The sequence below is a fragment of the Halobacillus sp. ABR2_026 genome, from assembly GCF_056158545.1.
The window spans coordinates 3,769,103-3,826,773 of record NZ_JBSWTM010000001.1; the positions used below are offsets into that span (position 1 = coordinate 3,769,103).

Here is a 57,671-nt window from a genome sequence, read left to right on the forward strand (position 1 = left end):
AAGGTACACTATCAATAGGCAGGCCGTTCGTCTGCCCGGAACCTCCGAAATGTTCCGCGTCGCTCGAAAAGATTTCTTTATATGAGCCGTGTTTCGGTACTCCGACTTTGTAATCGTGATAGACTTCGGGAGTGAAATTGCAGACGACCACCAGTTGGTCGTTCGACGTACGGCTGTTACGGACAAATGAAATAATGCTCTGCTCATAGTTATTGGCATCGATCCACATGAAGCCCTCTTCCTTATGATCGAGTTCCCATAACGCAGGCATATCTTGATACAATTGGTGCAACTGTTTCGTATAATCCAATATGGAGGCGTGGGAATCATAATCCAATAGCTCCCAATCCAGGTCTTCTAAATCTTTCCATTCATCGAACTGTCCGAATTCACCTCCCATGAACATGAGTTTCTTCCCTGGGTGGGCATACATATAGGCGAGAAAAGCCCGCAGGTTCGCGAACTTCTGCCAGTAATCACCCGGCATTTTATTGAGTAACGATTTCTTACCATGAACGACCTCATCATGAGAAATCGGTAATACAAAATTCTCGGAAAAAGCATAGAACAAAGAGAAAGTAATCAAGTTATGGTGGTACTTCCGGTGAACCGGATCCATCTCCATATACTTAAGCATGTCATTCATCCAGCCCATGTTCCATTTATAATTGAAGCCTAGACCCCCGATGTAGGTCGGTGCACTGACGAGCGGCCATGAGGTGGACTCTTCCGCCATCATTAACACATCCGGGGTTTCTTCAAAGATCGCTTCGTTCATTTTCTTTATGAAAGAGACAGCTTCGAGGTTTTCACGCCCCCCATATTCATTCAGTTCCCATTCGCCGTCTTCCTTGCCGAAATCTAAATACAGCATGCTGGCAACGGCATCGACCCTCAAACCATCCAAGTGGTATTCTTTCAACCAGTAAATGGCATTCGAAATTAAAAAGCTCTGCACTTCGTTCCTGGCAAAGTCGAAGGTCAGCGTCCCCCATTGGGTCTTCTCTGCTTTCCCAGGATTGGCATATTCATAGAGAGCTTCTCCATCGAACCTTCGCAGCCCGTGAGCGTCTTTACAGAAATGCCCAGGCACCCAGTCCAATATGACACCGATTCCATATTTATGACACTGGTCGACAAAATATTTGAAATCATCCGGCGTTCCGTATCGGGAGGTTACAGCATAATATCCTGTTGCCTGATAACCCCAGGAGCGGTCAAAAGGATGTTCTGTCAAAGGGAGAAGTTCGATGTGGGTATATCCCAGTTCTTTGACGTATGGGATGACCATGTCTGCATAATCCCTGTAGTTATAGAAAACCTCAGGTTCAATGTATTTCCATGAACCGAGATGAAGCTCGTAGATAGACATCGGAGATTCATAGGGGTTCTTCGCCTTCCTCTGCTTCATCCACTCGCCATCTCCCCAGGAGTAGTCATCCAAAGGGGAGACAACAGAAGCCGTATCCGGGCGAAGCTCGCTGGAAAATGCATAGGGGTCCGCTTTTAATTGAAGGTGTCCGTGAGCTGTTAAAATTTCATACTTGTAAATGGTTCCTTTTTCAAGGCCTGGAATGAAGGCGATCCAAATTCCGTTATCATTGATTTTTTCCATAGGATGCTCCCGACCGTCCCACTGGTTGAACATTCCGACAACGCTCACCTGGACCGCATTGGGAGCCCAGACAGCAAAACGGATGCCTTTCTCCCCGTTTCTCTCATCTGGATGTGCACCGAGCAGTCTGTGACTGTAACGGAGATTTCCTTCATGGAATAAATAAATATCATGCTCTAATGTTGTACCTTGGACCACACCATCACTCCTCTTTTTCTTTTTTTTGAGATTCATAGGTTTAGTTGCAAAAAATGACGTGTTTATTTTTGCCTATATTTATCATAAAATCAGCGTACATCTTTTACAATTGCTATTAATAAAAATTTTCTGAAAAGTTTTGTCGAATTTTGACGTTTTTTTATACATTCTCATTATTATTGCTTTTTTTATTATTACTTTTATAAGTAAGCGCTTGCATAAATAGGTATTTCCCCCAACTATAAATGGAAAAACCTTACCAGGTGTAATTATCCAAATATAGGACTTTTTGAGTAGGTGATGAAAAAAACCTGCATCGGTTTTTCTATTTCCAAAAACTTCTCGCCGTCAGGTGTTTCGATGAAAAAGATTAGTGGTATAGCTTTAAAAGAAAATTCAGAGGTCAGATCGGAGATGAGAACCGATTCTCCGACGGCTTTTTCTCTATCAAAAAGGTAGAGAACATTCCTAAATCATAAAAGAGGTGAAGAGTCATGTCATTAGCGGGAATCAGTTTACTCATCATTGCGGTTGCCTTTGCATTTATCGCCATTTTCGTTGTGAAAACCCTGAAAGCCGCCTCCAGTACGATGAAAAGTGTTTCACATACACTGGAAAAAGTCGAAGGACAGATGCAGGGGATCACAACTGAGTCAGAAAGCTTACTTAAGAAAACAAACCATATCGCTTCAGATATTGAAACCAAGACAAAAACCCTTGATGGACTGATGGATGCCCTAAGCAATGTAGGGACGACTGTCGGCCACGTAAACCAATCCATACAGGGAGTTTCTGAGAGTGTTGCCCATGCTTCTCACGAAAAAGACGAAAATGTCACAAAAGCCCTCCGCTGGGGAGATGCAGCGATTGAACTTTACCTAAAGTGGAAACGAAAAAAAGTACAATAAGGAAGTGAGGTTTTTTATATGGATTTCTTAGGAATCGGTGTTCTAATTATCGGTATTGCCTTTGCCATCGTATCCATCTTTCTCATTAAAGCATTGAACAATCTGGCAGGTGTGCTCGGTGGAGTTAAAAAAACCGTCGATCAGCTTCCTGAGCAGTTGGATTCTGTCATGAAAGAAACGACGGGGGTTCTCCACCAAAGTAGTGGCACATTAGAGGACGTCAATGAAAAAATCCGCGCACTCAGCCCACTTTTCTATATTGTCGGTGATATCGGAGAATCATCCAGGAAGATTACCTCCTCCCTTGTGGATATGACCCATTCTTTAAAACAGACCACCCACGAAGGAGAACAGAAAATCAATGAGGAAGGCTGGCGCGGTGTTTATGGAGCTCTTGCGTTAACTTATTATTTTTCACAAAAAAGGAAAGCATTAAAAGCCGCTCAGCTGGAAAGCTCGTCATCATGAAGGGACTGGAGTGGATCATCGGTGTCACCACAGGTTTTGCCGGCGGACTCATGTTCAGAGTCTTGAGAAAAGAACCTTCTCTAACGAAAATGAAGTATGACCGCAGAAAAGAGGAGTTTTACCAGACGGGTAGAATTCAATATGAAGACATCCAAGCGACTAAAGAAAAAATGCGTATCGAAGCACAAAAAAATCTTATCACCGAAAGGGGAACATCATAATGGAAAACCAAAACGTAAATCAGCCGCAAACAGAAACACCTAAAAAGCGAGGAAACAAAAAGCTGCCTGTGGCCATTTTGACAGGGGCTTTGATCGGTGGAGCCATCATCCTTATCAAGGATCCATCTGAAAGAAAACGATTAAAAGAGGGGACACGTTCAACGAAGGATGCCGTATCGGGATATGCTTCGGAAGTGAAAGAAGACCCGTCCGCTAAAAAAGATGACCTTGTCACCCGCGTCCGCAGTGTTGTAAACATTGTCAGCGAAGCAGCAGCAACCATCCAGGATGTTTTTAATAACCAAGGAAAAGAAATCGCTGAAAAAGCGAAAGATATTAAAGAAGAATCAGAAGAAATCATCCATACAGCCAAAGATGCCGGAGAAGACCTTCAGGAAGTCGGAGATAAAGCACAGGAAGCCAAGGATGAGCTCACAGAAAATTCCACAGAAGAATCAAACACTCCTGTACAGCAGGAGAAAGTGGTCGAAGTAAACCCACAGCGTTAATAAATAACCAATAAGGAGAAGCCCTCATTTTTTTAGTGAGGGCTTCTCCTTACTCCTTAAAGTTCAACCAACGGGTCCTATATGGTACACACGCAAGCTTCAATGATTTCCATACAACAGAGAACCAACCGGATCCAATCGTACTGACCCGCTACTTGTTAGTCCGTAAGCTCCGTCAACTGCTGGGAAGAAGCTGCAACTTTATAGACGGCCCCATTAATTTCCTCGATTACATGAGCGAACTGCTCCAGTTCCTCCTCAATTCCTGAATTGTACGATTTATTCTGCCCCATAGCCGTTACAATTTCCGTGAAGAACTGATTGATTTGCCCCATGCTGTCTGCTCCCTCTGAGATCATTGTGTTAATGTCTCCAACATTACTGGAAACATTGTGGATCTGGCCGCTTGTAGTAGAAATCAGTTCTGAAACTTCCGCCACCGAATTTTGAGTCTGCTCGGATAACTTTCGAACTTCATTCGCGACAACGGTGAATCCCGCCCCGTGCTCGCCGGCTCTTGCGGCTTCAATGGAAGCATTCAATGATAGGAGGTTCGTCTGTTCGGCGATGGAAGAAACAATCGTTACAATTTTACTGATTTCTTCCGCCACATGCTTCAAGTTTTCCATATCACCGGAGATCTCATTGATATTTTCCTGAATCTCGTTCATTTGTTTCTGCTGAATTTCCAAACGCTGCTTCCCTTCCATGGACTGCTGCTCAACCTGCTGAGCGACTTGAGACCCTTTTTTGGAATCATTGACAATCTTATCTGTCTGCTCCGTCAATTGTTCAGTCGATGCGCTCGCCTGCTGGGAAACCGCCGCTACTTCTTCGGACATTTGATCGACTCTGCGATAAGCTTCTTCCCTTCTCTCAATTTCCAACTGACGCCGTTCTTCTGCTTGGATTTGGAACATTTCCAGCACTAACTGCTGTTCAATGTTGAGAATCTTTGTTGTCGCCCGTGTCGCCATGCTTCTATGGTCTACGGGAAGTTCCTGTTCATAAATATCCATGAAGGAAAGTAGCAGCTCCTGGAATGCAGCAATGTACCATTTCGGCTCTAAACCAATCTTCAAGTGTACCGCCGCGATCCGCTTACGTTTTTCAATAAATTCAGGATTAATGACCCCTTTGAACATCTCCTGAATGTGAACGGACAAGGTTTGCTTCAAACGATCGACAGAACTGTGTTTTTCTATGATCTGCTGTAAGGAAGGTTCAATTTCTATATTTTTATAAAAACCTGCAACTAAGGTTGTGATTCGTTCACTTACTAATGGTTGCAGCGACTGGAGAACAGCCAGATCCTCTTCGGTCAAGTGCACCATTTGAAATTGTTTATGCAGATCGGAATGAGGTGGTAGATCAATCACTCCTGTGTATCCCTCCCCAAGTGGCCGTAAATCCTCTTTTTTCTTCGTCATGAATAAGCCCATCGTTATCCCCCTTATTAGATTCTCTCTTCTAGTTATATCGACTTAACTTAAGAAACAGTTAAGGTTGCGATCTCCAAAGGTTCTCCTCCACATATTTTTAAGCTCTATTAAAGGGTGATGATGGCAGGGTTTTCAAGGCTTGATTTGGATACTTTTGTGTTGGGGATAGGGGCTGCGGGTAATAGCTCGCTTTCCGCGGGAGCGCGGTGAGCCTCCCGTGGGAGAAAGGAGATCGGCGAGATCCCGCAGGGCGTAGCCCGAGGAAGCTCGGCACTCCCCTACAGGAAAGCGAGTGGCTTCCCAGCCACCCCTGACGCTCAACCAGGCAATGAATTCCTGGAACATTCCGAAATAGAGTCTTCAAGAAAAAGGAGCGTTGATTGAAGAAGAAGTTTCATGTAAAAAGAGGGCGTCAATAAAATGGGCTCCCGTTTTTTATGGTGGATGTAACAAAGATCCCCACAGGGAAGACCCTGTGGGGATTTTTGCTACGCGTCAGCGTTGTATCCTAAACGCTCACGGTCAATGTACTCATTCGGAACTTCTCCAAAATGAGTGCTGTGGTTTTTGAATTGAGCTTTTCGGCCATTCCGGTGCTCGCCATGGCTCTTTCTTTCCTTGAACTGGCGATCCGGCTTATTTTCCTTGTTGCCCATCCTAATCACCTCGTGTAAAACATGATGTCTTACAACGATATTTTGCTTCTGTTCCACCACTTTTATTCATGAACTTGAAAGGAAGGTTCATGTGTTCCCCACTTCTCTAAATGTCTACGGAACAATGCCATTACGATCAAATGTGCTTTCGCCTGCGTGTACTTGTACAAAAACCAAGGCAGCGAAGGCATGTAATCATGAATGGCGACAATCGCTTCCTCCTTGCCCGGAATTTTTCGAAACTCCAGCCTTCCTCTTACATTTTTTTGTTTATTGCTCAACTGTCCCCCGGAGATGTAATACAAGGCGCGGTCTTTCGTGCTTCTTTCTACAGAATAAGTGAATTCAAGCAATGGAGTCTCATTAAAAACAACACCAATTTGACAACAATGGGTATCATCGACCATCGTTTTCACCCATGGATTCAACACTTTCTCCAGCCACTTCACGTAGTACTTTCCCACCCAGTCTGCCGAGTGTCCTTGCGGAAGCGGAATACGCTGGACGGACCGGACATCATCCTGTACAGCAGGGAGCTTTGGTCTTGATGATTTTCCATCCTGTTGTTTCTCTTCTTCAAGCGCCCATTTCACCGCTTCCTGAAACGAAGTTTTCCCTTCACTAATACCTTCAACGGTCTGGTCTGGTTGGGTAACCATCGGATGGACAAGGCTCTCGATCAGCGGATATACCATTTCCTTTGGTGAACCTGTGACAAGACGCACCCATAACTTTGATAATTCTATCGTAAGAAAGGGCACCTGAACCATATAGGGGTCCCTCCCCATCACGTGCGCCACTTTTTTCATCATTTCCTCATAGGTCAATACATCCGGTCCGCCGACATCGATAGAATTTCCTTGTAAATGATCTGCTCCCACCGTATGATCCAGAGCCCCAATGACATCAGGCAATGCAATCGGTTGTGTTCTCGTCTTCGTCCATTGCGGAAGAATCATGAAAGGCAGTCGCTTTACCAATTTTTTAAGATAGGAAAAGAAGAACCTCTTGGACCGACAATCAGCCCTGCACGGATGGTGGAGACGGGAACCCCATAAGACCCGAGGATTTTTTCAACTTCCAAGCGGCTCTCTAAATGACGGGAAAGTTTTTTCTCGTTTTGCGGAATGATTCCGCTCAAATATACGATTTGTTTCACTCCGACTTTTTTTGCTGCCTGGGCAAAGTTATCTGCAAGAATGACGTCCATATCTTCAAAAGACCCCTGCGTCAACTTTGCAGAAGGCATCATCGAGTGAACGAGATACACGGCGATATCAGCACCCTTCAACCCTTTTTCAGCATCAGCCATCGAGTATAAGTCACACGATCGCCAAGTGACTTTTTCGCTGTCATCCTTATCATCTCCATTGCGGGACAAAGCGATAATATCTGATCTTTCTTTCAGCTTTCTCATCAGATTTTGTCCTATATATCCACTCGCTCCAGCCAGAGCGACTACGGGTCTCTGCTTCACACACTCACTTCCTTCTATGTTTTCTACTCTTGTACCCTACCCCCAGGTCCTTGTAACACTAATCCTTTGAACAATGGCCTTATGTATGGCAGGATGAAAAAGATTTAATTTCAAGAATTTCGTTTTACGAATATAAGTAAGTGGCCCGAGGGAAAATCAACGCTTCCATAAAAGTCGCATTTGAAAAATTTGAATGAAGTGCGTGTAAATGTAAAGCTTTACCGTTGACATTGTTAAGCACATGCCTTATCTTACCCTAGTAAACCTAAGTAAACCAATCAGCATTATTACGTTTATATATTTTGAAAAGAGGAGGGGTTCACCATGAAGAAGTTGTGGAGAATCTATACACAAACATCATTGATCAAAAAAATCACCGCAGCCTTGATCCTCGGTGTAACCGTCGGGTTTCTGTTCGGAGAGGACGCCGCTGTTTTAGCACCATTTGGTGATCTGCTGCTTCGCTTATTGAAGTTTATCATCGTACCATTGATCTTATTTACGTTGATCGTGGGTATAAACCAGACCGACATCCGTTCTTTGGGACGTAAAGGAGGGAAGGTCTTCCTTTATTACCTCGGAACTTCTGCACTGGCCATCCTTGTCGGTGTGACAGTCGCTTCATTGTTTAACCCTGGCACAGGAATGAGTCTTGGAAGTGAAACGGTCGAGGTTCCGGATAATCCAGGAGTCACAAGTGTTCTGTTAAACATTGTACCGGATAATATCCTTACCGCTTTTACCAGCATGAACCTGCTCGGAATCATATTTACTGCGATTGTCTTTGGGCTGGCTCTTTCTTATATGCGTTCCACTAACGCCTATCACAGTCTCGGCGGGCATTTGTTCAAAGTCATCAATGCCTTGAATGAAGCTACGTTGATTGTCATGAAGGGAATCCTTCAGTACGTACCGATCGGTATTTTCGCAATTATTGCCAAAGTAGTTGGTACTCAGGGTGCTGATACGCTTTTGGAACTAGGGAATTTTGTGATCGTTCTTTATGTAGGGCTGATTGTCCAACTCGCTCTGTATATTCTCTTCCTATTTCTAAGCAAACAAAAGCCGGGAGCCTTTTTTAAAGAAGCACGAACACCTATGCTGACAGCATTTGTTACACAAAGCAGTTCAGGTACACTTCCAGTCACGCTGAATGCTGCTAAGAACCTCGGCTTGAACAAAAGCCTCTATGGATTCAGCCTGCCCCTCGGGGCCACGATTAATATGGACGGTGCCGCCATCCGTATTGCTGTTTCTGCCGTATTTGCTGCGAATATCATCGGTGACCCTCTAAGCTTTGTGTCTATCCTTCAAATCGTACTGATCGGCACACTTGCTTCAGTAGGAACCGCCGGTGTTCCTGGCGCTGGTATTATCATGATTGCGACAGTCTTCTCACAAGTAGGTCTCCCAATGGAAGCCGTGGCACTCCTTGCATCGGTGGATGTCCTGATTGGTATGGGTGCTACTGCTTTAAACGTTACTGGTGACCTTGTCGGAACAAGTCTCATCAATAAATCTGAAAGAGATGAATCGTAACCCCTCCCCCGCCTTCACCGGCGGGGATTTTTTTATGCATGTTTAATTCCCCTCAAAAAATTTTTATCAAAAAGGAGTTTCAGTCAATTTAATTCAAGGGAAAAACGAGTAAATGTCAGAACAAAACCACCAGGAATCATCATCCTGAGAGAAAGAGGTGTACCCATGACTCCGAATGAAATAGGCTTCGCACTTCTATACATCGGTGTCTTTCTTTTGATCGGAAAAATCATCCGCGTCAAATCGACATTTTTACAAAATTTATTTTTACCATCTTCCATTATTGGGGGATTCATTGCTCTATTCCTTGGACCGCAAGTATTGGGCAGATTCATGCCGGAAGACAGCTTCTTAGCGAACGGAATCATGACGTCATCCATCATCGATGTGTGGGCTGCTCTTCCAGGGCTCATGATCAATGTCGTATTCGCTTCGCTTTTTCTAGGAGCTACGATCCCTAAGTTAAAGGACATTTGGTACTATGCAGGTCCACAGCTGGCCTTGGGATGGTCCGTCGGATGGGGACAATATGTAGTCGGTATCCTGATCGCCGTTCTCTTATTAGTTCCCTTCTTTGATCTGCCAGCCATGTCTGGGGCGCTCATTGAGGTCGCATTTGAAGGCGGGCACGGGACGGCTGCTGGAATGGCTAGCACTTTTGAAGAACTGGGATTCCCGGAAGCCTTCGACTTGGCCATCGGTCTTGCCACCATCGGTGTATTATCCGGGGTCATTTTTGGAATCATCCTCATCAACTGGGGCGTTCGCAATAAAAAGACAAAGGTCATTGAAAACGTGGATGACTTTTCAAACTTAAGAAAACGAGGAGTCATGGAGTATCAAAACCGTGAACCGGCCGGAAAGATGACGTTGCGTCCGGAATCCATCGAACCTTTATCTTTTCACTTGTCCATCGTATTTATCGCTATTCTTATCGGCTGGTTATTGCTGCAAGGCTTAATCGGTCTGGAGAGGATTACAATCGGCTCTGATTTTATGAGTTATATTCCTTTGTTCCCTGTAGCCATGATCGGAGGAATCATGCTGCAAATTTTCTTCAGCAAAAAAGACAAATACAACCTTGTTGACCGCAGGATGATCAACAGGATCCAGGGGCTCGGGCTCGACGTACTCATCCTTACAGCCATCGGAACCGTATCCCTGGACGTTATCGGCGAATATCTCGTTCCATTCCTTATTTTAGCGGCAGCGGGAATCGCTTGGAACTTGTTTGGATTCTTAGTGCTTGCGCCGAAGATGATTCCTCAATACTGGTTTGAACGTGGAATCGGTGATTTCGGACAATCGATGGGCGTTACAGCCACAGGTCTGCTCTTAATGAGAGTGGTCGATCCTGACAATGAATCTCCTGCATTTGAAGCTTTTGGGTATAAGCAGCTTTTCTATGAACCATTCCTGGGGGGCGGCTTAGTGACAGCCTTATCCGTACCGTTCATCGCTCAATTCGGACCGTGGCCGACTCTCATTGTCGCAGTCGCCATGACCGCAGTCGGTATTTTCTTTGGACTCTTCTATTTCGGAAAGAAGAAAACCGCATAAAAAAACACAGCGTCTGCACATGCAGGCGCTGCTTTTATTATTCGGCACCTAAATTTATTTTAAAAAATATAAGCAGTATACTGACCATACACCGTTTTATGTGGTATGATATTTTATTAGTTTCCTAAGTAATAACGAAAGAAGGTAATACTATGTCATCCCAAGAAATTAACCGTGTCCCTTTGATGATTGTGCTGATTTCCGGGGCTTTTGTCGCCATTTTGAATCAGACGCTGCTCGCTACAGCTCTGCCCCACATTATGGCTGATCTGAATTTGGATGCGAATACCGCCCAGTGGCTGCAGTCGATCTTTATGTTAGTGAATGGCATTATGATCCCGATCACTGCTTTTCTTATTGAACGCTTTTCTACACGTGGTTTGTTCATGACTGCAGTCGGGCTGTTCGCTTTCGGTACTCTTGTCTGTGGAATCGCTCCAAACTTTTCTGTCCTGTTGGCTGGAAGAGTGTTACAGGCCTCTGGTGCAGGAATTATCCTCCCTCTTATGCAGACGATCATGTTTCTCGTATTTCCTGTTGAGAAAAGGGGATCTGCAATGGGCATGTTCGGACTTGTCATTGCCTTTGCCCCAGCTATCGGACCGACTCTATCCGGATGGCTGGTGGAGCAGTTTCCATGGAGAAGCCTGTTCTTCGTCGTATTGCCGATCGCGGTTGCTGACTTAATCGTAGCCTACTTCATATTGAAAAATGTGACGAAACAGACGTTTCCGAAAGTGGATCCGATCTCCATCATCCTTTCCACCTTCGGTTTCGGAGGACTTCTATATGGATTCAGTGTGGCTGGAAGTGCCAGTTTCTTAAGTCAGGAAGTACTCCTGTCCCTCGGTGTCGGAGCAGTTACGTTAACACTATTCATCTACCGCCAAATGAAATTGGAAAAGCCGATTTTGGAGTTCCGTATATTTAAATACAAAGTATTTACACTGACCACTGCTCTTGGCATGATCGTCTTCATATCCATGATCGGAGGAGCGGTCATTTTACCGATCCTCATGCAGGATATGCTTGGGTTCACGGCATTTGAATCAGGACTCATGCTGCTGCCGGGGGCTTTGTTGATGGGCGTCATGAATCCGATCACGGGCCGGCTTTTCGATAAGTTCGGAGCACGCTGGCTTGCCATTATTGGGCTCGGACTACTCTCAGTCTCCACCTTTTTGTTTACGGTTCTGGATCCGTCTACGACATTTCTGTACTTGGCGCTCGTCAACTGTGTAAGGATGTTCGGAATTGCGATGGTCATGATGCCTGTGACAACGGCAGGGCTCAATCAGCTGCCCCAGCATCTCATGCCTCACGGAACGGCCATGAACAATACGATGCGCCAGGTTTCCGGAGCCGTCGGTACAGCCCTGCTCGTTTCTGTGATGACGAGCCAGACCATACCTTCTGAAGGAGTGACGGGGCTGATTCATGGAGTAAACGTCTCCTTTATTGTGGCTGGTATTTTCGCCATTACTGGTTTCATTATGGCTTTTTTCATTAAAAGATCACGCCCGGGCGAAGGCGAATTCAGTAACGCTTAAAAAAATTCACACAAGTAAAGCCTCGCTGTCCTACCAGCGAGGCTTTTATTATCGGGTGGGGTTTGGGTCCGGCATTGTTTCCGCTCTCTATTAACGGAAGGCGTTGGAAATAGTAACGCGCATTTTGCAAATCATCAATCATTCAAGGAAGACCACCAACTCCTGCCACCTCTTTGTTCATGAACGAGCGTTCTTTGCGGAAGTTGATGAACATAGCCTTTCCCTTAAAGTTATACAAAAAATAAATACATGGTCACTAAAACAAACAGCAAAAAGGCGACAGATGTCATATAAACAATGATCCGGTGGGAGGAAGCAAAGCGGTTTTCATTGATATTCTTCCGCGTATGATAATAATTCACGGTCGCTCCGATAATCGTCATGACGCCAAGGAATAAGGATGAAATACTGACAAGCACAGCCAGACTTCCCGCCAAAACTCCTGCCGTCGGAAGAGCTGATATATGGACGGTAGTCGCTAGAAAACCGATGCCGACTAAAGCGATACTCGTGCGTATCATGCTAAGTATGTTCGTTCATTCGCTAAGTGCTGCTGAATCAATTTTCTCTCATCGACCATCCAACATTCACCCCTTACCTCTTTATCTTACTGTTCCTAAAACTTATCCTACAGCCATCATGAAAAAGAGAAGGCCTTTTAAAGCGCCTTCCCCTATTTACTCAACGCCGATTTATAGCGTTCATAGTAGCTGTCTACATTATTCAATAACAGCAATTCTGTATACAGGTAAGCTTTCATATTAAAGTCAGCGAAATCTATGTTCGTAAGCTCCTGAATTTGTTTAATTCGATAATTCAACGTATTCGGGTGAATAAACAGCTCATTTGCTGTCTGCTTTCCTTTGCCATTGTTCGCCAGGTACGCTTCCAAAGTAAAGAGAAGGTCTGTCTGCTTCAACGTATCATTCTTAATCAAGGTCAGCAGGTCTTCACTATAGTAATCCTCTGAACTGTTTTTCTCATACAGGGCAGCTAAATATCTGTACAGGCCCAACTTAGAGAACTCCCGCGGCATTGTTTCAGGCCTGGGTCCTATAAAGTTAGCCGTCTCGATGACTTCAAGAGCTTCGAGAAAGCTTTTTCTCATGTAGTAAATTCTCGTGTATTCCTTTCCGACCCCGATGAGAAAATGATAAAATTCATCCTCACCGGTCTCTATTTTGACGACATCAATGAGGTCACGGGCGATGTCTCTTGAGGAAAAGCGGTCAGATTCCCTTCCTTCAATGAACAGGATCAATTGGAATTCGGTTTTCAAGTAGTACAGATGACGGTTCGTACGGAAGCGGTTGACTGTCGATTCCAAATCATCCAGCATCGACTTGTATTGTGGAGCCGTCACTGAAAAAACGACGATGGAAAAACGATCGGGAATTCTCAGTTTAGCGAGGGAAGCGTCGTGTCGGAACTGACTTTCACTGGCATATTCATGATGAAGAAGCTGCCAGAGAAGTTCTTCCTTCCGTCCTTCTTTGGCATTTTCTTTCATGAACTGATCGTAAATCAGCTTGCCGAGATGCCCGGTAATCTCCTGTAAAAACTCCATTTCTTCCATTTCCAGATGTTGATCCGCTTCCTGCACCCAGACGTATCCCATCGTATGACCAAGATGCTTGGCTGCAATGACGACGCGTTGTTGAAAACCAAGATCCTCCATAGGATGAACCCGTATAGGATCGGATTGTTTTTCCAGTCGAGTCACGATGCCTTCTTTTTTTAACCGATCAATAATAAAGATCGGACACTTCTTCGAAAGAATCGTCTTCTGCTGAGTCTGATCGAAATCATCAAAGGTCGAACTATATGCAATCAACTCAAAATTCTTATTCTCTATTATGACAGGCTTCTTTAATTTCGAACTGATCAGCTCTGTCGCTTTATGGATATCTTCTGCCTGAAGGATCAATTCTTTGACTTCCATAGGAATCCTGACCTTTCCGAGTAGGTTAAATGTCATGTATCGTTACCCTCCATTATATCGTTTGTAACTGGAAAGAAAAAGAAATATATCGAAAAGCCCCTGAAACAGACCCCGGCACTATTCGCAGGTGCATCAAACCTTTTTTCGTCTGACCACAACTGCTGGACCTATGGAATTCCGGGCAGAAACACGATGTAAAAAAGCTCCCCCAAGTATGGGAGAGCCTTAGGCTTCATTAAAACATTTCCGATATTGTTTTCGCCTGCATGTGCAGCGCCAGATAATCTGGTCCGCCGGCTTTGGAGTCAGTACCACTCATCTTAAATCCGCCGAATGGCTGATAACCAACGATGGCACCTGTACAGTTACGGTTGAAATACAAGTTACCGACATGGAAATCATATTTTGCTTTTTCCAGGTGGTCACGATTGTCAGAGATGACCGCACCTGTCAGCCCGTATTCGGTGTTGTTGGCAATGTCGATTGCCTCGTCAAAGTTTTTCGCTTTGGTGAAGCAGACGACCGGTCCGAAGATCTCTTCCTGCTGCATGCGGGAATCAGGGGCAAGGTCTGCGAATACAGTCGGTTCTATGAAGTACCCTTTTGAATCGTCCCCTTTACCACCGGTGACGAGACGACCTTCCTCTTTACCGATTTCGATATAGCTCATAATTTTATCGTAGGCTCCTTGATCGACAACAGGCCCCATGTAGACATTTTCTTCAGATGCGTTGCCGACCGTCAGCTGTTCCGCCCGTTGTTTTACTTTTTCCAATACTTCGTCATACACATCTTCGTGAACAACGGCGCGGGATCCAGAAGAACATTTCTGGCCGGAGAAACCGAAGGCAGACACGATGATCGCATCGACAGCCGTTTCGATATTCGCTTCTTTGTCCACGACGACGGTGTCTTTACCACCCATTTCAGCAATGACCTGCTTCAAGTGGGTTTGACCTTCTTGAATTTCCGCCGCTCGTTTGATGATGCGCGTTCCGATATCACGGGAACCTGTAAAGGAGATCAAGGCTGTTTTCGGATGATCAACAAGATAGTCACCCACTTCGCCGCCACTTCCTGGTACGAAGTTCAAGACGCCTTTCGGCAGACCTGCTTCTTCCAGTACTTCTACGAACTTGGCGGCAATGACCGGGCTGTTACTTGCAGGCTTCATCACGACCGTGCTTCCTGTGACAAGGGGAGCAACCGTTGTACCTGCCATAATGGCAAACGCAAGATTCCAAGGCGGGATAACAACGGCAACGCCTGTGGATGTATATACATAACGGTTTTGCTCACCAGGGCGGCTTTCTACCGGCTTTCCTTCTTTCAGCTCAATCATTTGGCGTCCGTAATATTCAAGGAAATCGATTGCTTCTGCTGTATCAGCATCCGCCTCTTTCCACGGCTTTCCTACTTCATACACAAGATAAGCGGAAAATTCATGCTTACGACGACGGATGATGTGAGCTGCACGGAACAATAACTCAGCGCGAGCACGCGGATCCCATTTTCTCCAGTCTTCAAAAGCAGTCGCTGCTGACTGGACGGCTTTTTCGGCAAGCTCTTCATTCGCTTTAGATACAGTCCCTACAACCTGCTTTGTATCAGCAGGGTTTGTGGATGTGATGGTATTGTCTGTACGAATGCGATCGCCATCAATGAGAAGATCATGATGCTGCCCTAATTCTTCTTTCACTTGCTTTAATGCTTCCTCAAAAGCTTTCTTGTTTTCTTCAATTGTAAAGTCTGTGAATGGTTCGTGTTTATAAGGCTGGACCATGATAAAATTCCCCTTTCTAATGTGTAGAAGTTTTATTTACTAAAAACACCTTTTAATGCAAAGGCGATGTTCGCTGGTCTCTCGGCGAGTCTTCGCATGAAGTACCCGTACCAGTCCTCACCATAAGGGAGATAGACTCTGACCTTGTATCCTTCTTTCAGAAGGTCTTTCTGCATTTGATTCCTCATCCCGTAAAGCATTTGGAATTCAAAGCGGTCGGTTGGAATGTTATGTTCTTTTGCTAATTTCTTCGTATACTCGACGATGGCATCATCATGACTGGCGATAGCTGTATAATTGCCATTCAATAAATTTTTCTTAATCAGATGCTTCAAATTATCATCGACGAGATTTTTTTCTGGAAAAGCAACTTTCCCTGATTCTTTGTACGCCCCTTTTACGAGACGCAGGTATGGCATGCATTCATTAAGGTTATCGAGGTCTTCATCTGATCGGTATAGATAAGACTGAACGACTGTGCCCAGATTCGGGTATTCTTGTTTCAACTCCTGATAGATCTCAAGAGTATCCCCGCATCTTGAGGAGTCTTCCATATCAATCGTCACCGTGATGTCGTATTTCCTCGCTTCTTTCAAGATGAGTGCCATGTTCTCCATAACCAGGTCACGGCTGATGTCCAGCCCAAGTGACGTTAATTTCAGAGACACTTCAGACTGCAGTTGGTTGCTTGCAATCTGCTGGATACAACGGATGCATCTCCCGCCCGGTCTCTGGACTCTTCTTCACAGTCTACAAACTCACCTAAGTGGTCGACGGTTACGACCAGACCCTCGTGGTTCAATTGCTGTATTAATGGAATTGCCTGGGAGAACGTCTCTCCCCCTACTATCTTGTCAGCCCCAAATTTACTGCCAAAGCGCTTCGCAAAGCGATCTAACAACTTATTGTTGGAAAGGTATAAGAAAAAATTCTTACTGATGGCTTCCAAGATCACCACACCCTTTCATCATTCTCTATTGTTTCACCAACCGGGTTCGCAAGGTGGAATGGAAGTTCTAATGTTTGAACTGTTAAGAAAATTGTAACGAATAGCGCTTACATTCGACAACGTGTACCAAACACAAAGATAAGCACAGAGTTTTATAGTTTAAACACAAAAGCGTCCCTCCCCCGTTTATACAAGACGTAGAGCGGGAACAAACCTTGCCATTGATTTTGGTATTATCTGTAAGACCTGGTACACCAAATATTGTTAATGTCTAACCTCTCTTTCTTTTGACTAGACTGATAGATGATCAAATAGAAGATAGAGGTGACCGAATGAGCGATTATATCGTTTCTCTACACTGGATTTATACGTTTGTCATGTTAGCGGGGGCTCTAACATTTTTGTACTTGAGCCGTAACCCCCGCGGTGTCCCGAAATATGAGTATGTTATTGCTACCATTATCCCTTTATGGTCAGGAGCTGCTTACTTATCGATCGCTTTAGGCCAGGGGATTCTCGATCAACCGGACAAACCCGTTTACTTTGCACGCTATTTAGACTGGGTTGTGACCACCCCCCTCCTTCTGCTCGCTCTTGCATTAACAGCGATGTACTATGAAAAGAAAAAGGACAAAGCTCTGATTGGTGCCTTGATCGCGTCGGATGTATTCATGATCCTGACCGGATTGATCGCTGACTTCTCTTCAGAAACACTTAAATACGTCTGGTACGTTCTCGGTCTGACCGCACTGGCAATCATTCTTTACATTGTTTGGTATCCGTTGCGAAAGATTGCCATTAAAGGTGGGGAGGAACTGAAAAAACATTATCAACGATCCGCTGCCTATTTGACGGTTTTCTGGGTCTGCTACCCAACCGCATGGTTCATTGGCCCTTCGGGTGTCGGATGGACCCAGCATGCTACAGAAATTACTGCCTTCATAGTCCTTCCGATCTTATCCAAGATCGGCTTCAGTCTCATTGATGTCGGAGGATTACGCCGCCTGAAACTTCCAGGGGTGGAAGGGTAACAGAGGAATGGGAATATATGTATGACCTGGTCTGCAAAAATTTTGAATTTCATTCCATAAAAAAACGAAAGCCTGAGGAACTCCATCAGGCTTTCGTTTTTGCTTATTTCATGACTAACACAGGGCAGGTGGAATGTTGGACGATGTTATTGCTCACACTTCCGAGAAACAACTTCTTCACCTTCCCAAGTCCGCGGTTCCCGACGATAATCAAGTCCACGGTGTGCTCCTCTGCATATTTACAGATCTTAAAACCAGGATTTTCTTCTACATCACTAACAAGAACCTCCGTGACAACACCCACTTCAGATGAAGCCATTTGTCCTTTCAACACTTCCATTTCAGAATTCAACTGACCGGCTATTTCATCCCCAATACTATGGGAGAGTGCGGCATTTGTTGCTGGACCTGTGGGTGTGACGACAGATACGATATGAATTTCCCTATTGGGCGTTTCGCACGGCTGATTTCTAGCTTCCCACACCGCTTCCCTACTCAAATCACTCCCATCATATGCAACGAGGATTCGTTTGGTCATGGGGGGTGCCCTCCTTAATAGAGTATCCTTTCATACTTCTATTATATCATATTGTAAACGCTTACTTAAGAGTCGAATCAACCATCCCTTCTGCCTTCCACACTGATAACCTCCTAAGAATAAACAATCACCCATGACAAGTGTCATATAAATGTCCTGACGTTTATGTCTTATAAAATGCAGGGCTTTTTCCTATCATAAGTAACATGAAGAACTATGAAGGAGTCGTTATGATGAACAAGGATAAACAACGAGAGCTGAAGAAGAGTGTTTCAGCCTTTGCGAAACCCGATACAAAAGCCGGCATCCGGCAGTTGATTAACACGGTTGTTCCGTTTATAGCACTATGGGCACTGGCCTACCTGAGCCTCTCTTTATCTGTTTGGGTCGCTATTCCTGTAGCGATGATTGCAGGTGGATTTGTTATCCGTCTGTTCATTATCTTCCATGACTGCACACACCAGTCATTCATGAAAAGTCAGAAAGCAAACCGGATCATTGGAACGATTACAGGGATCCTTACGTTGTTCCCGTTCGACAAGTGGAAACGCAGCCACTCCATCCACCATGCGACAAGCGGTAATTTGGATAAACGTGGAACCGGAGATATATGGGTGATGACCGTTGATGAATACGTCAAAGCCTCTTGGAAAGAACGTCTGGCTTACCGCCTTTATCGCAACCCGATTGTCATGTTCGGCCTTGGGCCATTGTATTTGTTTCTCGTTTCCAACCGTTTTAATAGAAAAGGTGCAAAGAAGAAAGAACGCATTAATACGTATGTGACCAACCTATCCGTTGCTGTCTTGTACAGCCTGCTTATCTGGGCGATCGGCTTGGAAGCTTTCCTCATCATTCAAATACCGGTATTATATGTGTCCGGTGTTCTCGGTATATGGTTGTTTTACGTTCAGCACCAATTCGAGGATTCTTATTTCGAAGACGAATCCGAATGGGACTTTGTTAAAGCCGCAGTTGATGGAAGTTCCTACTACAAGCTTCCTAAAGTCTTTCAATGGGTGTCAGGAAACATCGGTTTCCACCACGTGCACCACTTGAGTCCTAGAGTACCTAATTATGCTTTGGAACAAGCTCATGAGCAGACGCCGCCGCTTCAGCACGCGACGACGATTACACTCGGAACCAGTCTTGAGTCGATTCGATTCCGACTCTATGACACAGAAAATAAAACATTCGTATCCTTCAAGCACGTGAAACCACTCTTGAAAAAAAAGCAAGCCGGCATGATGAACCAAAGCCGGCCAAGCTTCCAGGATGAATGAAGGAGCAAGCCCATTCCCTCGAATGGGCTTTTCCTTTATGCTAAGAAAAAGGAGGTGCCTGCAGATGAATAACTGGTATCAAATCATTCCAAAAAATACGGGGCTGAGCACATATGTCTGGATCATTTTCTGCGTACTGCCCTTTTTCTTTATTTTTCGTTCTTCCTCCATCTATGAAATGCTGTTCGGTATTCTTATGACCTTGATTTTCTTCCTTGCCTACCGGCTGTCGTTCATATCCAACAGCCGACTGGTCTATTTGTGGGTGAGTGTGGAGATGGCCATCAGCATCATAATGACCGCGTTATTCGGTTATATTTATTTTGCACTGTTTATCGCCTTTTTCATCGGGAACATCAAACATCTTGGAGGCTTTTTAGCTTTATACATTGTCCACCTGACGACAACATTGATTGTGAGTACGACAACATTTATATATGAAGTGGATTCTCTATTTCCAAACCTCCCCTTCATCATTATCACCGTCATCGGGGTCATCCTGCTTCCGTTTACAGTCCGATACCGTAATCAGCAGCATAAACTTGAAGGAGAATTGCAGGACGCCAATGAACGAATTTCTCAACTTATGGTCATCGAAGAACGTGAACGTATCGCTCGGGACCTTCACGATACGCTCGGCCAAAAGCTGTCCATGATCGGCTTAAAAAGCGATCTCGCCCGCAAGTTAATGACCGTAAGCCCCGAAAAAGCCACGAAAGAAGTGGAAGACATCCGTAATACCGCCCGGACGGCATTGAAGGAAGTCAGGGAGATGGTATCGAATATGAAAGGGACGAAGCTGGAAGATGAAATTGTACGTGTCCAGCAAATTATTGAAGCTGCAGAGATGCATTTCCAATTTCAAGGGGACCCACATGTCACGAATACCCCCCTGCTCGTAGAAAATGTACTCAGCATGTGTTTGAAAGAGGCGGCCACAAACATAGTGAAGCATAGCGGAGCTGACTCATGCGAGGTATCCATTGAACAATTCCCTACAGAAATTGTGATTAAAGTCCAGGATGATGGAAAAGGCCTTCCTGACTCTTTAGAACCTTTTAGGGGAAATGGATTACAAGGGATGCGTGAGCGTTTGGAATTCGTGAATGGTAGACTTGAGATCCAATCAGACAATGGAACGAGACTTGAATTTCATGTCCCGAACGTTATAAAAAATAAAGAAAAGGAGGGAAACGCATGATCCGGATTGTTATTGCTGAAGATCAGCGGATGCTTCTCGGGGCACTCGGCGCGCTGCTCGACTTAGAAGAGGGCATGGAAGTTGTCGGCCAGGCATCCAATGGTGAAGAAGCCACCGACCTTGTGAAAAAATTAAAACCGGATGTGTGCATTATGGATATTGAAATGCCCGTTAAGGATGGACTGGATGCTGCAGAGGAGTTATATGAAGAACCATGCAAAGTGATTATCCTTACGACATTCGCACGCCCGGGGTATTTCGAGCGCGCCCGCCGTGCAGGGGTAAGCGGCTATTTACTGAAAGATAGCCCCAGCGAAGAACTCGCTACAGCCATCCGTAAAATCATGGACGGCCAACGCATCTTTGACCCAGAACTGATCGATCTTGCCTTCACCCAGCAAAACCCATTAACAGAACGCGAGCGTGAAGTTATCCAATTGATGGCAGATGGAAAAAATACGAAAGATATCTCCCAAGAGCTGTTCATCACCCCCGGGACCGTCCGTAACTATGTTTCGGTGATTTTAGAAAAATTAGAGGTCAGCAACCGTATTGAAGCGATCTCTAGATTCAAAGAAAAAGGGTGGTATAAAAAATCCCGCTGACCCCCTTTTCCGAGAAGTCATCCACTAATAAATCTCTGCCGAACTAGATTTATTAGTGGATGACTTATTCAATTTCTTTCAACTCTTCAAATCTAAAATAAAGGCTCTGATAAAGTTTAGTGTTGATGTTACTGCAAAAAAGGAACTTCCAATTTTATAGAGGTTCTTCATTTTTATTTTTAGCTTATTCAACGAAAGCTCCCTTTTCTTGAAGACTCAGCTTCGAGATGTTCCGGAGGTTCATTGCCTGGTTGAGCGTTACGGGCGGCTGGGAAGCCACTCGCTTTCCTGCGGGGATGGCGGCAAGCCTCCTCGGACTTCGTCCTGTGGGGTCTCGCCAGCCCATCCATTCCCGCGGGAGTCTCGCAGCTTCCCAACCACCCCTTTGATAGTAAGGAGAAACGACCCCTATACCTAGAGGAATTTTTCCCTCTTCCCCATATTAAGGCAGGCATAAAGTGCTCTGTATCAAGCTTATAAATTTTGAATGCCTGCTGTGGAGAGGTTATATGATCTACTTTCCTCAGTCATTCAAGCTGATTGTTCCAGTAGTGATTTAGAGAATCTGCCATGGCAAAGGGGCGGAGGGGAATGGCGCGACTCCTATCTTAAGTGTGCAGGCGCCTCGTTCAGCGGCGTATGGACTGGACTGAGCTGGAGGAGATAAAGGAAACACGAAGAACGAAGGGATTCGATGTTGACTTATCGTACAGAAGCGAGGGAAGTCTCACTAGCCGCTAGGCGCAGAAACCGGATATCTACGAGGAAGAGAGTGCTTGGGGAGACCCCGCAGGACGTAGTCCGAGGAGGCTCACCGCGCTCCCGCGGAAAGCGAGTCATTCCCCGCAGCCCCTACCCCCAACACAGAAGTCTCGAAATCAAGTCTTCAACAATCCTGCCCTATAGCGAAAAACTCCGTTTGAAATAATAATCCAACAAGAATTAATAGTTGGACCGTGAAAGGAGATCAAAATAAAAGAACATTGAATAAAGTGTGACCAAAACCACACCAGCAGCCATAATATGAGGGGTGAAAACACCTAATGCTTATAGACCGGATGTTATAACATAACTCACAGGTCTGAATCCCATGGAAGCAGAACCCCATGATCCGTCCCCGCTTAAACGAAAGCCTCACAACCAAGACTTCCAGCTTCCTAAATATACTTCTGAAAATTTTGTCGAACCGTTTGTCTCCTTGTCTTTCCACTTGTATGATTGAGACTTTTTTGATAACATGCAACTAACTAAATATTTTCTTATTTCAATTGATTTTGAAGTAAGGATAGAGGTGCAATGACATTAGTACACTTAGCGGAGGAGAAAGAGCTCCTGAGATGCAGGTGGAAAGGGGAAATTGCCGAAGCGAAAGGGAGCTCATCTCCCTGATGCTGGTTCTGCTGCTGAATAAGTACAGGACTGTCATATAGGAAACTATATGGAGGGCTATCTTACGCAGGAACGGTTAAAAGTTTCTACGGCAGCAGCGAGCCCTCGTTGCTGCCGTTTTTATTTTGACTGCCTAGCCCTCACAACCTCGAACGTATTCAAAATTCTAACAAAGGTGTGAGGTTATGAATTTCGGCCAAGTATTAACAGCTATGGTGACCCCTTTTGACAGCGAAGAGAACATTGATTTTGACGCCACCCGTACACTCGTCAACCACTTGATCGAAAACGGTTCGGACGCCCTGGTTATTGCAGGAACAACAGGAGAATCCCCTACTTTGACGACGGAAGAAAAAATAAGTCTCTATAAGTTCGTCGTTGAAGTTGTCGATGGCAGGGTCCCTGTTATTGCCGGTACCGGCTCCAACAATACAAGAGCTTCCATCAGCTTGACTGAAAAAGCACAAGAAGCCGGCGTCGACGCTGTCATGCTCGTTACTCCTTATTACAATAAACCAACACAAGAAGGACTGTATCAGCACTTCTCTACAATCGCCAAGTCCACGAAGCTTCCGGTCATGCTCTACAACATTCCTGGCCGAAGTGTCATCAATATGGAGCCAGCGACAGTCATCCGCTTAGCTGAAGTAGAGAACATCGTATCCATTAAGGAAGCAAGCGGAGATTTGGATGCAGCGACAGAAATTATTCGTGAGACCCCGGATGAATTTTCTGTTTACAGTGGTGAGGATTCCAATACCCTACCATTCGTGTCCATTGGTGGTACAGGAATCATTTCTGTCTCATCCCACGTAATCGGAAATGAGATGCAGCAGATGATTCGAAGTTACCGGAGTGGTGATTTCGCCTATGCCGCCCGTCTTCACCAGAAGCTTGTCCCGGTCATGCATGCCATTTTCTCAGCCCCAAGTCCTTCTCCTGTCAAAGCGGCTTTGAATGCCAAAGGCGTAGAGGTTGGTAGTGTCCGCCTCCCTCTCCTGCCATTAACAAATGAAGAGAAATCGTATGTGCTTGATGCACTTGAACAGGTCCAACCGCAAGAAGCTGTAACGGCTTCATAAAAAAACCGCCCGTAGGCGGTTTTTTTATTTGGTATAAACAATCTCATCGATGATTCCATACGTTTTCGCTTCTTCTGCACTCATGAAATAATCCCGATCCGTATCTTCCGCAACCTTGTCTACCGGCTGCCCTGTCCGTTCCGCAATGATTTGATTGATGTGCTTTCTCAGTTTGATGATCCGTGTTGCTGAAATTTCAATGTCTGCTGCCTGACCCCGGGCCCCGCCAAGTGGCTGGTGGATCATGATTTCACTATTCGGAAGAGCATATCGTTTCCCTTTCGTCCCTCCGAGTAATAGCATGGCTCCAAAAGACGCGGCCATCCCTGTACAGATCGTCCTCACATCAGGACGGATGTAATGCATCGTATCCAATATGGAGAACCCTGCAGTCGTTGATCCTCCCGGGCTGTTGATATATAAAGAAATATCTTTTTCAGGATCATCCGCGGCAAGGTATAAAAGCTGAGCGACGATACTGTTGGCCATATGACCTGTAATTTCTTCACTTACCATCACTATCCGATCCTTCAGCAGACGAGAATAAATGTCGTAGGACCGCTCTCCTCCGCTTGTTTTTTCAATAACATAAGGAACAGTGTTCATCAGTTATGCCTCCTTTAAGCTGCTACGGAGAAGACGTTTAAAGAGTTATCGTGGTGTTGGGTGCTGGAAGCTGGTTGAAGGAGAATCGGAATTTTCTCAATTAAGACAGAAGGATCCTGAATAGTCAGTGTCTTCACCATCGTTTGGTAGAGGAGATCGTCCCTGTTGCGGGTCTTTAACACCAGGAGTCTTTCCTTTTCGTCCCCTTTGAATAAGTTGCTGCGCGCCCGTCTCAACAACCCCTTGACCCCCGTATCCTCCATTTTCAGAAGCTCGGCAATCTCTGAGATTTTATATTGGAACGCTTCCTTCAACACAAATGAAAGAACCTGCTTCACCGTCAACCTTTCTAACAAAAGCTGGACGACTGTGTCATCTACGTCATTCATTCTGACTGAAGAAATAATGGGCGTTTTTTCCATCAAAGACTCTCGTTTCTCCTTCCGCTTACAATCCACCCAGACATGGTAAGCGATTTTCTTAAGCAGAGACGGACGGACTTCATATGTGTCATAATGTTCGAGCGCTCTCAATACAGACTCCTGTGCAAGATCATTTCCATCCCACTTGTTTTTTGTGATGAACAAACAGTAGTGTAGAAGTTTACCATAGACCTCTTCATCCAACGTATGTTTCCATTTGGTCATCCCTCTATCGAAATCCACCTTCCACTCTCCTTTCGTCCTCTCACAGCTAAAACGGATAACGGTGAGAAAAAGATACGGCTTATGATCATCTTATTCGTTTTTTTCTCCCAAACTCCTTGGATCCCGTGGATTTTCAATAGCCAAGCGATTCCACAAAGCTCTCCTATCACTCATCTTTCACGGAAATTTCCATCGTATCTTCATCCAAGGTCGTTTCAAATAAAACGACCCACCGGCCTTCCTCTTTCCTGAAGTCAATTTGCTTTACACTAACATAGCTTGGAGAGTGAGTCGGTTCCTCCATCTCTTGCTCCGCTTGTTCAACGGATTCTTTAATAACTTCACTTGAGGTCTTATTCGCTCCCTCCGGGTGCACATCCTTTATAAACGCCGTTTCCTTTGCTCCCGATTGTGCAGGTAAAGATTCCATAACATTGGTATACGATACTCTCACATGGTCACCGACTTCCACTTCCTCCGGCCGGTTACTGAACCAGATCATATTAACGAGCATTTTCCCCTCTTTCAAGGCTGTCACATATCCTTCTAACTCGTTCGGTGCACTTACCTGTACAGCAATTTCAACTTCTGTATGATCATTCAGAAGTTTCTTTTCTTCTTTCGTTAACGGTTCGGTCACTTCCACCTTTAATAGTTTTGCAGGACTACATGTTCCATATCCCCATAGTTTATCTTCAATGGTAGACCCCTCCAGCGTTTTGGATAATGCTTCTGAATGCGTAGCCAAATCATTCGCCGCAAGACTCACTCCTTCGATATTGACGGCTTCTTCATTAAAGGTTTTCTTAACTTCTTCCGCAGCTTTCAAAATCGAGCTTTTCACTTTCTGTTCTTGTTCGGTCAACGAGTCTTTGAATTGGAGGACAATGGTCCCCTTCATAAAATGAAAATCACCGATATCTTTTACATTCCTTAAAGTGTAGCCTTCTTCATCCAATACTTCCGTAAAAACTCCCTTTCTCTTGCTCTGCAGCATGGCGACCTGAATAAAGTCTGAATCCACTGCATGCGTATCTTTCATCCGGGTGACATCATATAACTGCTGCTCTTCCTTTGATAAATCATTGAACGTCTGTCCCTTATCGACCAGTTCCGGACAAGATTCCACAAGCATTTCATAGCTTTCTCCCGGACTTCCTGCTTGTGTATGGTTCTCTCCAGTTGGATCGGTCTGGCCGCATGCAGCGAGCAAAACCAACATGAACAGGATAAGTCCCTGCGTTTTTTTCATTAGACCGCCGCCCCCTTCGTGTTAGTTAGACGTTACAAAATGGAAATAGTTACAAATTTAGAATGAGACTATTTCCCAAAATTCACAGCTCCCCGACCATAAAAAAGCCCGGCCGCATGGGCCGGGCCTCTCTTTTTATATTTCTACTGTCCAATCGTAGCGATCTTCTTTCCTGCCACGCTGTATGCCTGTGATCGTATCGTAGAGTTCTTGAGACAGCGCTCCGATTTCATGATTGTTGATGACCATCTTCTTCCCTAGCCAGTTAAGCTCACCAACGGGAGAAATAACGGCCGCTGTACCTGTGCCGAATGCTTCTTCAAGCTTCCCTTCCTCATACGCCTGATACAATTCCTCAATGGAAATCCGGCGCTCGTTTACCGGGACCTCCCACTTGCGGAGGAGTTCAAGAATCGACGTCCGTGTAATTCCTTCAAGGATACTTCCGCTCAAAGAAGGCGTTACGATTTCCCCATCGATTTTAAAGAAGATATTCATACTGCCGACTTCTTCAATATATCGCTTTTCAACCCCGTCGAGCCAGAGGACATCGTTATTTCCTTCATCAGCCGCTTTCGCCTGGGCCTGGTACCCGGAAGAATAGTTTCCGGCTGTTTTAGCCATACCGGTTCCTCCTTTGACCGCACGGGTGAACTGGTCTTCAACGTTGATCGTCACCGGCTTGATTCCACCTGAAAAGTAAGGGCCGACAGGGGAAAGGATAATCATCAATTTGTACGTTTTAGATGGAGCAACGGCTAGACTCGGTTCCGTCGCGATCACGAATGGACGTATGTAGAGTGATGTTCCTTCAAAGGAAGGGACCCAGTCTTTTTCAAGCTTTACCAATTGCTTCAAATAAAGGAGCACTTCCTGTTCATCTACAGGCGGGATGCTCAATCTTTCACTGGAAAGATTCAAACGGGCGAAGTTTTTCTCCGGGCGGAACAGAAGCACACGGTCATCATCTGTTCGATATGCTTTCAACCCTTCAAAAACCGTTTGTCCATAATGAAAGATCATGGCGGCAGGATCCAGCGTCAATGGTTCATAAGGGACAATTCGTGGTTCATGCCAGCCTTTACTCTCTTCATAATCCATAACAAACATATGATCTGTGAAAGTGCGTCCAAAAGGAATCTCTCCACTTTCTGGTTTGGCTTTTTTAGAGGTTGATTCGACGATGTTCAATGTCATGTTCAGGACTCCTTTTTTATAGTTACTTGTAGATGTCGTTGAATATTAGTATCCATTGTACGCCCATCCCTATCATTTTTAAAGAGGATTTGACGGAATGATCAAAAAATTTTCAATGCATTGCCGCTTTCTCGCAATAAAATGCGTACGACCACTCTCATTTGCTATACTAAGAAAAGGTAAAATACGGAAAGTTGGTGCCTTTAATGTTCAAATTACTGCTGATTGAAGATGACCCGACGCTTTTTCACGAAATGGAAGAACGATTCTCACAATGGTCGTACGACGTGTATGGCATCCATGATTTCAGCCGTGTGATGGATCGTTTTACTGAAGTAGACCCTCATCTTGTCATCATCGATATACAACTGCCTAAATTTGATGGGTTCCACTGGTGCCGGATGATCCGTGAGCATTCTAAAGTACCGATCGTATTCTTATCCTCCCGGGACCACCCGACAGATATGGTCATGTCTATGAACCTGGGAGCCGATGATTTCATCCAAAAACCGTTCCATTTTGACGTCCTGATCGCTAAAATTCAGGCGGTGCTGCGTCGTGTTTACAACTACACGACGGACAAGCTCGAATTACAAACATGGATCGGATCTACGATTGACTATGAACGAAACCGTGTCACGAATGAGTGCGGAACCGTAGACCTTACCAAGAATGAAATGTTCATTTTGAAACAACTGATTGAGAAAAAAGGCAAAATTGTCAGCCGTGATGAAATCATCCACCGATTATGGGAGGATGAGCGCTTCGTCAGCGACAACACCCTCACCGTGAACGTTAACCGCCTACGCCGAAAACTGGCAGATGTAGGGCTTGGGGACGCAATTGCAACAAAAGTAGGTCAGGGGTATGTGGCGAGGGATGAAGCATGATCTGGAAATTCATATGGGAACGGTTCAGCTGGATTTTATTGATTGTCATCCTGCAGCTGCTCGCTTTATTTATCGCTTTTGTCGACACTTCCGTAGCGGCAGCATCCATCGGTTATTACATATTTTTATCAACCATCATCGTATTTCTTTTTCTATTTATCCGGTACCGGAAAGAAACCCGCTTTTATACAGAATTGGAAGATCAGGACAGGGACCTTGATTTGACCACATTCCCATATGCCGAAACGCCATTTGAAAAAATCATTGAAATGAATGTACGCGACCAGATGGAGCGGATGAAACGAGAAGCCCGCCACCACCAGAGTCTCTTGGAACAGGAGAAAGATGAATTATTGGCGTGGATTCATGAAGTGAAAACCCCCATGACAGCGATGCGCCTGATCATCGATCGTCTGGAGGACCACAAGCTGAAGACCCAGCTGACTTACGAGTGGTTGCGGATCCACCTCCTTCTTGATCAACAGCTCCATCAAAAACGGATCCCATTTATAGAAAATGATTTATATATAGAGGAGGTAGAACTTGAGCAGCTCTTGTTTAATGAAATCAAACCCCTGAAATCATGGTGCATGCAAAAGGGAATCGGTTTTGATATTGATTTGGAGGCAGACAAAGTTCTCACAGATGCAAAATGGCTGTCTTTTATCGTCAGGCAGTTAATGACGAATGCCATCAAATACAGCGAAACATCCGATATTACCATCAAAAGTGTAGAATCATCCAGGCGGGTAAAACTTATCATCGAGGATGAAGGGCGGGGCATCGACCCGAGAGACCTCCCGCGGATTTTCGAAAAAGGATTCACCTCAACAGCCGCCCATCAAGATCAAGCGGCTACAGGAATGGGCTTATATTTGACGGACCGCATCAGAAAAGCGTTGAAAATAGAAATCGATGTTCAATCTGAACCGGGTTCAGGGACGACCTTCTCCCTCCTTTTCCCTGAAGCGAACGCCTTCACAAAGCTTAGGAGCATGTGACGAAACTGTCACATGCTTCCGTTATTTTGTTAGGTGAATCGAAGGAAAATACAGGCAGATGACCCTACAATGGAAATATAGATGAAAGGGGGTAACGAAATGAGTTTACTAATAGCAAGAAAAATCCATAAGAGCTATGGAAACAAATTTATGAAACAGCACGTTCTAGAAGGCATCGATCTGTCCATCCAGAGAGGTGAATTCGTTACTATAATGGGGGCATCAGGATCAGGGAAGACGACCCTTCTCAATGTGTTATCATCCATCGACCGCGTCAGCCATGGGACAATCACGATTGACGGACAAGAAATCACAGGACAAAAAGATAAAAAACTGGCGGAATTCCGGAAGCATCACCTCGGCTTTATTTTTCAGGAATACAATCTTCTGGATACACTGACGGTTAAAGAGAATATTCTCCTGCCTCTATCCATTTCAAACGTATCCAAAAAAGAAGCTCAGGAGAAGTTCAATCGGGTAGCTGAAGAGTTGGGAATCGAGGACGTCCAGAACAAATACCCGAACGAAATTTCAGGTGGGCAGAAACAGCGGACATCGGCAGCGAGAGCGTTCATCCACGAACCGAGCATCATTTTCGCTGACGAACCAACCGGCGCACTCGATTCTAAATCCGCTTCTGACCTTCTCAATAAATTGAGTGAACTCAATGCCAAACGGGAGGCAACGATCGCCATGGTCACTCACGACCCCGTCGCCGCTAGTTATAGCAGCCGCGTCATCTTCATCCGGGATGGGCAGATTTATACACAACTCAATAAAGGCACCCAGACAAGACAAACGTACTTGAAAGACATCATGAAAACACAAGGCGTGCTTGGTGGTGTGCATTATGAACATTAATCAGCTCATCTTCCGTAACTTGAAAAAGAACCTAAAAAACTACTACCTTTATGTTTTTGCGCTCATTTTCAGCGTCGCGCTTTACTTTTCATTCGTCACTCTGCAATACGATCCATCGATGAGTCAGGACGGATCCATTAAAGGGGAAGCAGCAATCAGGGTAGCGTCCATTCTATTGATTGCGATCGTTGCCATTTTCCTGTTGTACGCAAACACGTTGTTCATCAAACGCAGAAGTAAGGAAATTGGTCTTTTTCAGCTCATCGGCATGACGAAAAACCGGATCTCAAGGATATTAGGGATTGAAAACCTGATCATTTACTTTGGCTCTCTGGCTGTCGGCATTTTCATCGGGTTCGCCCTGTCAAAATTGATTTTAATGAGTTTTTTCCGTGTGGTCGGCGTAGAAGATATAGCAGAACTCCACTTTTCATCTCAGGCATTTTTACAGACGCTTCTGGTCTTTGCCGGCATCTATCTCATCATTACGGCCACCAATTATTGGTTCATCCGCAGGCAGTCCATCCTTTCCCTCTTCCGAGTTACATCAAGCGCTCAAGGGAAAGTGAAGAAACTCTCCATTTGGGAGCATGTGATGGGAATCCTCGGCATAGGGTTGATCGCCTCCGGTTACTACGTGTCCTCCCAGCTGTTCGAAGGAAGCATTACCACCATGAATACCCTTTTCGCAGCTATGATTTACATTTTGGCATCGGTTATCATCGGGACCTATCTTTTGTATAAAGGATCCGTCCGCTTCGTTTCGAATTTAATTCGGAAAAAGAAACAGGGGTACATGAACATTCATGAAGTCCTATCTCTTTCATCCATCATGTTCCGGATGAAATCGAATGCATTTTTGCTGACGGTGATCACAACAATTTCTGCTCTTGCCATAGGTTTGCTTTCATTAACGTACATTTCCTACTACTCTGCTGAGAAGCTCGCGGCATCTACATCTCCTGATGATTTCTCTATTGTCGAACCGGAAAAGGCAGAGGCATTCATGGATCGTCTCGATCAGGAGAACATGGAGTATACAACCACCACAATTCCCGTATACGAAGCTGAATTTAACGTCGAAGACATTCTTGATGTTAATATGGAAGACTTGAATTTTAATAGTGAAAAGACAACTCTTCCTGTCATAAGCGAAGTTCACATGAACCATGTTTCAATCGAGAAAGGGGAAATCCAACTGACGGGATATACAGACTTGATGCAGTCCTACATTTCTCTGCACGAGAAAGGCACGGTCGGATTTCTGCTGGATGAAGAATGGGTGAACCTCGATTATCAAGGACTGGAAGATGACCACGTAATCTCCTCATACTTTGTCAGGGGCGGTCTTCCGATAGCAGTTGTCGATGAAGAGCTCTTCGAAAAACTTCAGAATAACTTTAATCCAGACGTTCAGTCGAAATCCAACTTGTATACAGGGGTGAATCTTGAAGATAGCGGAAAACTGGAAGCAGCCTATGAAGTATTTGCTGACATGGGATTGGACGACACGCGGGACAACAGATCCCAATGGCATGAAGCCAACACCCAAAAACAGAACATGGGAATCGCGATGTTCATCGTCGGCTTTCTCGGCCTTACCTTCCTGATCACATCCGGCTGTGTCCTCTACTTCAAACAAATGGATGAAGGCGAAGACGAAAAAGGAAGCTATACGATCCTTAGAAAACTCGGCTTCACACGCGGGGACCTTTTACGAGGCATTCAAGGAAAACAGCTGTTCAACTTTGGGATCCCCCTTGTCATCGGGCTCCTTCACAGCTACTTTGCCGTCAAATCCGGTTGGTTTTTCTTCGGTACCGAGCTATGGACACCGATGCTGATCGTTATGGGGTTGTACACCGCTTTTTATTCCATTTTCGGACTGCTATCCGTGTTCTATTACAAAAAAATCATCAAAGAGGCTCTCTAGTGAGTGCCTCTTTTCTAATGAACCAAATGTTCTGGTATAGTTAAAGGACGAGGTGAAACTATGGACGCAAAAACCATTTTTGATAGAGTAAAAAAACATGATCCCTCTGTCCTTGGCCACGAACAGTTCCGCAAATTCGCTGTTCTATTGCCCCTTATTGAAAAAAACGAAGAGCTGCACGTCGTCTTTGAAGTGCGTTCCCATCAATTGAGAAGACAGCCAGGGGAAATCTGCTTCCCCGGCGGGAAGATCGACCCCGACGACCCATCAGCTAAACAGGCCGCCATTCGGGAAACAGAAGAGGAATTGGGTGTGAAACCTGGACAGTTCTCAGAAGTCCACCCGCTTGATTACCTGATCTCCCCCTTCGGTATGATCGTCTATTCCTTTGCTGGATACTTGGAGGTACAAGAAGACGATCTGACTCGAAACCCTGATGAGGTTCGCGAAGTCTTCACTGTACCTCTCTCCTTTTTCATGGAAAACGGACCACGGATCCATTACGTCCACTTCGAAGCCCACCCGGAAGAAAACTTCCCATTTGAACTGATCCCGGGTGGAGAAGAATACAACTGGCGGACCCGTCAGCTGGAGGAATATTTCTATATTTATGGAGAGAAAGTGATTTGGGGGATGACGGCAAGAATCGTCTCCCATTTCGTCGACATCCTTAAAAAATAGTCGACAGTGGCTGCCTTTAAAGATAAGAGGGCGGCCACTGTTATCTTTTTGATTCCCATTAGACATATTCAATGACCGCCCCCTCTTATGGAAGACTCCGTTTCGAAGTGCGTGGGAGCGGGACAGTGGGGCTCCTTCCATATTACATACCTTCGTTATCTATTCCATATAAAGAATATAAGCGCTACGCCAAAAGGCGCAGCGCTTATTTATTTTTTATAATCTCCATACTCCGCTTCTATTAAACCAATGATTGTTCCAAGGGTCTTCCCTTTGAATTCATCCGGGACCGATTCACCTGTAGGATTCTCGTAGTATAACGCATCCTTTTCCACATGGTATTCAAAACCTAATGAACCAAGAGCAGATTCTAATTCCATTGGATTCTCATCCAATCCCGTCTGTTCTTTAAAGTAATCGGTAGGATAAACCCACACGTCGACATCTTCCGCACCGGTGTGGACCACAAACATGTCATAATCATACCGGGAGATCCACTGTTCTTTGGAGAAAAGCGCTACGCCTGTACCTTCGAGCCCTGAAATCCCCTCTAAATTGATGCCGAAGATAGCATTGATCATCTGTCTCATTTCATCGCCGGACATTTTTCCATCAAAAGCCTTCCAATAAGAATTCATCACTTCCACTTTGGACATGCGGACGATCGATTCATCACTCACTTCTGTCCCGAGGTCCTGTCTCACCATTTCCAACACTTCTGATGAGTAAGTACTCGTCTGCTTCCCTACCCCAAGTTCGGAAACAGCTTCAAGATCAATTCCAAACACACCATTGACGACCTCTCGGATTTCTTCCGGCTTCATTCTTTTGTTATTCCTTTCTAAGTACAGATCCATCGCTTCGAGCTTGCTCAACTCCTGAATGTCTTCCAGAGCCTCCGAAAAAACCAATGTTCCTTTCTCATCTTCGCGCAGCTGTTGGTATAGAGCACCCGTTACCTGTTCGGAGTATTTTAAATTTTCTTCCTGCCCTAACTCCTGCTTCCAGCTTTCTGCTTCTGTATCGCCTTCGACTGAACACGCTCCCAGCATGAGAAGCGACAATACAGAAATCATGGTCACCGACCTCTTTTTCTTGTAATCAAGCCAATTAAACATTGCGTACCCTCCAAAATGAATTTGCTGCGGGTCTCAATGTAGACGCCGGGATGTGACAAAATTCTAGAAGTCTCCGTCTACTGCTGCCCATATCTATGTTTACTATACCTTTTTTTGTCGAATAATAGAAACAGGTAACCTATTTCTTTATATGCTTTCCTATTAAATCTTCCATATCTAAGGGTCTGATCCGAATCGCCAAGTCAACCGGCCGATTGAAAGTTTATGTCCATAGGTACGCGGGGGTACACTAAGCTAAAAAGGGATGAAATGGAACCCTGCGTCATCGTCTGGTTCCGGAACGACTTACGCGCCCACGACCACCGTCCCCTGCTTCGTGCGGCTTCGAGCGGGTTTCCCGTCCTCTGTGTGTATGTCTTTGATCCAGAACATTATCGAACAACCTCATACGGATTCCCGAAAACGGATGCTCCCCGAGCACAATTCATCCGAGAAAGCGTGGAAGATTTACAGTCTAATCTTAAACGGTTTGGCGTTCCGCTTCTCGTCAGAAAAGGCGCATCAGAAGAGGTCTTCCAATCCATCCGAGACACGTTCGATATTCAAGAGGTCTTCTTTCATGAAGAAATCGGTAGTGAAGAGCAGGAAGTCGAACGAAAAATTCGGAAATCCCTGCCTCATACCACGTTCACCACCGACCACGGCCACAATTTATACCCTCCCGAAGACCTGCCCTTTGACATCGAAAGCCTCCCCGACACCTTCTCCCAGTTCCGCAAGCAGCTGGGGAAAAATGGCACACCAGGTCTTACAGAATTATCCATACCCTCCTCTATTAAAGGGATAGAATTGCCGGGTGGGTTTTCGGAGGGCAGGATTCCTGAGTTAAAGGAGCTTGGGCTTGAGAAATTGGGACGTCCTCCGAGGTATCCCGGCGGTTCTTCAAAGGCTAAACAACGACTGCTTCATTATATTTTCGCAGCTGATGGTCTGAGGATATACAAGGAAACGAGAAACGGCATGTTGAAAGAAGATGATTCATCCAAGTTTTCTCCCTACCTTGCCAACGGATGCCTATCCCCGAGAGTAGTCCTTGACCAAATTCAAACGTACGAAAGGAAATTCGGAAAAAATTCCTCTACGTATATGCTGTACTTTGAATTGCTTTGGAGAGATTATTTCCATCTCGTTCACCGTAAATATGGCGATCGTTTGTTTCATGCTTCCGGACTTCAAGGGCTCCACGTTCCCTGGCACTCTGACCGGAAGAAGATCGAATGTTGGATGGACGGGAAGACAGGGTACCCACTCATTGATGCCGCCATGCGTGAACTGAAAGAAACAGGTTTCATGTCCAATCGTGCCCGGCAGAACACGGCAAGTTTCTTCACTAATAATCTGGGTCAGGACTGGCGGATTGGTGCAGCATGGTTTGAGTCCAAGCTTGTCGACTATGATGTAGCCAGCAACTATGGAAACTGGCTCTATATCGCAGGGGTAGGAAATGATGCTGTCCCCTTCCGAACCTTCCACGTGGAAAAACAGGCGCAGCAATACGATCCTGAAGGCTCCTATTTACGACAATGGCTGCCTGAGTTGAAAAACCTCCCAACGCCCTGGATTCATCAACCTCGAGAGATGGGAATGATCGAGCAGGAGCAGTTCGGAGTAATGCTTGGAGAGGATTATCCCCTTCCCGTAGTAGATTTATATGAATCCACGAAACAGAGGAAAAGAGAATTCGAAGAAGCACAAAAAACCTCCCGGTAAAACGGGAGGTTTTTTGCGACAGAATGTCATCCCAGCCATTACGACGGGAACGGTCCGATCATTCATTATTGAGCTGTGTAACCACCATCGATGAGGGCTGTCTGTCCTGTTACACTCTTCGCTTTCGGACTGGCAAGGAACATTGCATAATCAGCAATTTCCTGGACTTGAAGCAGACGTTTTTGTGGTACAAGAGGATAAATCACTTCCTCCAGTACTTTTTCAAGTTCTACCCCACGAGATTTAGCCAAGTCTTCCAATTGACCACGAACAAGTGGAGTATCCACATATCCCGGGGCAATGGCGTTAACGGTAATTCCGTGCTCTGCACCTTCAAGGGCCGTTACTTTCGTCAGACCAATCACCCCATGTTTTGCACTATTATAGGCAGCTTTTCCAGCAAATCCGATGACGCCATTAATAGAAGCCATATTCAAGATTCGTCCATATCCCTGCTCTTTCATGATCGGGAATACCTTTTTCGTTGCAATGAAAGGTGCCGTTAACATGATATCCTGCATCAGCTTGAATTTAGCTGTTGGAAATTCTTCAATTGGAGAAACGTGCTGAAGTCCTGCATTGTTGATCAATACATCAATTCGACCATACGTTTCAACCGTTTGATCGATTGCAGCTTTGATTTCGTCTTCACTTGTAACATCCGCTTTTACACCGATCGACTCCAAGCCTTGATCCTTCAGGGCTTTAGCTGCTTTCTCCACACCTTCTTCATTAATATCAGATAAGACGACCTTCGCCCCATTCTTAGCAAAAGTTTCTCCGATTTCATATCCGATCCCCTGGGCCGCTCCGGTAATGAATACAACTTGATTTTCAACCATGCTATAACATCCTCTCTTAATTACATCAATTTTTAGTGGTGAGCGTATGCTCGAGCCATAAAGGCTATTTTATAGGAGTTATTTGTTAATTTCATCCCTGAAAAATTATACTAATTTTTCTGTTTTCACCAAATATTATTATAATTCTACGTATTTATACGCCTATTGATTTTCTAATTCCGTAAGGAGTAACATAAAGCCTGTTGTTTATAAACAGTTATTTCTACTTATTGAGTATTTTTATTACAACATTGTAAAAAGGAGGTAATTTCATGTTCGCTATTATTGTCGGGCTTGTAGCCCTTATGGTCATGGCCTACTTAGGCTGGTCAATTTTGTGGATTGCTCCGATTGCCGCTTCACTTGTCGCAATCTTATCCGGCATGGAAATCCTGGACGCCTTCACATCAGATTTCATGAAAGGATTTTCCACCTTTGCTCGTGACTTTTTCCCTGTCTTCCTTTTCGGAGCTGTATTCGGAAAACTTATGGAAGTGACAGGAAGTGCACGAACCGTCGCCCGTTTCTTATCAAGAATTGTAGGGAAGGAACGAGCGATCCTGGGCGTACTGCTGGGTGCTGCCATTCTTACTTATGGCGGTGTGAGTCTGTTCGTAGTGGTCTTCGTGATGTATCCACTGGCTCTGAACCTGTTTAGAGAGGCAAACCTCAGCCGGAAAGTCATCCCGGGTACCATAGTTCTCGGTGCTTTTACGTTCACCATGACTGCATTACCAGGTACCGCTCAAGTCCAAAACTATATCCCTACCGAATATTTTGAGACAACGATGATGGCCGCTCCTATTATGGGTGTGGTGACCGGATTGATCATGGCTGTCGGAGGTTATTTCTATCTGTCCTACAGAGCAAATAAACTGACAAAAGCCGGAGAAGGCTTTACAGAACCAAAGCATAAAGTAAGTAATGATCGAGGTGGGAACGATCCCAACGTATGGCTTTCCTTCCTGCCGTTGCTCGTGGTCGTCCTTCTGATTAACATTTTCAATATGGAAATGCTTGTTGCCTTGTTTATCGGTATTTTATTAACCATTCTTATTAACTTAAAAGCTTTCCATGAGTTCACTGGTGCTTTGAATGATGGGGCAAAAGGTGCGGTTACAGCTGTTGTTAATACAGGGGCTGCAGTAGGTTTCGGAGCCGTCGTCCAAGCCTCTCCAGCGTTTCCAGCAATTAAAGAAGCGTTGTTGAACATCAAAGGTGGTCTTGTTATTTCGGACGCTCTTGCCACACAGCTTCTTGCGATGATTACAGGGTCAGCATCCGGTGGTATGAACATTACGCTGAACGCTCTGGGGTCAGACTATTACCAGCAAGCTCTTGAAATGGGAATGAACCCTGAAATCCTGCACCGTATTACAGCTGTGGCATCCGGAGCGTCCATCCTTCCGCACAACGGTGCTTTACTGACGGTATTTGCCATTACAGGTCTGACCCATAAAGATTCCTACAAAGACATTTTCGTGGTCGGTTTACTTCTTCCATTTATCGCAACGATCGTCGGCATATTAATGTCGTATGTTGGAATCGTTTAAGATCCACGTTGAATAAGAAAGGTTCCTATATGTGAAACCATAAAAAAACTCCCGGTCCTTCCCGGAGTTTTTTTACGTATTCTTCCTTTTTCGAATAAAAAATACAATCAGTCCTATCACGAAAATCCCAGAAACGGATGCTATGACGATGTTTTTCACGTTAGGAACAACCATTTCGACCATAATGTTCGTGGTACCGGCTGTCCGAATATCCCATTGCAATTCGTCGCCATCTTCCCGGTCTGCATTATGTGATTTTGGAGACAAAGGCAGATCCAGCGTAAACGTCAAATCCAATTGATCTGAGATCAACGACTGCATTCCACCAATCACGCCTGAATTGGATAAATCGAGCTCGGCTTCGACTTTGTAGGTCGTCGTAAAAAGTCCGCCCTCTGTTGTCATATTGATAGGAACATCTCCGACAGCAGGCATGACGCCTGCATCCATTCCCCTCCCAGTTACAGGAAGAATCTCCATGTCCTGTACATTCTCAAAGTCCTTTACCGCCCGAAAGCCTCTGTATCCATCTTTTTCATACTGTTCCACACGATATCCTTTAGACGCCAGCTCTTCGGTAACAGCGTTCAGCATATTTTCCCCACGTGACCCAAAACGGCTCAGTGCTTCTTGATCGATTCCTGCTGTAATGGTGTGCTCTCCGCTGCCATCTTTGTTGATTTCAAGCTTCAAATCCCCTTCTACACAAGCCGTGAGGAGAACAGCTAAAAGGAGCAGAAGGAAAACTTGTCCGATTTTTCTCATTCGAACGCCTCCCTGTTTTAAAGAGAACTATTTCCTATTGTATGAACCCTGTTTGGTAGACACCACATCTTTCTCGCTCTTTATCTTACCATGATATGGGAAGGTGAAGCTGTATGTTTACGTCTCTAGTGGAAAAGATATAGACAGGAGGGATGAGCATGAATGATCTAACGATTGAAGAATTCAACCAGCGTTTACAACAATGGCAGGGAGACAGCATCCGGATCCAGAAACACGAGCGGCAGGATGATGATACGATTACCATGAACCTTGACCATATATCTTACAAAACCCATGAACACCGGTTTGATGATTACACCCCGTTGCACTCCTTGTTCTTGCATGGACAGGGGCAGACACAGACAGACATGGAAAATGCTCAACCTTTGCCTTCACCCTACTACGAAATTCCCTTGGAAGATACGACACGCTATCAATATTTGAATGACCGCTTCACTTTGGAAACCGCTCGTGGAACTTATACGATAGAAAAAGAGTGAAACAGAAGGACGCCTAACTGACGCGTCCTTCTGTTCATTTTTTTTTAAAATTTGAATCCAAGCACGACCAAATCGACGGCATCGACGCCTGCACCACTTTCTGCTTCCGCTTTAATACCTAGCCCCAGCCCCGGCACATTATAAGTCCGATGAAATTTTTCTCCTGGATAAACAGTAATCTGATCTAAGGTCAAGAAACTCACCCGGTCAACTTTCATAAGCAGCTTGAACGTCACAGGACCTTCCGACACCACACGGTTCCCTCCGGCCACTCGGATTGTATAAAAAGGGCTGACATCGATGCCCGCTGGATATTCTTCCGTCAACTCAACCGTTTGTCCTTCCTCAATGACCTGACCACCTGGTTCTGTTACGAAAAGAAGGTTGTTTCCCGAACTGATTCTGTGGGACATCCTCATTCCTCCCCCAATTACTCATGATATATCCTATGAAGGCTGCCCTGAATGCGGAAGGTATACGGACACATTTCATCAAAATCTCCTGTATTCCTCAAGCAGGGAATGAATGGTTAAAGGCGAATGGTATAAAAGGGTCCCCCTAGACAGACTCCACGAATCCCAAACCACTTACATAAAGGAGATTGGGAATGGTCAAATTCACCGCATGTTTCGTCGTATGCAGTCTGCTTTTTCTTATGATGCCACCGGTCAGTTTTGCTGGATCGATCAAAGATGGAGCTTCAGGGAATCCAGGGGAATGGTATGTTGGAGATGCCCCTGATGTTGTAGCCCAGGGCACACACCCGATTCTTTTTGTCCACGGATTGAACAGTTCCTCAGAAACCTGGTATGAAAGTAATGATATGTACACAACAGCCTATGAAAACGGTTATGAAACAGCCTTTATCGATTTGAATCCAGAGAAGGATATGTGGCACAACGGTTCTCTTCTTGCTGAGAAAATCGTAGAAATCTCCAATTATTTCGGTGAAAGAGTAGTGGTAGTGGCCCACAGTAAAGGCGGCGTAGATACCCAGGCGGCTCTTGTGCATTATGGAGCATCCCCCTATATCGAACGTGTGATTACTTTATCCAGCCCTCACCATGGGTCTCAACTCGCCGATCTTGCCTATAGCAGTTGGGCAGGGTGGCTCGCCGGAATTATCGGAAGTAAAAATGACGGTACGTCTTCTCTGCAGACCGGTTACATGGATTATTATCGATCAGTGACAGACGATCAATCCACCACAGCTGCGACCCCTATGTACACATTCGGAGGGACGAAGTGGGGCAGTTTTGGAAGCTCTCTTTATTGGGGAGGTCTCTACTTGAGTGCCTATGGAAGCAACGACGGCGCTGTAACCGTGAAAAGTTCCCGGCTTCCTTACGCGACCGAAATCAAAACCGGAAGCTGGAACCACTCGACGATCAAAGAAGGATCGTCCACCTTCCATTTATTCGATCAGTATTTGAAAGAGGGGCCGGTTCCGGCGGCTTCCACAGCTTTTGCAACAAATTCGTTCAACGAACGGGAGGAAGAATCACCTGTCGGTCATTACGTCGCAGGTGGAGAGTATTCGGGTATGCATAAAGAAGAAGTTGTGGTAGAAAAAAATGTAGATGCCATCACCTTTGATTGGGTGAGCGACCGTAAAAATACGAATCTTACCCTCCAGTCGCCGGACAAAAAAACGTATGCTGATTTCGTGATTACGGAGGAGGATACCAATTTCCTTAATGGATCCTACCACCACACGCTCACCATCAATAATCCTTCCGCTGGGATTTGGATGATCCAGACGAAAGCCGCTAAGAAAGAGCGCTACTTATTGAATACCACCTTTGAAAGTGCTGCAGATGGACTATTAGACCAAGTCCTCGATGGACAGCAGATGAAGGTGAAAGGAAACCAGAAACTAAATATCCAAACCGAAATGACCATCCAGCATTATGGCAAGAATGGGAAGGTGAAGCAAAAGAAAGTGAAACCAAATAAAAATAAAAAAGACTTTACCATTCCAAGCCTCGGTGAAGGTGTATACAATATGACGATTGATGTCCATGGAACCTATGAGGGCTCACCATTCGCAAGAACCCTCATAAAGTCCATTTACATCGACAACCAAGGAAAACTCTACAGCCAATAAAACAAACGGTCCCTCCTGGAGGGACCGTTTGTTTCCATATTTTGTCGTACCAGGTCATACATATAATGGAAATTAAAATGCTTGGCGGAGGTTCCATTTTTTCAGGGTGAAGCTTGTTCGGGCGGAGGCTTTGAATTGGATACTCTCCTCGTCTGGTGATGGGTAAAAACGTGCAGTAAAAGCGTGCGCTCCGTTGTTTACGAACAGTTCTATAGAAGAAGTGTCCATGTAAAGACGGAGATTCTGCAAATCTTTCATTTCGACTTGACGCTTCTCTGTCACCCCATCAACATAGCTCTCACGTTCTAATGTAAGAACTCCTTGTTCCCTGGAGTAAATGACACGGGCAGCACCTCCGAATTCAAGTGCAAACCAGCCACATGACACTTCAACCTCTTCAAGGCTGAGTTCTACCGCTTTACCATTCACTTCATTGATTTCAACCGTCTCCTGATTCAAATCCAACGTGTGCTCAACTGTACGCCCCTTACGCAGACCTTCCAATTCTGCCACGGGCATTTGGTGGACCTGTCCATCCACGAGCGTGAGCTCACGGGGAAGGGTCATGTTATGCAGCCATTTGTGGTGGACAGTCGGATGATCCTGCTCATTCTGATCCGGCACACTCATCCAGCCGAACAAAATCCTCCGCCCCGCTTTATCCTTTGTCGTCTGAGGGGCATAGAAATCAAAACCGTGATCAAGCTCATAGAAGTTCTCATGTTCATAGCCTCCCGTCTCTGCATCAAAGGATCCGACGACATACCCTGACTGATAAACATTCGTATATTTCATTCCATCGGCCTCTAGTCCTTGAGGAGAGAAAACAAGCACATCTTTCCCTCCCAGCTTGAATAAATCGGGACACTCGAACATGTACCCGAAATCTTCCAGACGATCTCCACCTGCTAATAATCCGACATACGTCCAGTCATACAGATCTTCGGAACGGAAGAGAGCAATAGCTCCTTTCATATCGGCCGTCTGAGCGCCGACAACCATATAATAGGAGTCTTCCTCTTCCCAGACTTTCGGATCCCGGAAGTGAGCCGTATACCCTTCCGGCACCTGCACAACCGGCCCTTTCTTATCAAAATGAATGCCGTCACCGGAAACCGCCAGACATTGATAAGACGCTCTTCTTCCCTCTTCATCCTTCACATTTCCTGTGTAGAAAAGATACAAATCACCGTCATGATCGATGGCTGATCCTGAATAACACCCATCCTTCTCAAACCATTCAGAAGGGGTCAAGGCAATCTCTTCATGAGTCCAGTTTATGAGGTCCCCGGAAGTATAATGGCCCCAAAACTTGGCTCCGTGTCCGGTTTTAAAGGGCATCCATTGATAAAACAAATGATAGGTCCCCTTCCAGTGAATCCAGCCATTTGGATCATTTAATAGCCCGACAGGTGGCATAAGGTGATAGTGAAGACGGTAAGGGTCTTCTTCCACGAGCTTCTGGTGCTTTTCCACTTCTTCATACGCGGACTGTCTTAGTTCCTCGTCTTTATTCATCCTTCAGCCTCCTGCCTCATGAAGGTGTTTGTTTACTTCATCTTTTGTCGGGAGTGCCGTCATTGCACCCTTCGTTGAAGCAGCTAATGCTCCGGATACACTTGCGAATTTCGCCATCTTAACCGCCTCATGAAGAGGGATTGCAGCTATATCCCCTTCGAATTCATTCAAGGAATAAAGCATGCCGGAGACGAAGGCGTCGCCGGCACCAGTCGTATCCACTGCTTCCACTTTCATCGCAGGAACGTGTTCCATGCCTTCAAACGTGCATACATAGCTGCCTTCTCCCCCCATCGTAATGAGGATGAGCGGAATTTGATAGGATGAAAGCTGTTCAATTCCCCGGTCAATATCTGATAATCCTGTGATAAACTCCAATTCCTCTGCTGATAGTTTCAAAAAGTCCGCTTTTGACAACATCGAGACAATTGTTTCACGAGCCTGTTCTTCTGAATTCCAAAGAGGGAGACGCAGGTTCGGATCATAAGAAACGATCAACCCCTTTTCTTTCGCCAAAGCTACTGCTTGACGGGTCGCTTCTTTCACTCTGTCACCAATCATGGAAATCGAGCCGAAGTGAAGCACCCGATGGGTATCAAAGTCCGAAGGGTCAACTTCATCTGCTTCAAGAAATTGATCCGCACTGGGGTTGATGTAAAAATCAAAGCTACGCTCTCCGTCCGCCGCATTCGACACGAATACAACCCCAGTCCTTACGTCCGGCGTAAGGAGCATGTGGTGTGTCTGCACCCCGTAGTCTTTCAAAGTCTTCACCATAAACCGCCCGAGCACATCGTCTCCGACTTTCCCTAAAAAGGTCGAAGTCACCCCAAGACGGGCCAAACCGACAGAAACATTCGCCGGCGCCCCTCCAGGGCTTTTTTGATAGTTGATATTATCCTGATCCAATGGGATAAAATCAATCAGTGCTTCCCCAAGCGAAATAACACCATTTTTCATCGTTCATCCTCCTTTGCATTCCTACCCTTATTTCGTATCTTCCTTCCATCCGAGCAGTAACGTCGCCACAATGGAACCACCTACAGCGATCAGGCATCCGATTCCATAGTTGATGGGATCCTGTGCGATAGCAAACATCGGTAAACCAGTCAGACCAATTCCGTTTGCCATTACTTTCGTGAATACGACATAAGCACCACCCAGAGCACCACCGATCGCTGCACCGATGAATGGACGACGGTATTTCAAATTAACTCCGAAAATTGCCGGTTCCGTAATCCCAAGGAAAGCAGAAATACCGGCTGGAAGCGCGATTTCTTTCGTTTTCTTATTTTTCGTTTTGAAAAAGACTGCGATGGTCGCTCCCCCCTGAGCAACGTTCGCCATCGCCCAGATCGGGAGCAGGTAGTTACCGCCGACATTCAGAAGCTCTGCTTCAATGGCGTGAAAGCTGTGATGTACTCCTGTCAAAACAATCGTTGAATATAGTCCGCCGAAGATCAGTCCTGCGATAGGACCCGCTGTATCATAAACTACACCAAGAACCGATGTCAGACCGTTACCGAGTGTACGACCAAGCGGCCCCACTACAAGCAGCGCCACGAAACCAGTGAAAATAACAGTCAAAAACGGAGTCAACAGCAGGTCCACGGCGTTCGGTACAATCTTACGGAATCCTTTTTCCATTTTCGCCATCACATAAACCGTCAGCAGAACAGGGATTACCGTTCCCTGATACCCAAGCATTTCTACACCCATCCCCATAAAATCAAGCGTTTCCGGCTGTGCATCAGCCAGCCCCCAAGGGTTCAATAGGTTCGGGTGGGTCATAATCCCTCCGATTACTGCACCCAGATACGTGTTTCCGCCAAACTCTTTAGCAGCACTGAATCCTATAAGAATTGGAAGGATGATGAATGAGGCCGAGGAGAACATATCAAGCATAACGAACATGCCACTTTCAGGATCCATCCAGTTATACGTATTCATCAACCCAAGAAGCCCCATCAGCATACCTGCCGCGACGATCGCCGGGATGATTGGAACGAATATGTTCGACAGCGTCCGAGCAAAACGAGCGAGCGGGTTCATTTTGCTTTTGGCGGCGTCTTTATGAGAGGACGTATCCTTTTCTTCCTCCAAGGAAGCTCCAACCATCGGGCCGAAATGAGTAAATACTTTGTTCACAGTCCCCGTCCCAAAGATAATTTGGAACTGACCCGAACTTGAAAATGCCCCTTTAACACCATCAAGTTCTTCAATGGCGGCTTTGTCTATTTGACTTTCATCATCGATGACAAGTCTTAAACGTGTGGCACAGTGTGTTGCACTGACAACATTTCCCTTCCCACCAAGCAACTCGACTAATTGTTCCGCTACTTCTTTATGATTCATAGTGTTCCCTCCTTAAGATGATCAATAATAAAAAAAAGACCTAAAACGCGCACAGTGTGGGTAGGTCATTCGCATACACGAGTCACCTAGCCAACTCTACACATTTTAGGTCTTGCCTGCTTTACCAGTCACAATCCTGCTCTATTCAACTTTGAATACGTACATTCTACCCAATGAAAACGCTACCGTCAACATCTAAATGATTTTATTTAACACTTAACAGTCGTTGGATATGAAGGGCGATGTAGGCAATTTCAGAATTAGGAAATTCTATGCCGTATTCAACTTTTAAGTGTCCCGCAACCTCTTCTGATGTTTCAAATGCTTTCGTATATTTCTTCTGAATCAGCTCATACATATCCTCATCAATAGGCTCAAACCGGCTTCCTTCCTCTACTCGGGTTAAAGCAAAGCGCAGGTGAGTAACTAAGCGCTGGTAATTGATGGTGGTATCTTCAATGGTGAGCCCTGAAATCTTCTCCACTTGTTCGACGAAATCACGCAGAATAGTAGCTGTTTGTAAGGATTCACTCATAGTGGGGGCATCCATTTTGGCGGTATGGACATGTAAGGCGATATGAGCGACTTCATCCATTGGGATCTCGACCCCCAAGTCACGCTTAATTTCTTCTTTTGCCCACAGGCCGACTTCAAATTCCTTCTTATACAAAAATTTGATTTCATTCGTTAGTTTGTTGTGAATAGCAAGTCCCTGATCCATACGCTCAAGGGCGAAAGATAAATGATCTGTGAGCGCAATATGGATATGGTCGTTCAACGGTGACTCCAAATACCCTTCCGCATAACTGATGATCCGTTCGGCTATCTCAATATGCGTTTCAGGCAGGGTGGATAAGAGCTGCTGGAATTTTTCAGAAGACTGATCGCGCAGTAGAAAGATTTTCTCGATCTTATGTTTAGGGACGACATCATTACGCTTCTTTTGAAAGGCTATCCCTTTTCCCATGACGATCTTTTCCGATTGGCTGTCATAAACGACAACCGCATTGTTGTTCAGGATTTTGAAAATACGCATAATAAGCTCCTCCGCTCGAATGATTGCTCTCTACAATATTACCACGTCGTGCAGTTTCCATGACATCATGAAGAAGTACCGACAAAGGAACCCCTCGTTTCTCATGTTTGCCTCTATATAGATTGAGGAAAGCTTCTAACTAAGCATTTATTTCCTCCATATGATTCTAGATTAACTGAAATTCGGGAAGGCTAATTACTAAACGCCTTCTCTATTTCTTGTTACACTAGAAGACGTGAGAAATTTTTGTATAATCATTCTCATTCAGTCAGCTGAGAATAGTTTTCGACAAATTTTTGTCTTTGTTGACAAAAAGTCGATTTTATATAATAATAGCTACTGAATTAGAATTATTATAAAAAGCTGCAACATCCCAGCAGCTAATCAAACATACTTTACAGGAGGAATTCTACTATGGCTCTAATCGGTAAAGAAGTACAACCATTCCAGGCGAAAGCATTCAAACAAGGTGATTTCGTCGACGTTTCAGAACAAAACTTCAAAGGACAATGGAGCGTTGTTTGCTTCTACCCAGCAGACTTCTCTTTCGTTTGCCCGACAGAACTTGAAGATCTACAAAACAACTACGAAGCACTAAAAGAACTAGGCGCTGAAGTTTACTCTGTATCTACAGATACACACTTTGTACACAAAGGCTGGCACGATGCTTCCGAAAAAATTAACAAAATCACTTACTCCATGATCGGTGACCCATCTCAGCAGATTTCCCGTCAATTTGATGTACTGAACGAAGAGGATGGACTTGCTGAGCGTGGTACATTCATCATCGATCCAGATGGCGTTATTCAAACCGTTGAAATCAACGCTGGTGGAATCGGCCGTGATGCAAGCAGCCTTATCGGTAAAATCAAAGCTGCTCAATATGTACGTAACAATCCAGGCGAAGTTTGCCCAGCAAAATGGGAAGAAGGCGAAGAAACACTAACACCAAGCCTTGACCTAGTCGGCAAAATTTAAGGAGTGGAATATAAATGGTTCTCGATGCCCAAATAAAAGCACAATTAGAAGAGTATCTAAAGCTTTTAGAAGGTGACATCGAACTGAAAGTCAGCACGGGGGACGATAAAGTCTCCCGTGACATGCTGGCTCTCACGGATGAGCTTGCATCCATGTCACCGAAAATCACAGTAAAAAATACAGAAATGAAACGCACACCAAGTTTCAGCGTGAACCGCCCGCAAGAAGAAACAGGCGTTACGTTCGCAGGTGTTCCGCTTGGTCATGAATTCACGTCCCTGGTCCTTGCTTTGCTGCAAGTAAGCGGTAGAGCACCGAAAATCGATGATACGATGATCGACCAGATCAAAAACTTATCCGGTGAGTTTCATTTTGAAACATTTGTCAGCTTAAGCTGTCACAACTGCCCGGATGTCGTACAGGCCCTGAATATCATGAGCGTGCTGAACCCGAACATTACACACACGATGATCGATGGTGCGGCGTTTAAAGAAGAAGCGGAAGAGAGAAACATTATGGCTGTGCCTTCTGTACACCTAAACGGCGAATTCTTCAGTGGCGGCCGCACGACACTTGAAGAAATCGTAGCGAAAATCAGTGAAGGTCCATCCCCGGAAGAATTCACGAATCGTGAGCCGTATGAGGTCCTCGTGATCGGTGGCGGCCCTGCAGGTGCAAGTGCAGCCATCTATTCTGCACGAAAAGGCATCCGTACAGGAATCGTTGCTGAACGCTTTGGTGGACAAGTCCTTGATACGATGACGATCGAGAATTTCATCAGTGTAAAAAGCACAGAAGGTCCAAAGTTCGCTGCCAGTCTTGAAGAACACGTCAAGGATTATGAGATCGATATCATGAACCTTCAACGTGCAAAAAGTCTACAGAAGAACGACGACAACATGTTTGAGCTTGAACTTGAAAATGGCGGAGTACTCAAGAGTAAAACGGTTATTATTTCCACAGGAGCCCGCTGGCGTCAACTAGGTGTACCTGGAGAAGAAGAGTACAAGAACAAAGGTGTCGCTTACTGTCCACACTGTGATGGTCCATTGTTTGAAGGTAAAGATGTAGCCGTAATCGGTGGCGGAAACTCAGGCGTCGAAGCAGCCATCGACCTTGCCGGTATCGTACAAAACGTAACTGTCCTTGAGTTTGCTGACACATTGAAAGCAGACGAAGTCTTGCAAGAGCGCTTGAACAGCCTTCCGAATGCGGAAGTGAAAACGAATGCTCAAACCAAGGAAATCGTCGGCGATGAGAATGTGAACGGCATCACTTATATTGACCGTGAATCTGGGGAAGAGCAGCACATCGACCTTGAAGGTGTCTTCGTCCAAATCGGGCTTGTACCGAATACCGAGTGGATGGACGAATCCGTTGAAATGAACCGTATCGGTGAAATCATCACCAACAAACACGGCGCTACAAACGTGCCAGGATTGTTTGCTGCTGGTGACGTTACCGACAGTCCTCACAATCAAATCATCATCTCTATGGGAGATGGTGCGAATGCTGCACTTGGTGCATTTGATTATTTGATCCGTAATTAATATACCTATGCCGGGCCACAAAGATTTCTTTGTGGCCCGGTTTTTATTTTCATCACTGAGCTATAAAGTTCCCTCCCATAAAAAAGAAGCAGCCTGAGGAGGCTCACCGCGCTCCCGCGGAAAGCGAGCCATCCCCGGCAGCCCCTAACTACCTCACAAACATCTCAAAACTGAATCTTCAAGAAAAGAGAGCTTTAGTTGAATCAGCCAAATATAAAAATGAGGAACTTCCATAAAATTGGAAGTTCCTCATTTTGCAGTAATATCAACCCTAAACTTTAACAGAGACTTTTCATAAAATCTATGCTTAGACAGGCAGAGGCGCCTGGGCTGAAACAAACCCTCTTTCCACAAGCTCCTTCCAAAAATCCTTTGGAATCTCTCTTTGGATCATCTCCAAATCTTCTTTTATCCGGTCCGGACGGGTAGACCCCGGAATGACCGATTTCACTGCTGGATGAGCGGTTGAGAACTGGAGAGCAGCCGCTTTTAGCGGGACATTGTATTTCTCACCAATTTCCTTCAACTGATTCACTCTCCCTAAAATATCGGCACCCGCTTTTTCATAATTGAAATGGTCGCCTCCAAGTAAAACGCCGGAATTATAAGGGCTGCCGACAACTAGATCGACGTCCTTCTCCTGAGCCATCGTCATCATGCGCTGCAGCGCTCGGTCGTGCTGAAGCAGTGTATATTGCGTAGCAGACAGGCAGACGTCCGGTTTCGTTTCTTCTAGCTCCATAGCAAGTTCAATCGGTTCTGTTGTATTGACGCCAAGCCCCCATGAACGGATGACTCCTTCATCTCGAAGGCGGGACAGCACACGAAATGCTCCAGTCCGTGCTTCTTCGAATTTAGCTACCCACTCATCTCCGTGAAAATCAGGAGAAACATCGTGAACGAAGACCATATCGAGACGATCTGTCTTTAATCGTTCAAGGCTCTGTTCAATCGAACGCTTCGTTGCATCTTCCGAATAATCAGTAATGACTTTATTGTTCCGTCCATGTTCGAAAAGCCCTTCATTCTGCTCTGTATCCTCCGTCATGTAACGCCCAACTTTTGTGCTCAACACATAGTCATCACGATTATATTGGGACAGCACTTCTCCAACACGCATTTCTGCTAACCCCGCACCATAAAAAGGGGCCGTATCGAAATAGCGTACCCCCTGGTCCCAGGCCGTCTGAATGGTTTCACGGGCTTCTTCCTCCGGGACATCACGGAACATGTTTCCTAAAGGCGCCGTTCCCAACCCTACTTTATGTTTCAATGCATCTTGCAGTGATTTCATATGTTCATTCCTCCTTTGAAAAAGAACCTATAGTTGTATTACCAACTAATAGAAAAATGAAACCTTCCCCCATGCACAGCTCTGTCATTTTTCAGTCATCAGCCTTTACATCCAGTACCAATTTTAAATACTCCACGAACAATAAAGATTGTTCTTTCAGCTTCACCTTATCTTCAGGAAGTATGGCATGATCCAAGGCCAGGCCGTCTGTGAACGTAATAATAGACCGTGCAATCAGTCCACTATCCTGACGATTACTGAATTCTCCGGTCGCCTGCCCCTTTTTGATTAATTCATCGTATATCTTTACTGCCATCTCATAACGCTTTTCTCCATAAGATCGTCTCCGCTCATCGTTCCGGCCGGTGATAAAGAACTCAAGCTTGCTGGGTGCGAGCGGGTCCATTTTCTGATCAGGACGCCCATCTTCTCCGAAAAGAAACTGCATGAGTAAATCCCAGCAGGAATCCATTTCCTCCATAGAATCAACCGCGGATTCCGCTGCCTCGGTGAGACCCTCTTCAAGCAGAGCTTCAAATAAATCTTCTTTGTTTGAAAAATATTGATAAAGTCCGCCGCGGCTGACGCCGGCTTCCTCCATAACATGCTTCATCGTCGTGTGCTCGAACCCATGCTCGATGAAAACATGCTGCGCCGCTTTCATAATTTCAGCTCGTCGTTGCTTCATGTGTTCCTTGCTCACGCGTGGTGACATGACCATCCCCTCCTTCAATTTTCCGTTTTGTTAGGAAACCAATGATGGAAACAAACACGAGAAGACTTGCTGTAATCGTAAATGTCGGGATCACCCCGATCATGGTCGCCATCCATCCTCCAACCAGAGGACCGATTATGGTCGCAGTCGTCATCACACTGTTGATCACACCGAATACGCGACCTGTCATATGTACAGGCGTATGCACTTGAATGGTCGCCTGAAAGGGAACGAAAATCAAGCTGGCTGAAAACCCTGCGGCAAAACCAAGGCCCGGTCCCCAGAGAATCGAATAACTCAAATCGTAATGAGTAAGCCACCCCATTACTCCAAAGCTTGCTCCGATTCCACAAACACCCATGAGCATAAGCGGGTAGGCGTTGTATTCCGTTTTTTTCGCAAGCAGGAATCCGGCCACAAACATGCCAAGCCCCGAACCTGTAACTAGATAGCCGAAAAGATCTGGAGAAACATCGGTAAGCTCACGAATCAATACGATTAACTGAGAATCGGCTGATTGTAAAATCAACAGACTGAGACCGACGAGAACTAAACCTGTGATCATGAACCGGTTCGAAGTAATAAAGGCAAAACCAACCGCAAACTCTTGCTTGAAGGAGCTCTCTTCCTGTTCTTCATCGGCCACTTCCATACGAATCATTCCAGGAACGAAAAGGAGAATGACAGCAGAGACGAAGAATGTCACCGAATCGATGATGAACACTTGCTGAGCACCGAAAATAGTGACGAGCAAACCACTGACGAGTGGTCCTAAAATTTTCGTGGATGAATCGATCATAGATGTAATAGACATCGCCCCTTTCATATCCTCCTGAGGCACAAGTTCTTTCAGCTTTCCATTTTTAGCAGGAATAAACACGGCGGAGAATATACCGATCGTAAGCAGAGTGGCGTACACCATCCAAAGCGATGTAGCGACGGTCAAAATTAGTATCAGCCCTGCCCGTACAAGATCCGAAACAATCATCAATGTTTTACGGTTCAAACGGTCCGCCACCATTCCCGCCACCGGTCCGAATAATGCCATTGGCGCAGCCAGACATAAAAAGACGAAGGAAACTTCAAGCGGTGATGCTTCCCATTTCATTCCTACAAGTGTAATAATCGCGACAATGCTCAACCAATCCCCGATGCTTGATATAGCCTGAGCAGACATCAACGTCATATAGCCTTTATTCTTCCATAAACGTTCCATAGGTCTGTCCCCTTCCGTTTAAACGACACCGATGTCGTTTTGTTAAACCTATTATAACGACACTGGTGTCGTTATACAACCATTTATTGAAAAATAGGCCAATAAAAAAACGGCAAGGGCTTTCCCTTCCATGCTTTTTCCTACAATAAAGGAGCCATCGCTATATTAATCGACTTCCTTTGATCCTTCTTCACCTTTAACGATTTTCTTATGTATTTCACTTAAGAGGAACAATCCCCTGAACAAACAACCAACCACGATTCCGAAAGTGATGATCCCACCGATTAGTGGGCCAGTCATCGAAATCAACCACCCCAGCATCATGCAACCTAAGATAATAAAAAACAACATGGGTATACCTCCTCACAGCTTTTCATTATTTCAAATAAGAGCATGGTGAACAAGCGGATCGAAAAAGAGAATTCGACATTAAGTAGAGCATGGTCAGCCACCCATTTCCCCCTCCTCTTAAACCATTTAAATCCCAGGGGTATTCATCAAAACGACACGCCAACCATCCGGATCTTCAATCGTTACACCTTTTTCCTCCCAATAAGGGTTTTCAGGGGGGACTTCTTCATATCCCATGTGTGAAAGACGTTTGGTAAGATTCAAGACTTCCGCTTTGTCTTCTAAATAAAAGACGAGGAGGTTGTCTTCTGACGGCGATGGACAAGGGCTTCCGTCCTTATGACTGGTAAATTCAAGCTGATAGGAGAGATCCGGCAGTCCGAAAACCACCCCTTCATACCCACGGTGACCTTTAAAGGCTGCTATTTTATCTAATCCTAGGCCTGATTCATAGAACGCTGCTACTTTTTCCAATTGATCTGTCGGTCGTGCAATTCTGATTTGTGCGGCTTGGAACCTGTTAAATTTCATGCAATCACTCCTTCTATTCCAGCGTAAACCCCTCCAGGATTTTTTTCATGCGGAGTAAGCTGTAATCATGCCTGCGACTTTTGGTTGAAATCAAACAATTACCGGAACCACCTTCTCCATTTATTCTCCTCCCATAGAAAAAGTGCTCTTCCAACGAAAATGGAAAAGCACTTTTCTTAATCATTGGCTCTGTTAAAGTTTAGTGTTGATATTACTGCAAAAATGAGGAACTTCCAATTTTATAGGAGTTCCTCATTTTTATAGTTGGCTTATTCAACGAATGCTCCCGTTTGTGGAAGACTCAGTTTCGAGATGTTTGTGTGGGAGTTAGGGGCGGAGGGGGATGACTCGCTTTCCGCGGGAGCGCGGTGAGCCTCCTCAGGCTTACGCCTTGCGGGGTCTCACCCAGCACTCTTTTCCCGCAGGGCGATAAGCCCGAGGAAGCTCGGCACTCCCCCACAGGAAAGCGAGTAGTTTCCCAGCCACCCCTGGCACTCAACACAATAACGAACCCCGAACGCTCTCGAAACGGAGTCTTCAACAATCCTGCCATTTAGCGAAAGACTCCGTTTCGAAATAATAATCCAACAAGATTCAATGGTTACATCGTGAAAGTAGATCATCTAGAGGTTTCGATACTTAGAAATAAATTCTCTTTTACCATCCTATCATTTATGGTCACTTCCATCCGTTGATGCAAATATCAATACTGAACTTTAACAGAGCCTAATCATTAAATATTTACAGGACTGTCTTCCTGTTTTTCGTTTAAATCAAGGACTTGTTCGGTCATGGCATGAATTTCGCGAATCAACTCAGGATTGTCAACCAATTGTTTTCCGTAAGAAGGAATCATTTCTTTGATCTTCGGTTCCCACGCCTTCAGTTGCCCCGGGAAACACCGGTCCATCAGTTCAAGCATGACAGAAACCGCAGTCGAGGCTCCTGGAGAGGCCCCGAGCAATGCGGCAATGGAACCATCGGAGGAACTTACAACTTCTGTACCAAATTGGAGGGTTCCTTTCCCGCCGCCTTCCGTATCTTTGATAACCTGTACACGCTGTCCGGCCGTAACGAGATCCCAATTTTCTGCTTTAGCAGATGGAATGAACTCCCGCAGCTCTTCCAGACGTTTTTCCTTGGACTGGATGACCTGTTCAATGAGGTACTTCGTCAAAGATGCATTTTTCACCCCTGCAGCCACCATCGTCGTAAGATTATCTTTTTGAACGGAAGTGATCAAGTCAAGCAGCGATCCGGTTTTCAAGAACCGGGGCGAAAATCCGGCGAACGGTCCAAAAAGGAGACTCTCGCGACCATCGATGAAGCGGGTGTCCAGATGGGGCACGGACATCGGTGGTGCACCGACCTTCGCTTTGCCATACACTTTTGCCCGGTGTTCAGCAACCACTTCCGGGTTGTTACAAACCATGAACAGACCACTGACAGGAAATCCTCCGATCTGTTTCGATTCCGGGATCCCCGTTTTTTGCAGAAGATGGAGACTGCCACCACCGCCACCGATGAAGACGAAGTCAGACGTATGGTATTCGATCCGATCATTCTCAAGGTCACATACTTTCACTTCCCAGGAACCATCGTCCGCACGTTTAATATCTTCCACACTGTGCTTATAGTTGATCTCGATGTTTTCTTTTTCCAAGTGGTCAAACATCTTTCTAGTCAGCGATCCGAAGTTCACATCCGTCCCTGCATCAATTTTCGTCGCTGCAATCGGATCTTTCAAGGTTCGGTTTTTCATGATGAGTGGAATCCATTCTTCCAGTTTTTCTGGATCATCAGAAAATTCCATGTCCTTGAAGAGAGGATTTTCGACCATTGCTTTAAAGCGCTTTCTCAAGAAGTCAACGTTCCCCTCGCCCTGCACAAAACTCATATGGGGCAGCGGCATAATGAAGTCATTCGGATTACTGATCCGATCGTTTTTCACGAGATAAGACCAAAACTGTTTCGAGACTTGAAACTGTTCATTCACTTTGATAGCTTTCGTCATATCGATCGTTCCATCAGGTTTTTCGTTCGTATAGTTCAGCTCACACAGAGCTGCATGACCTGTACCTGCATTGTTCCATACGTTGGAGCTTTCCTCTCCAGCGCTTCCAAGCCTTTCAAACACGCGAATATTCCAGTCGGGCACTAATTCTTTAAGCAAGGATCCTAATGTTGCACTCATGATCCCTGCACCAATTAAAATCACGTCTGTCTTCGAGTATTTTTTGCTCATTTCCCTTAATTCTCCCTATTATCAGATATTTTTATCTATGTTCAGTGTATCACTATAATCAAAAAATTAAAATATTTGCCAATGGATGATTGCGTTATCATATCTAAAAATTCCGCCTTTTGTGAACCTTTGTTTCCCATAAAATTCTCCCTTCTGTATAATGAAAGAAACGATGAAATAGGGAGAGAAACACATGGAAATTCAAGAACGTGTCGTAGACGGAGAGTGGAAAACCTATGAGTTAAAGAACGATCACGGAATGACCGCCACCGTTACCAATTTGGGTGCTACCCTTACTGATTTACGCGTCCCCGATAAAAATGGCCTTATCGAAAGTGTCATACTCGCACATGAGAACCTCAAAGAATACAAAGAAAACCCCCACTTTTTAGGAGCGACTATTGGAAGAGTCGCGGGCCGGATTAAAGATTCTACCATCCAGCTTGAGGGACAGACGTATGAACTTGAAAAAAATGAGGGTCGTCATCACCTGCACGGGGGGGCGAAGGGGTTCCACACGAAATTTTGGGATAGCGAGACTTTTCAAAAAGAGGATTCATGCGGCGTGACCTTCTCTTTGGAAGTTCCGCATTTAGAAGATGGATACCCTGGTCATGTGCAGGTGTCTGTCACTTATACCCTTTCCTCTGTCCAGACGCTGTCCGTTACCTACGAGGCTGAAACGGATCGTATGACACCTTTGACATTGACCAACCATACCTACTTCAATTTGAGCGGGGACTTGCACAGAACCGTGCATGATCATGTGTTCCAATTAGATAGTGACCAGTTCCTTGAGATGGACGATGGCCTGATTCCTACGGGTAAGAAGGCATCTGTTGAAGGAAGTCCCTTCGACTTCAGGGAACCTGCTCCTCTATCTGTTGGATTTTCAAATGAGCATTCACAAAACAAAATCGCCAGGGCAGGCTTTGATCATTACTTTCTGTTTAAGGAGACAAGACAGGCGGTCTTAAAGGAGCCTCAAAGCGGACGATTAATGACGGTTGATACAGACCAGCCAGGGCTTGTCCTTTATACTTCTACCAATCTGACAAAAGGTTTCCCTCTAAGAAATAGGGAGTCTGAAAAATATTTGGGCGTGTGTCTGGAAACACAGGCTTCTCCGGCAAGCCTTCATCACTCGGACCTTCCGGATTTACTGACGACACCGGAACGCCCCTACCGGTCAACCACTACCTTTTCATTTTCTATTGAAAAATGAGGCATGCCGCAAAGGCATGCCTCATCTTTTTAATAACCTCCACGAATGTGAGGATAGACATTTTCTCTATAATATTGTCGAAGTTTTTCTAGCTCATCCGAGCTGTAGGGTTCAGCTTCCAGCGCCTGTAGGTTATCCTCGACCTGCTGGACATCTTTAAAACCAGGAATAACGCTCGATACCCCGGGCTGCTGCATGACCCATTTTAATGCAGCTCTTGTACGATTTCCGCGCCCTGCTTCAATCCAGGAAAGTTCATCACTAAGCTCGACCCCTTTTTCAAACGGAAGTCCTGCAAAGGTCTCACCTACATTGAAAGCAGCGCCGTCCTTATTAAAGCGCCGGTGATCATCTTCTTCAAAGGTATGGTCTTTCGAGAACTTACCAGTCAATAAACCACTGGCGAGAGGCACGCGAGCTAAGATCCCTACATCTTTCTTCACAGCTTCCGGGAACAGGTTCTCCAATGGCTTCTGACGGAACAGGTTAAAGATGACCTGGAGCGTGCTCGCGTTCGAGTTTTCTAAAACAAATAACCCTTCCTCGACCGTTTCTACACTTACGCCATAGTTCCGGATCTTCCCGCTTTCCTTCAAGCGCTCAAGAACATCAAAAACCGCCCCATCTTTCAAAATGCTCATCGGGGGACAGTGGATCTGGTATAGGTCGAGCGTGTCCCTGTTCAAGCGCCGCAGGCTGTCTTCTAAGTAACCAGCCACCTGTTCCATGGAATAGTTCTCCGGATCTTCAATGTCGCCCTGCCGGCAGAATTTCGAAGCGATATGAATCTCTGATTCCTTGCCCTTCGTAGCTTCAGCAAGCAGTTCTTCACTGTGTCCCATCCCGTAAACATCAGCGGTATCAAAAAAATTCACGCCACTAGCCATCGCTTTATCAAGAGCTTTCAAAGCTTCTTGATCATCCGTCTTCCCCCAGCTTCCACCAATCGCCCACGTACCGAAACTGAGTTCGCTGATTTCAAGGCCTGTCTTTCCTAACCGGTTGTATTTCATAGTCTTCCACCTTT

The 57,671-nt window shown here is 45.3% G+C and carries 52 protein-coding genes, 1 pseudogene and 1 riboswitch (1 of these 54 cut by a window edge); of the genes and pseudogenes, 24 read left to right on the forward strand and 29 right to left on the reverse strand.

Going from position 1 to position 57,671, the window contains the following annotated elements; all coding sequences use genetic code 11:
• Positions 1-1,813, reverse strand: the 5' portion of a protein-coding gene (gene glgB / locus ACXADE_RS19060; protein WP_474981998.1) for a 1,4-alpha-glucan branching protein GlgB. 107 nt of this gene lie to the left of the window's left edge; 1,813 of the gene's 1,920 nt are visible here — the first part of the coding sequence; the start codon lies at positions 1,811-1,813; its stop codon lies off the left edge, out of view.
• Between the two features lie 494 nt (positions 1,814-2,307).
• Between glgB and ACXADE_RS19065 the strand changes: the two genes are divergently transcribed.
• From ACXADE_RS19065 to ACXADE_RS19080, 4 genes are read left to right on the forward strand one after another with little or no spacing between them, the layout of a single operon-like run.
• The gene (locus ACXADE_RS19065) at positions 2,308-2,721 is read left to right on the forward strand and encodes a DUF948 domain-containing protein (RefSeq protein WP_474981999.1); all 414 of its coding nucleotides are present in this window, start codon (positions 2,308-2,310) and stop codon (positions 2,719-2,721) included.
• Positions 2,722-2,739: 18 nt separating this feature from the next.
• The gene (locus tag ACXADE_RS19070; protein ID WP_474982000.1) at positions 2,740-3,189 is read left to right on the forward strand and encodes a DUF948 domain-containing protein; all 450 of its coding nucleotides are present in this window, start codon (positions 2,740-2,742) and stop codon (positions 3,187-3,189) included.
• A complete protein-coding gene (locus ACXADE_RS19075; protein WP_474982001.1) occupies positions 3,186-3,410 on the forward strand; it encodes a hypothetical protein in 225 nt (74 codons plus the stop codon). The genes ACXADE_RS19070 and ACXADE_RS19075 overlap by 4 nt, the downstream gene beginning before the upstream one ends.
• The gene (locus ACXADE_RS19080; RefSeq protein WP_474982002.1) at positions 3,410-3,919 is read left to right on the forward strand and encodes a hypothetical protein; all 510 of its coding nucleotides are present in this window, start codon (positions 3,410-3,412) and stop codon (positions 3,917-3,919) included. Before ACXADE_RS19075 ends, ACXADE_RS19080 begins: the two co-directional genes overlap by 1 nt.
• A gap of 158 nt (positions 3,920-4,077) precedes the next feature.
• Here ACXADE_RS19080 and ACXADE_RS19085 read toward each other — a convergent pair whose 3' ends face one another.
• The 4 genes from ACXADE_RS19085 to ACXADE_RS19100 all read right to left on the reverse strand — a co-directional run bounded on the left by ACXADE_RS19085 (position 4,078) and on the right by ACXADE_RS19100 (position 7,494).
• Positions 4,078-5,361, reverse strand: a complete 1,284-nt coding sequence (locus ACXADE_RS19085) for a protoglobin domain-containing protein (RefSeq protein WP_474982003.1) — start codon at positions 5,359-5,361, stop codon at positions 4,078-4,080.
• A gap of 488 nt (positions 5,362-5,849) precedes the next feature.
• The gene (locus ACXADE_RS19090; RefSeq protein ID WP_474982004.1) at positions 5,850-6,017 is read right to left on the reverse strand and encodes a hypothetical protein; all 168 of its coding nucleotides are present in this window, start codon (positions 6,015-6,017) and stop codon (positions 5,850-5,852) included.
• A 62-nt stretch (positions 6,018-6,079) separates the two neighbouring features.
• Positions 6,080-6,976, reverse strand: coding sequence for a Rossmann-fold NAD(P)-binding domain-containing protein (locus tag ACXADE_RS19095; protein WP_474982005.1), 897 nt, complete (start codon positions 6,974-6,976; stop codon positions 6,080-6,082).
• 14 nt (positions 6,977-6,990) lie between these two features.
• Positions 6,991-7,494 carry an NAD(P)H-binding protein gene (locus tag ACXADE_RS19100; protein WP_474982006.1) on the reverse strand — a complete coding sequence of 168 codons (504 nt, stop codon included), beginning with the start codon at positions 7,492-7,494 and terminating at the stop codon, positions 6,991-6,993.
• A 324-nt stretch (positions 7,495-7,818) separates the two neighbouring features.
• Between ACXADE_RS19100 and ACXADE_RS19105 the strand changes: the two genes are divergently transcribed.
• The 3 genes from ACXADE_RS19105 (at position 7,819) to ACXADE_RS19115 (ending at position 12,143) form a co-directional block, all read left to right on the forward strand.
• Complete coding sequence (locus ACXADE_RS19105; protein WP_474982007.1) at positions 7,819-9,033, forward strand: dicarboxylate/amino acid:cation symporter; 1,215 nt, start codon at positions 7,819-7,821, stop codon at positions 9,031-9,033.
• 165 nt (positions 9,034-9,198) lie between these two features.
• Positions 9,199-10,593 carry a sodium/glutamate symporter gene (locus ACXADE_RS19110; RefSeq protein WP_474982008.1) on the forward strand — a complete coding sequence of 465 codons (1,395 nt, stop codon included), beginning with the start codon at positions 9,199-9,201 and terminating at the stop codon, positions 10,591-10,593.
• A gap of 152 nt (positions 10,594-10,745) precedes the next feature.
• Positions 10,746-12,143, forward strand: a complete 1,398-nt coding sequence (locus ACXADE_RS19115) for a DHA2 family efflux MFS transporter permease subunit (RefSeq protein WP_474982009.1) — start codon at positions 10,746-10,748, stop codon at positions 12,141-12,143.
• 230 nt (positions 12,144-12,373) lie between these two features.
• Here ACXADE_RS19115 and ACXADE_RS19120 read toward each other — a convergent pair whose 3' ends face one another.
• The 4 genes and pseudogenes from ACXADE_RS19120 to ACXADE_RS19135 form a co-directional block, all read right to left on the reverse strand.
• Positions 12,374-12,664, reverse strand: a complete 291-nt coding sequence (locus ACXADE_RS19120) for a DUF202 domain-containing protein (RefSeq protein WP_474982010.1) — start codon at positions 12,662-12,664, stop codon at positions 12,374-12,376.
• Positions 12,665-12,816: 152 nt separating this feature from the next.
• Complete coding sequence (locus ACXADE_RS19125) at positions 12,817-14,121, reverse strand: PucR family transcriptional regulator (RefSeq protein ID WP_474982011.1); 1,305 nt, start codon at positions 14,119-14,121, stop codon at positions 12,817-12,819.
• A gap of 199 nt (positions 14,122-14,320) precedes the next feature.
• On the reverse strand, positions 14,321-15,868 hold the full coding sequence (pruA, locus tag ACXADE_RS19130) for an L-glutamate gamma-semialdehyde dehydrogenase (protein WP_474982012.1): 1,548 nt from the start codon (positions 15,866-15,868) through the stop codon (positions 14,321-14,323).
• Positions 15,869-15,900: 32 nt separating this feature from the next.
• Positions 15,901-16,817: pseudogene (locus ACXADE_RS19135) on the reverse strand (proline dehydrogenase family protein).
• Between the two features lie 332 nt (positions 16,818-17,149).
• On the opposite strand from ACXADE_RS19135, the gene ACXADE_RS19140 reads away from it, so the two are divergent.
• The gene (locus ACXADE_RS19140) at positions 17,150-17,848 is read left to right on the forward strand and encodes a bacteriorhodopsin (protein ID WP_474982013.1); all 699 of its coding nucleotides are present in this window, start codon (positions 17,150-17,152) and stop codon (positions 17,846-17,848) included.
• Positions 17,849-17,951: 103 nt separating this feature from the next.
• On the opposite strand, the gene ACXADE_RS19145 is transcribed toward ACXADE_RS19140, so the two are convergent.
• Positions 17,952-18,386 (reverse strand): universal stress protein, encoded by a 435-nt coding sequence (locus tag ACXADE_RS19145; protein ID WP_474982014.1) that lies wholly within the window; start codon positions 18,384-18,386, stop codon positions 17,952-17,954.
• A gap of 233 nt (positions 18,387-18,619) precedes the next feature.
• Here ACXADE_RS19145 and desA point away from each other — a divergent pair, with 233 nt between their 5' ends.
• The 4 genes from desA (at position 18,620) to dapA (ending at position 23,946) form a co-directional block, all read left to right on the forward strand.
• The gene (gene desA, locus ACXADE_RS19150; protein ID WP_474982015.1) at positions 18,620-19,669 is read left to right on the forward strand and encodes a Delta(5) desaturase DesA; all 1,050 of its coding nucleotides are present in this window, start codon (positions 18,620-18,622) and stop codon (positions 19,667-19,669) included.
• Between the two features lie 64 nt (positions 19,670-19,733).
• A complete protein-coding gene (locus tag ACXADE_RS19155; protein WP_474982016.1) occupies positions 19,734-20,870 on the forward strand; it encodes a sensor histidine kinase in 1,137 nt (378 codons plus the stop codon).
• Positions 20,867-21,475, forward strand: coding sequence for a response regulator (locus ACXADE_RS19160; protein ID WP_474982017.1), 609 nt, complete (start codon positions 20,867-20,869; stop codon positions 21,473-21,475). Before ACXADE_RS19155 ends, ACXADE_RS19160 begins: the two co-directional genes overlap by 4 nt.
• Before the next feature lie 1,278 nt (positions 21,476-22,753).
• Positions 22,754-22,932, forward strand: a riboswitch (Lysine riboswitch).
• 117 nt (positions 22,933-23,049) lie between these two features.
• Positions 23,050-23,946 (forward strand): 4-hydroxy-tetrahydrodipicolinate synthase, encoded by an 897-nt coding sequence (gene dapA, locus ACXADE_RS19165; RefSeq protein ID WP_474982018.1) that lies wholly within the window; start codon positions 23,050-23,052, stop codon positions 23,944-23,946.
• 24 nt (positions 23,947-23,970) lie between these two features.
• Here dapA and clpP read toward each other — a convergent pair whose 3' ends face one another.
• The 4 genes from clpP to ACXADE_RS19185 form a co-directional block, all read right to left on the reverse strand.
• Positions 23,971-24,552: an ATP-dependent Clp endopeptidase proteolytic subunit ClpP gene (gene clpP / locus ACXADE_RS19170; RefSeq protein WP_474982019.1), complete on the reverse strand. Its 582-nt coding sequence runs from the start codon at positions 24,550-24,552 to the stop codon at positions 23,971-23,973.
• A 14-nt stretch (positions 24,553-24,566) separates the two neighbouring features.
• The gene (locus ACXADE_RS19175; protein WP_474982020.1) at positions 24,567-25,217 is read right to left on the reverse strand and encodes a sigma factor-like helix-turn-helix DNA-binding protein; all 651 of its coding nucleotides are present in this window, start codon (positions 25,215-25,217) and stop codon (positions 24,567-24,569) included.
• A 148-nt stretch (positions 25,218-25,365) separates the two neighbouring features.
• The gene (locus ACXADE_RS19180; protein ID WP_474982021.1) at positions 25,366-26,451 is read right to left on the reverse strand and encodes a DUF3221 domain-containing protein; all 1,086 of its coding nucleotides are present in this window, start codon (positions 26,449-26,451) and stop codon (positions 25,366-25,368) included.
• A 135-nt stretch (positions 26,452-26,586) separates the two neighbouring features.
• Entirely contained in the window at positions 26,587-27,648 is a 1,062-nt protein-coding gene (locus tag ACXADE_RS19185) for a branched-chain amino acid aminotransferase (protein WP_474982022.1), read from the reverse strand.
• Between the two features lie 206 nt (positions 27,649-27,854).
• Between ACXADE_RS19185 and ACXADE_RS19190 the strand changes: the two genes are divergently transcribed.
• The 5 genes from ACXADE_RS19190 to ACXADE_RS19210 all read left to right on the forward strand — a co-directional run bounded on the left by ACXADE_RS19190 (position 27,855) and on the right by ACXADE_RS19210 (position 33,014).
• Complete coding sequence (locus ACXADE_RS19190) at positions 27,855-28,538, forward strand: response regulator (RefSeq protein ID WP_474982023.1); 684 nt, start codon at positions 27,855-27,857, stop codon at positions 28,536-28,538.
• Positions 28,535-29,539, forward strand: coding sequence for a sensor histidine kinase (locus ACXADE_RS19195; RefSeq protein WP_474982024.1), 1,005 nt, complete (start codon positions 28,535-28,537; stop codon positions 29,537-29,539). The genes ACXADE_RS19190 and ACXADE_RS19195 overlap by 4 nt, the downstream gene beginning before the upstream one ends.
• 99 nt (positions 29,540-29,638) lie before the next feature.
• Entirely contained in the window at positions 29,639-30,400 is a 762-nt protein-coding gene (locus tag ACXADE_RS19200) for an ABC transporter ATP-binding protein (protein WP_474982025.1), read from the forward strand.
• Positions 30,390-32,333, forward strand: a complete 1,944-nt coding sequence (locus ACXADE_RS19205; RefSeq protein WP_474982026.1) for an ABC transporter permease — start codon at positions 30,390-30,392, stop codon at positions 32,331-32,333. Before ACXADE_RS19200 ends, ACXADE_RS19205 begins: the two co-directional genes overlap by 11 nt.
• A gap of 60 nt (positions 32,334-32,393) precedes the next feature.
• On the forward strand, positions 32,394-33,014 hold the full coding sequence (locus ACXADE_RS19210) for an NUDIX hydrolase (RefSeq protein WP_474982027.1): 621 nt from the start codon (positions 32,394-32,396) through the stop codon (positions 33,012-33,014).
• 209 nt (positions 33,015-33,223) lie between these two features.
• Here the strand turns inward: ACXADE_RS19210 and ACXADE_RS19215 are convergent, their stop codons facing one another.
• Positions 33,224-34,132: a hypothetical protein gene (locus ACXADE_RS19215; protein ID WP_474982028.1), complete on the reverse strand. Its 909-nt coding sequence runs from the start codon at positions 34,130-34,132 to the stop codon at positions 33,224-33,226.
• A gap of 270 nt (positions 34,133-34,402) precedes the next feature.
• On the opposite strand from ACXADE_RS19215, the gene ACXADE_RS19220 reads away from it, so the two are divergent.
• Positions 34,403-35,863 (forward strand): DASH family cryptochrome, encoded by a 1,461-nt coding sequence (locus ACXADE_RS19220; RefSeq protein ID WP_474982029.1) that lies wholly within the window; start codon positions 34,403-34,405, stop codon positions 35,861-35,863.
• Positions 35,864-35,928: 65 nt separating this feature from the next.
• Here the strand turns inward: ACXADE_RS19220 and ACXADE_RS19225 are convergent, their stop codons facing one another.
• Positions 35,929-36,705: a 3-hydroxybutyrate dehydrogenase gene (locus ACXADE_RS19225; protein WP_474982030.1), complete on the reverse strand. Its 777-nt coding sequence runs from the start codon at positions 36,703-36,705 to the stop codon at positions 35,929-35,931.
• Between the two features lie 272 nt (positions 36,706-36,977).
• Here ACXADE_RS19225 and ACXADE_RS19230 point away from each other — a divergent pair, with 272 nt between their 5' ends.
• Positions 36,978-38,258, forward strand: coding sequence for a GntP family permease (locus ACXADE_RS19230; protein ID WP_474982031.1), 1,281 nt, complete (start codon positions 36,978-36,980; stop codon positions 38,256-38,258).
• Positions 38,259-38,330: 72 nt separating this feature from the next.
• Here ACXADE_RS19230 and ACXADE_RS19235 read toward each other — a convergent pair whose 3' ends face one another.
• Complete coding sequence (locus ACXADE_RS19235) at positions 38,331-39,023, reverse strand: LppM family (lipo)protein (RefSeq protein ID WP_474982032.1); 693 nt, start codon at positions 39,021-39,023, stop codon at positions 38,331-38,333.
• A 158-nt stretch (positions 39,024-39,181) separates the two neighbouring features.
• On the opposite strand from ACXADE_RS19235, the gene ymzB reads away from it, so the two are divergent.
• Positions 39,182-39,523 (forward strand): protein YmzB, encoded by a 342-nt coding sequence (ymzB, locus tag ACXADE_RS19240; protein ID WP_474982033.1) that lies wholly within the window; start codon positions 39,182-39,184, stop codon positions 39,521-39,523.
• 44 nt (positions 39,524-39,567) lie between these two features.
• Here the strand turns inward: ymzB and ACXADE_RS19245 are convergent, their stop codons facing one another.
• A complete protein-coding gene (locus ACXADE_RS19245) occupies positions 39,568-39,936 on the reverse strand; it encodes a hypothetical protein (RefSeq protein WP_474982034.1) in 369 nt (122 codons plus the stop codon).
• Positions 39,937-40,130: 194 nt separating this feature from the next.
• Between ACXADE_RS19245 and ACXADE_RS19250 the strand changes: the two genes are divergently transcribed.
• The gene (locus ACXADE_RS19250) at positions 40,131-41,630 is read left to right on the forward strand and encodes an esterase/lipase family protein (protein WP_474982035.1); all 1,500 of its coding nucleotides are present in this window, start codon (positions 40,131-40,133) and stop codon (positions 41,628-41,630) included.
• A 72-nt stretch (positions 41,631-41,702) separates the two neighbouring features.
• Here the strand turns inward: ACXADE_RS19250 and ACXADE_RS19255 are convergent, their stop codons facing one another.
• The 4 genes from ACXADE_RS19255 to ACXADE_RS19270 all read right to left on the reverse strand — a co-directional run bounded on the left by ACXADE_RS19255 (position 41,703) and on the right by ACXADE_RS19270 (position 46,539).
• Positions 41,703-43,148 (reverse strand): glycoside hydrolase family 32 protein, encoded by a 1,446-nt coding sequence (locus ACXADE_RS19255; protein WP_474982036.1) that lies wholly within the window; start codon positions 43,146-43,148, stop codon positions 41,703-41,705.
• A 3-nt stretch (positions 43,149-43,151) separates the two neighbouring features.
• Positions 43,152-44,108: an aminoimidazole riboside kinase gene (locus ACXADE_RS19260; RefSeq protein WP_474982037.1), complete on the reverse strand. Its 957-nt coding sequence runs from the start codon at positions 44,106-44,108 to the stop codon at positions 43,152-43,154.
• A 27-nt stretch (positions 44,109-44,135) separates the two neighbouring features.
• Positions 44,136-45,503 carry a sucrose-specific PTS transporter subunit IIBC gene (locus ACXADE_RS19265; RefSeq protein WP_474982038.1) on the reverse strand — a complete coding sequence of 456 codons (1,368 nt, stop codon included), beginning with the start codon at positions 45,501-45,503 and terminating at the stop codon, positions 44,136-44,138.
• A gap of 205 nt (positions 45,504-45,708) precedes the next feature.
• Positions 45,709-46,539 (reverse strand): PRD domain-containing protein, encoded by an 831-nt coding sequence (locus ACXADE_RS19270; RefSeq protein ID WP_474982039.1) that lies wholly within the window; start codon positions 46,537-46,539, stop codon positions 45,709-45,711.
• Between the two features lie 414 nt (positions 46,540-46,953).
• On the opposite strand from ACXADE_RS19270, the gene ahpC reads away from it, so the two are divergent.
• A complete protein-coding gene (gene ahpC / locus ACXADE_RS19275) occupies positions 46,954-47,517 on the forward strand; it encodes an alkyl hydroperoxide reductase subunit C (protein WP_474982040.1) in 564 nt (187 codons plus the stop codon).
• A 14-nt stretch (positions 47,518-47,531) separates the two neighbouring features.
• The gene (gene ahpF / locus ACXADE_RS19280) at positions 47,532-49,067 is read left to right on the forward strand and encodes an alkyl hydroperoxide reductase subunit F (protein WP_474982041.1); all 1,536 of its coding nucleotides are present in this window, start codon (positions 47,532-47,534) and stop codon (positions 49,065-49,067) included.
• Positions 49,068-49,374: 307 nt separating this feature from the next.
• Here the strand turns inward: ahpF and ACXADE_RS19285 are convergent, their stop codons facing one another.
• The 6 genes from ACXADE_RS19285 to ACXADE_RS19310 all read right to left on the reverse strand — a co-directional run bounded on the left by ACXADE_RS19285 (position 49,375) and on the right by ACXADE_RS19310 (position 55,419).
• Positions 49,375-50,361 (reverse strand): aldo/keto reductase, encoded by a 987-nt coding sequence (locus ACXADE_RS19285; RefSeq protein WP_474982042.1) that lies wholly within the window; start codon positions 50,359-50,361, stop codon positions 49,375-49,377.
• 91 nt (positions 50,362-50,452) lie between these two features.
• A complete protein-coding gene (locus tag ACXADE_RS19290; protein ID WP_474982043.1) occupies positions 50,453-51,076 on the reverse strand; it encodes a TetR/AcrR family transcriptional regulator in 624 nt (207 codons plus the stop codon).
• Positions 51,030-52,292, reverse strand: coding sequence for an MFS transporter (locus tag ACXADE_RS19295; protein ID WP_474982044.1), 1,263 nt, complete (start codon positions 52,290-52,292; stop codon positions 51,030-51,032). Before ACXADE_RS19295 ends, ACXADE_RS19290 begins: the two co-directional genes overlap by 47 nt.
• A 165-nt stretch (positions 52,293-52,457) precedes the next feature.
• Positions 52,458-52,643 carry a hypothetical protein gene (locus ACXADE_RS19300; RefSeq protein WP_474982045.1) on the reverse strand — a complete coding sequence of 62 codons (186 nt, stop codon included), beginning with the start codon at positions 52,641-52,643 and terminating at the stop codon, positions 52,458-52,460.
• A 126-nt stretch (positions 52,644-52,769) separates the two neighbouring features.
• Positions 52,770-53,174, reverse strand: a complete 405-nt coding sequence (locus ACXADE_RS19305) for a VOC family protein (protein ID WP_474982046.1) — start codon at positions 53,172-53,174, stop codon at positions 52,770-52,772.
• A 733-nt stretch (positions 53,175-53,907) separates the two neighbouring features.
• Positions 53,908-55,419, reverse strand: a complete 1,512-nt coding sequence (locus ACXADE_RS19310) for a malate:quinone oxidoreductase (RefSeq protein WP_474982047.1) — start codon at positions 55,417-55,419, stop codon at positions 53,908-53,910.
• 193 nt (positions 55,420-55,612) lie between these two features.
• Here ACXADE_RS19310 and ACXADE_RS19315 point away from each other — a divergent pair, with 193 nt between their 5' ends.
• Positions 55,613-56,644, forward strand: a complete 1,032-nt coding sequence (locus ACXADE_RS19315; RefSeq protein WP_474982048.1) for an aldose epimerase family protein — start codon at positions 55,613-55,615, stop codon at positions 56,642-56,644.
• Between the two features lie 29 nt (positions 56,645-56,673).
• Here the strand turns inward: ACXADE_RS19315 and ACXADE_RS19320 are convergent, their stop codons facing one another.
• On the reverse strand, positions 56,674-57,657 hold the full coding sequence (locus ACXADE_RS19320; protein WP_474982049.1) for an aldo/keto reductase: 984 nt from the start codon (positions 57,655-57,657) through the stop codon (positions 56,674-56,676).
• Between the last annotated feature and the right edge of the window lie 14 nt (positions 57,658-57,671).

Coding starts and splice junctions, on each gene's coding strand:
- ACXADE_RS19125 (WP_474982011.1), bottom strand. CDS start 14,121: ATGACATTTAACCTACTCGGAAAGGTCAGGATTCCTATGGAAGTCAAA.
- ACXADE_RS19225 (WP_474982030.1), bottom strand. CDS start 36,705: ATGGTTGAAAATCAAGTTGTATTCATTACCGGAGCGGCCCAGGGGATC.
- ACXADE_RS19120 (WP_474982010.1), bottom strand. CDS start 12,664: ATGATACGCACGAGTATCGCTTTAGTCGGCATCGGTTTTCTAGCGACT.
- ACXADE_RS19085 (WP_474982003.1), bottom strand. CDS start 5,361: ATGGGCTTATTCATGACGAAGAAAAAAGAGGATTTACGGCCACTTGGG.
- ACXADE_RS19235 (WP_474982032.1), bottom strand. CDS start 39,023: ATGAGAAAAATCGGACAAGTTTTCCTTCTGCTCCTTTTAGCTGTTCTC.
- ACXADE_RS19090 (WP_474982004.1), bottom strand. CDS start 6,017: ATGGGCAACAAGGAAAATAAGCCGGATCGCCAGTTCAAGGAAAGAAAG.
- ymzB (WP_474982033.1), top strand. CDS start 39,182: ATGAATGATCTAACGATTGAAGAATTCAACCAGCGTTTACAACAATGG.
- ACXADE_RS19270 (WP_474982039.1), bottom strand. CDS start 46,539: ATGCGTATTTTCAAAATCCTGAACAACAATGCGGTTGTCGTTTATGAC.
- ACXADE_RS19155 (WP_474982016.1), top strand. CDS start 19,734: ATGAATAACTGGTATCAAATCATTCCAAAAAATACGGGGCTGAGCACA.
- ahpF (WP_474982041.1), top strand. CDS start 47,532: ATGGTTCTCGATGCCCAAATAAAAGCACAATTAGAAGAGTATCTAAAG.
- ahpC (WP_474982040.1), top strand. CDS start 46,954: ATGGCTCTAATCGGTAAAGAAGTACAACCATTCCAGGCGAAAGCATTC.
- ACXADE_RS19310 (WP_474982047.1), bottom strand. CDS start 55,419: ATGAGCAAAAAATACTCGAAGACAGACGTGATTTTAATTGGTGCAGGG.
- dapA (WP_474982018.1), top strand. CDS start 23,050: ATGAATTTCGGCCAAGTATTAACAGCTATGGTGACCCCTTTTGACAGC.
- ACXADE_RS19205 (WP_474982026.1), top strand. CDS start 30,390: ATGAACATTAATCAGCTCATCTTCCGTAACTTGAAAAAGAACCTAAAA.
- ACXADE_RS19140 (WP_474982013.1), top strand. CDS start 17,150: ATGAGCGATTATATCGTTTCTCTACACTGGATTTATACGTTTGTCATG.
- ACXADE_RS19255 (WP_474982036.1), bottom strand. CDS start 43,148: ATGAATAAAGACGAGGAACTAAGACAGTCCGCGTATGAAGAAGTGGAA.
- clpP (WP_474982019.1), bottom strand. CDS start 24,552: ATGAACACTGTTCCTTATGTTATTGAAAAAACAAGCGGAGGAGAGCGG.
- ACXADE_RS19185 (WP_474982022.1), bottom strand. CDS start 27,648: ATGACATTGAACATCGTCGAATCAACCTCTAAAAAAGCCAAACCAGAA.
- ACXADE_RS19080 (WP_474982002.1), top strand. CDS start 3,410: ATGGAAAACCAAAACGTAAATCAGCCGCAAACAGAAACACCTAAAAAG.
- ACXADE_RS19200 (WP_474982025.1), top strand. CDS start 29,639: ATGAGTTTACTAATAGCAAGAAAAATCCATAAGAGCTATGGAAACAAA.
- ACXADE_RS19115 (WP_474982009.1), top strand. CDS start 10,746: ATGTCATCCCAAGAAATTAACCGTGTCCCTTTGATGATTGTGCTGATT.
- ACXADE_RS19220 (WP_474982029.1), top strand. CDS start 34,403: ATGGAACCCTGCGTCATCGTCTGGTTCCGGAACGACTTACGCGCCCAC.
- ACXADE_RS19245 (WP_474982034.1), bottom strand. CDS start 39,936: ATGTCCCACAGAATCAGTTCGGGAAACAACCTTCTTTTCGTAACAGAA.
- ACXADE_RS19230 (WP_474982031.1), top strand. CDS start 36,978: ATGTTCGCTATTATTGTCGGGCTTGTAGCCCTTATGGTCATGGCCTAC.
- ACXADE_RS19300 (WP_474982045.1), bottom strand. CDS start 52,643: ATGTTGTTTTTTATTATCTTAGGTTGCATGATGCTGGGGTGGTTGATT.
- ACXADE_RS19295 (WP_474982044.1), bottom strand. CDS start 52,292: ATGGAACGTTTATGGAAGAATAAAGGCTATATGACGTTGATGTCTGCT.
- pruA (WP_474982012.1), bottom strand. CDS start 15,868: ATGGTCCAGCCTTATAAACACGAACCATTCACAGACTTTACAATTGAA.
- ACXADE_RS19180 (WP_474982021.1), bottom strand. CDS start 26,451: ATGAAAAAAACGCAGGGACTTATCCTGTTCATGTTGGTTTTGCTCGCT.
- ACXADE_RS19145 (WP_474982014.1), bottom strand. CDS start 18,386: ATGACCAAACGAATCCTCGTTGCATATGATGGGAGTGATTTGAGTAGG.
- ACXADE_RS19190 (WP_474982023.1), top strand. CDS start 27,855: ATGTTCAAATTACTGCTGATTGAAGATGACCCGACGCTTTTTCACGAA.
- ACXADE_RS19265 (WP_474982038.1), bottom strand. CDS start 45,503: ATGAATCATAAAGAAGTAGCGGAACAATTAGTCGAGTTGCTTGGTGGG.
- ACXADE_RS19260 (WP_474982037.1), bottom strand. CDS start 44,108: ATGAAAAATGGTGTTATTTCGCTTGGGGAAGCACTGATTGATTTTATC.
- ACXADE_RS19285 (WP_474982042.1), bottom strand. CDS start 50,361: ATGAAATCACTGCAAGATGCATTGAAACATAAAGTAGGGTTGGGAACG.
- ACXADE_RS19070 (WP_474982000.1), top strand. CDS start 2,740: ATGGATTTCTTAGGAATCGGTGTTCTAATTATCGGTATTGCCTTTGCC.
- ACXADE_RS19160 (WP_474982017.1), top strand. CDS start 20,867: ATGATCCGGATTGTTATTGCTGAAGATCAGCGGATGCTTCTCGGGGCA.
- ACXADE_RS19110 (WP_474982008.1), top strand. CDS start 9,199: ATGACTCCGAATGAAATAGGCTTCGCACTTCTATACATCGGTGTCTTT.
- ACXADE_RS19290 (WP_474982043.1), bottom strand. CDS start 51,076: ATGTCACCACGCGTGAGCAAGGAACACATGAAGCAACGACGAGCTGAA.
- ACXADE_RS19195 (WP_474982024.1), top strand. CDS start 28,535: ATGATCTGGAAATTCATATGGGAACGGTTCAGCTGGATTTTATTGATT.
- ACXADE_RS19305 (WP_474982046.1), bottom strand. CDS start 53,174: ATGAAATTTAACAGGTTCCAAGCCGCACAAATCAGAATTGCACGACCG.
- ACXADE_RS19065 (WP_474981999.1), top strand. CDS start 2,308: ATGTCATTAGCGGGAATCAGTTTACTCATCATTGCGGTTGCCTTTGCA.
- ACXADE_RS19105 (WP_474982007.1), top strand. CDS start 7,819: ATGAAGAAGTTGTGGAGAATCTATACACAAACATCATTGATCAAAAAA.
- ACXADE_RS19210 (WP_474982027.1), top strand. CDS start 32,394: ATGGACGCAAAAACCATTTTTGATAGAGTAAAAAAACATGATCCCTCT.
- ACXADE_RS19315 (WP_474982048.1), top strand. CDS start 55,613: ATGGAAATTCAAGAACGTGTCGTAGACGGAGAGTGGAAAACCTATGAG.
- ACXADE_RS19075 (WP_474982001.1), top strand. CDS start 3,186: ATGAAGGGACTGGAGTGGATCATCGGTGTCACCACAGGTTTTGCCGGC.
- ACXADE_RS19095 (WP_474982005.1), bottom strand. CDS start 6,976: ATGATTCTTCCGCAATGGACGAAGACGAGAACACAACCGATTGCATTG.
- ACXADE_RS19215 (WP_474982028.1), bottom strand. CDS start 34,132: ATGTTTAATTGGCTTGATTACAAGAAAAAGAGGTCGGTGACCATGATT.
- ACXADE_RS19320 (WP_474982049.1), bottom strand. CDS start 57,657: ATGAAATACAACCGGTTAGGAAAGACAGGCCTTGAAATCAGCGAACTC.
- desA (WP_474982015.1), top strand. CDS start 18,620: ATGAACAAGGATAAACAACGAGAGCTGAAGAAGAGTGTTTCAGCCTTT.
- ACXADE_RS19250 (WP_474982035.1), top strand. CDS start 40,131: ATGGTCAAATTCACCGCATGTTTCGTCGTATGCAGTCTGCTTTTTCTT.